Origin of the sequence: Uliginosibacterium sediminicola, from assembly GCF_039631295.1 — a bacterium.
GTDB classification, from domain to species: domain Bacteria; phylum Pseudomonadota; class Gammaproteobacteria; order Burkholderiales; family Rhodocyclaceae; genus Viridibacterium; species Viridibacterium sediminicola.
In genome coordinates, this window is the sequence record NZ_JBDIVE010000014.1 from 1 (window position 1) to 55701 (window position 55701).

A 55701-nucleotide genomic window follows, 5' to 3' on the forward strand; every position below is an offset into this window, starting at 1 on the left:
GTTGATCGCTACATTCCGTCGGTAGAGAAGGCCGAGCGTGAGCTTGGGCTGCGCCTGCGTTACGAACTGGATGATGCTATCCGCGCAACCCTCAACAGCTTGCGCGCTGCGCAGCGCTGAAGGAGATTTGTCCTCAAGCATTTGCATTGCCATTTTTCCGCACGAATCGAAGGTGGTCCGAGATGGGTGTCTGTCGCCATTTTCGAAGACGGAGAATGCCTGAGTCCTGCGTAAGGTAAATGCGCCCGGCTCAAGTGCGGCAAAGCACGGGATGTTTTATTACAGGAGAGACGAACATATTGCACTTCAGCAAATCAGCGTACGAAAGCGTGAGTGCCCGTTAATTTGCCTGGAAGGGGTTCGGCTCTGAGATTTTTCTTGCCAGATCAGCGTAGTAAGCTTGACGTGGCAGTTGAAGGATTGGGGGATTCGGAGGGGGGCTCTAGCGAACTCAACAGCTTGGCGAATGCAAGCACTCACCAGCGGGGCTTTCGCGATGGGCGTCGGAGATACGCAAATGATCGTCCGGCCAAAAGAACATAGCTCGGCCCATTCGAGTTTGCCGGAGCATATAGCAATTCGTCCTGCGAACAGTATGTACTGAGGCATGTCTTAGATATCTGCGTCACACAAAGCCTAAGAGTTCGATGAGCTTTACCACGCTATTTCTGCGCTGACATGCGTGGTGTGTTGTGGTTGTTTAGTGTTTTAATGTGTGACGTGCTTTCTACTTTGTTGCCGGAGCATTAATTAATATTTTGTTAAGGGTATATGCAAAATAGTTTTGTTGTTAGGTTAAAGAGCCTGATGGGTTTGGATTTTCATATCCTTTCGACTCTTGTGATGCGTCTGTGGTCCGTCTTTGCTGGCGGCATCATGATTCTCGGGATTCCTCATTGGTTTACACAGGCTGAGCAAGGGTATTACTTCACCTTCTCTAGCTTGATTGCTTTGCAAGTGTTTTTTGAGCTCGGTTTTAATTACGTCGTGACGCAATTGGTTGGCCATGAAATGGCCTATATAAAATTTGGTGACCAGGGAGGGCTTGAAGGCGATGCTCGTCATTTGGATAGATTGAGTTCGCTTATCAAACTACTTGTTAAATGGTATCGCGTGATTGCAGTGCTGTTCGGGATATGTGTCGGCGCTGCGGGGTACTTGTTCTTTTACATTAAAGGCCTTCCCGATGTGACGGGCTGGGTATTCGGCTGGGGCTTTCTGACCTTGTTTTCATCCATGAATTTGTTTCTTAGCCCATTTCTTGCAGTGATCGAAGGGGCCGGGCGTGTAGGACAGGTCGCACGTCTTCGCCTGATCCAATCGGTTTTCGGCTATGTGCCGCTGTGGATTTTGTTGTCCTGTGGTGGCGGACTATGGGCCGTTCCCTTGATTTCAATGGCTAGTGCGCTTATTACTGCTTATTGGATAAAAAGTCACGGGGAATTCATTTTTGACTTGAATGCAAGGGTCATTCTGGACGAATGCCGAGTTTCATGGAGGAAGGAGATATTTCCTTTTCAGTGGCGGATTGCCCTGAGCTGGATAAGCGGATATTTCATATTTCAGTTATTCAATCCGATTGTTTTTGCTTATCAGGGTGCAGTGGCGGCCGGAAAAATTGGTTTGGCCATGGCGATATTTAGCACTACGCTTTCTGTTGCAATGAGTTGGGTCACGGCTAAAGCCCCCGTTTTTGCGGGGCTTATCGCACAAAATGAACATCAAAGAGCTAGAAGTCTATTTTGGTCATTGTGGTTGAGGTCTGGCGGCATTAATCTACTGGGGTGTGTCATCATATTGGCAATAGTGTTTCTTCTTGATCTCCACGACGTGAAGCTCGTATATCGACTTCCAGACCTAAGAGTTCTGTTCTGCATTGCTGTAGTAACGGTGGTGAACCACTTTATTTTCTCCGCAGCTACGTATATGAGATCACACAAGGTAGAGCCGCTTATGCTGAGTTCGATTGCAGTTGGTTTCCTGAGTTTGCTGGTTGTTTATCTTGGGGCGCAAAGAAGTGTTCTCGTTACTATGGTTTTGTATGCGGGAGTGGTTGTATTCGTTGCTCTTCCGTGGTGCTTATGTGTGTTTTTAAATTTCTTAAAACAAAAGCATTATTAAACCGGCAGCAAAATAGGATACAGCGGCAAACCGTAACAAATTTATTTGGCTAGACACTACCGTTCCGGTTGTGTTGCGTAAAATGTTGCCGGGTTAATAGTCTATTAAAGCCTGTGGTGTTCGATAGCGAAATGTAAGACAAAGTGCCTGGCTTTTTAACCGCAAAAAATAATATTTAAGCGAGTGGTGTGCGGCATACGCGCCAGACTATTTTAATAGGAAACATGCGCTACTGGCTTTATGGTTTGCAAGCCTGCTGAGGGGGCTCGCGGGAGGGGGTATGTTGCTGTTTGAGATTTACTTCAGAGCGCTGGATTAGGCTATGGCCGCAATGACGCGGGGGGGTGTTGCGACCTGTTTTAACTATTTTCGTTCCTGCTTATAATCGTAGCGCCAACCTTGCCGTATTGTTGCGCGCGGGGAGCGGTTAGAACTAATCAGCTATTTAAGAGCTTAATGTTGCGATCTGCGATATTTAACATTGACGCAAATGTGTCTTTTGTGGCTGTTGTATGCTTGTTGAGATGGAATGGTTGCTTTTTGTGTCGAGAATTGCAGAATTGGATATTCTCCTCTGTTTGATGGTTGTGACTATTACAAATCATGTTGTGTTTTTCTTTGTCAGTCTACATGAGGGCGCACAAGGAAGAACCGATGCTGAAGCAATCTATTGTGGTTGCTGTCTTGACGCTGGGAGCCGTTTTCTACGGAACAAAACATAGTGTCGTTTTGCAATGGAATTATATGCGACATTGAAGCTATTCGTTGCGTTGTCATGGGGTGTGCTATTGTTTAAAAAATATTATTCGCTGAGTTGCGAGAAAGGTGAAAATGAATAATATAACCATCGCAATTCCGACATATGGGCGGATCGATTCATTGAGGAGGCGAGTGCAGGAGTTGTTGCCCCAGATGGATGGTGGGGATAGGTTGTATATATTTGATAATGCAACCGAGGGGTTTGATCCCAGGCTTATTCCAGAATTACAGGATTCGAGGGTCGTACTAACAATAAATCATGTTAATGTTGGAGGGAATGCCAATATAACTAAATGTATTTCTTGTGTAAGTTCGGGGTGGTTGTGGCTTCTGTCTGATGATGACAGTGTTAAAGACGGTGCAGTTAAAAGTATAAAGGAAATTGTTTCCACGCGGTCAGAGTGCTGCTTTATTAGTTTTTGTCCAGATTCGAAGGGTTTTGTCCGGGAAAAATCTTTGTTGGCCACAGGCTTAGCTGAGTTTCTGCAGTTGAATGACGGATTTCAATGGACATTGTTAATGTCTAACTGCGTTTTTAACCTCGACAAAATAGCGACCTATTTGAAAAGCAGTTATACCTCAATATGGATGAATTGCCCCCATCTGGCGCCTGTTATAAATTGCCTTCAAGATGGTGGAAGAGCGTTATATTCAGAAAAGTCTCTTGTCGTTTGGAGGCCACCAAATTTGAAGAAGAGTTGGTCTATTGTTCCTGTTTATAATTTGCTTCAACTTTGTTCCTTAGTGAGCGATCCTGCCGACGCAAAAAGCCTTCGAAAAGTCATTTCGAAAGGGTTGCCGTCTAAGTTTCGATTTACGCTTGAAGTTTGTGCATCTCAAGCCCGGCACGGAAAGGATTGGCGTGCGTTGCCGTATGCCGCGACTGTATTGTGGGGGCTTTCGAGAGACAAAGGTATTTTGAATAAGCTCATGTTTTTGTGTTTATTTGCCTCGCTGGTTTTTCCACGGTTTTCGATGATGCTGTTTGAAATTCTATATTTTCTAGCTAAGAGGCGGAGGTTGGGCGATACCTTACAGGATAGGCCGTTCAAGCTATATCTTTGAGTGTTCGGGAAATGGTGCTTTGTGCATAAACAAATATTGTTTTTTATTAAACTTTGTATAAAAAAAATGCTAGTTGGCGCGTGGGAAATTTGGCAGAGGTCAGGTTTTTTAGCGCAGAATATTTCTATAGCCGACACTGCGATAGTTCGTGTCGATAAAGGAGGGAAGGTTTTTTTGAGCGCAGGTGTAAGTGTCGGGCGCGGAGCGTTAATTATTGTCGCAAAAGATCCTCGCAATCTTACGTCTAAGGCTGCATTGGTGGTTGGTGTTAATACGGCTATAAACGAGTATTGTAATATTCGCGCAGCAGGTGGGGAAATAAAAATTGGCGCTGACTGTTTGCTTGGGCAGTTTGTGTCATTGATCGGAAGTAATCACGGTATAGCCGCATCGAAGATGATAAAAAATCAAGAATGGGATACAGGTAAAACTGGAATAGAAATCGGGAACGATGTTTGGATTGGAGCAAAGTCGGTGGTCTTGCCAGGTGTTTCTATTGGGGATGGGGCGGTAGTAGCCGCAGGCGCAATTGTGACGCACGACATACCTCCCTACGAAATCTGGGGAGGGGTGCCCGCTAAGAGAATCTCAATAAGGCGTTAATATGGAGCATCTTACGCTTCAAATGTTGGTTGTATTTGTAGGGCTTTTGGCCAACATTGGTTTGTATTGTTTTGTTTCTATGAGGTATGGTTCATGGGTGGGGCCTATTACGGCATGGTTCGCCATTGAGATTCCTGCTGTTTTTATTTTTGAGTTGGCTTATTTGTCGATGGCGACTAATCCAGGCTCCGTTTTAGGCTATGTTGTAATATATTCTGCTTATTTTTTGTTTGCACTTTCGTTTGTTCTTGCCTATGTCTATTCCTCTGTGCCGTCGGCGTTAGTAAAAAGTTTTCGTTTTCGCCCCGCTACAAAGTTGGCTGCCGCCACATTGCTGTTTGTTGCCGTTTTTCTTTATCTGCCGATCTTTAAGCTCCTGGCTCAAAATGGTTTTTCGCCGAGAGATGTTTACGTTGTGACAAGAACAGGGTTTGGCTTGGCATATTTCGGATCAATCGTTGCTGCAAATTTATTTCTAGTGGTAATGCTGTTCTTGCCTGTTTCTCGATGGCTAAAAATAGTCTCCTTTGTTTTTTGTGTGTTTTTTGCATATTTACACGGAAGTAAAGGGCATGTGTTTGTGTGCTTTTTTATATTATTACAGTACTTCTGGGCTGTTCGCGGTTTGCGAATCGGTATTGTTAGATTTTCGTTGTTTGGTTTGATCGCTGTTGTGGTAGCAGTAGTGTTGTTTTTTTTGATGGCCAATGGCATAGGGTTTGATCAAATTATTTCTCTTATGGTTGGTTATTCAGATTACGCGAGAAATGCAGTGATGTTGGTAGATTCGCTAAAAGACTTTCATTACGGAGGGGTCTTTTTAGAGGACAACCTTTACACTAGACTGCCTCGGCTCATCTTCGAAAGCAAGCCCAAGGACTTCGGTGCATTTGGCTTGGCAAAACAGTTTTTTCCAGATTCTTTTTATTTAGACCAGGGCGTCCCTTCATTTGGTTTGGGTGTTTTTTACGCAGATTTTTGGATTTTTATTTTGCCTGTGCTAGGGGTTGCAGGCGCTTGGTCCGGATTTTTTGCGAAGGTTTTTTTTAGCAGGGTTCGTGTTTATAAATCACCTTCTGATTTTGTCATGCTCTGTTTCTTTTGTGGTATTGGATTCATACCCGTTGGAGGCGGATACTTGTTGTTTGAGCACTTTTTTTTGGCTGTTGTTTTGTTTGTCTTGTGCAGTATAAGTGCGTTGCGAATTATGCCTAGGAAGTTTCTGCGGTGAGCTTCATTTTTGTGTTGGGTTAAAATCGATAATTTTTTTAGACTGTTTGAATGGCGGTATGAAAATTTATCGGTTTTGTGAACTGGAGTGGTTGTGAGGCCAGAATTTTTGGTGTGTTGTACGACTTGGTTGAGTGAGTCTGTGTAGTTCACATTGTATTGTAGACCGAATGTTTTTATGGATATAAACGCCGAAAGTTCCGGCGCTTGTTGCAAGAGGCTAGAGAAGTATTGTTTGCGCGCTTTGTGGGTGTCGATTAATTGTTGACTTGGTTTTGCGTTTAAGGTTTTGTGCGGTTGCCCTTCGAAGACTCGAATCTTAGGCCATCCGAAAGAGATATGGGTTTGTGAGAATAGAATAGGAATGGCTATGGATGCGCCGTTTTATGATGATGTACGAACTAGGTGTGTCGATGCTCTTATTTTGGTTGTCGGGGAGGTTGTTGGTGGGCATGAGCGACAGCTACTTGGGATTGTTCAAGGTCTTATTGCTCAATCGCTTACGGTTGAGGTTGTGTGCTCTTCTCGTCAGGTTGCTTGTTTTTTCAATGAGAACGGAATTTGTGCTGTAACGAAAAATATATTTAGGCTAGGCAAGGTGTGGCAGCAGTTTCGCTTTGCACGCTCTTACGCGCTTGAGATGAAAACCGCCTTTAATTCTTCCCGGCTGGTTTTGGTGTCGGGTGGAACGGTTGAGGCGTGCGTCGCGCTATGTCGGGCGTCCAAGATAGCAAACGCGGATAACAAGGTGTTCGCGTATGTTCCCATGTATATCAATAGATCATATGCGGGGCGAGGGGTCTCCCGTGCTTATGATTTTCTTCTTCGAGCGCTGTTACGTAGTGTTGATAGATTTATTACTATCAACAAGGTTCAGGCGGCGCTCTTGACAAGGTTTTTTCGGGTTCCTTGCTCTGTTGTTAATAATGTCGTTGTTCCTGTGTCGCAGAAGCCTCCGTATCGAGGGCAGCGTTTGGTGTTTTGTGGTCGCTTGGATGATGGGCAGAAAAATATCACAGGCCTGATTTCATGGCTGGACACTGTAGAAAATCCATATCGCGAGCTATTGATTATTGGTGATGGCCCCGACTCGAGCAAAGTCACTCAGGCAGCTAGCTCCGTGGAGTGCATTAAGATTCATATGCTAGGGTGGGTTAAGCCTGAAAGTATTGCGGATGTTGTTAGCAGCGGCGATCTTTTGGTGCTCAATTCACGTTGGGAGGGGGAGCCAATGGTCGTTCGCGAGTTTTCTGGTGTCGGTATTCCTTGTGTGGCGCCTGATATTGATGGGTTTAGGTTGGTTGTTCCCAAAAAAATGCGTTTCTCCGATCGGAAAGAGCTTTTGTCGATATTGAGCGCATATCACGAGCGCTCTATTAGCACCCCCTTGGGGCCTTGTGCGTCTATGGAATTTCATATTGCCCGACGTGATTCCCAGCTCCGTAGATTGGCTTTACTTGTTGAGAGAGAGGCTGGTGGTATTAGTTGAGCGTTTGCCGTTTAGATGCTGAGTAATTGCTTTGTGTGATGACACTTGGTTTATAAACGTATAGTTTTCGTTTTCAGAATAACGCTTTATATTATTTGGTGTTGTTAATGTACAAAATCGCTGCAGATCTTCGCTGGCCAGCTGCGAGTGGTATTGGGGTCGTTGCGCAAGAGCTGGTGTCGCGACTGCGACGCAATTTTATTGTTGATGGATTGGATCTAAGCACAAGAATCGGCTCGCCGCTGTCGCCGTGCTCTTTGAGTTATGCGTTGCTTAAGACGGGAGGGCATGACATCTTCTGGAATCCTGGCTTTGTTCCCCCTGTGTATTCGAAGCGCGCTACTGTTGTGACAGTCCACGATCTGACACATCGCCATTTTTACACTAAAGCTCATAGGCTTTATTACGATATTTTTTTAAAAGGTTTGTATCGACGAGCTGACCGAATTGTTTGTGTTTCTGAATACTCGAGACAAGAGTTTTGTGAATGGTCTGGGGTTCCTGAAGATCGGGTTCACGTTGTATACAACGGGGTGTCTTCCGTGTTTGTGCCAGAGCCTATGTCGGCACAGGTCTCAGAGCCTTATGTCTTTTATCCTGGGAATTATCGTTCTTATAAAAACCTAGAGAGACTCATTCGTGCGTTTGCATTGTCCGACTTGCCGCGCGCTGGGGTCGCTCTGGCTTTTACTGGGCATGGAAATGAGTCTCTTCTGGCATGCGCAAAGACCTGCGGCGTTGAGCATCATTTGCGTTTCCTTGGCGTATTGGAACAAAGTGAGTTGGTTGCCACCTATCGAAAATCTCTCGGCGTGGCGTTTGTCTCGTTATATGAGGGGTTTGGTTTGCCAATAGTGGAGGGGATGGCGGTTGGGGTGCCAGTATTGATAGGCCGATCATCTTGTCTCCCGGAGATCGCCGGAGGCGCCGCGATCATGGTTGATCCGCGTGAAGAAGACTCAATTGCTGATGGCCTCAATAAAATGATATTTGACGAACAGCTGCGTCGAGATTTGGTGGTAAGAGGCTCCGAGCGAGTTAAATATTTTTCATGGGATAAGTCGGCCGAGGCTGTAAAAAATATCATTTTGTCCCTTGTCTAGTGGTGTTGGTGATATTCATAATGGATGATTCTGGCTGTTTTAAAGTTGCATGTGTAATTCCAACCTATAATGGCTCCTCCGAATTGCTGAGGCTGTTTGATTCTCTTGATCGTCAAATTGCTGTTTTTGATGTGATTGTTATAGACTCCAGCTCGGCAGATGGGTCCGCTGAGCTGGCTCGGGAACGTGCTGACTTGGTTACGGTGATCGCTTCGAGCGAGTTTAATCACGGCGGGACCAGGCAGCGCGTGGTGGATGACAATCCGGGCTTCGATGTTTATGTTTTCTTGACGCAGGATGCTTATTTGGATGATCCGTATGCCATTGCGAATTTGTTAAAGCATTTTTCTGATTCTGAGGTGGGTGCTGTGTGTGGTCGCCAATTGCCTCATTTGGATGCAACGCCACTTGCAATGCATGCTCGCGTATTTAATTACCCTCAGTATGACCAGATGAAATCATTTTCAGACGTGTCAACGATGGGGATAAAAGCAGCTTTTATGTCCAATTCGTTCTCTGCTTATAGGCGCGATGCCTTGATTCAGGTTGGGGGCTTTCCTAAGCATGTTATTTTTGCTGAGGATATGTACGTTGCGGCTAAAATGTTGATGGGAGGGTGGAAGATTGCATATTCAGGTAGCGCACATTGTAGGCACTCTCATAACTATACCGTTGAGGATGAATTTCGGCGCTATTTTGACATGGGGGTTTTTCATGCGCGCGAGAGCTGGATTCGTTCGAATTTTGGTGGGGCAGGCGGGGAGGGCGTTGCGTATGTCAAGTCCGAGCTCAAATACCTAGGCCTCAGACGTTGTGTGTTATGGCCAGCTGCGTTATTTCGTAATGCGGTGAAATTATTTGCTTATAAAATTGGCCAGAAGGAAGCGTGTATTCCTAAGTGGATAAAGCGAAAAATCGGGATGTATCGGCGCTATTGGGATGGGCCGTTTGCGTGATGGATGCATGATAGAGATATACTTTTGCGTGGTCACAGGCCCCTGATTGTAGGATTGTTCAGCATTTTCTATGGGGGCAATCCTGAGCTTGATTGTCTGATTTTCTCTTTTTATCAAGGGCAGGGGTACCAGCCTTCACCGGAACTGAGGACGGCGGCGCTTCCATCTGCTGGCTTGAGCTCCAAGAAATCCTGGCGTTTGCCGGTCACGGTAGCGCGCTGCACGGTCGGTTTGCTCGCATAGCCTTCACGCCCCACTTTGCAGATGAGCGTGCCTTCTTTAAGTTTCGCGACTGCAGCGACTTGCTCGTAAAAGCGCAGCATCATGGGCGTGGCGGGGTCGATGGGTTTGTTGTCTTCCCAGCGGCCCGCGTAAACATCGCCGCCAAATCCGTAGTAGCGACCAAAGCCTTCGCGCTTGCCTTCACGATACTGCCCCACGTAGCGGTGCCCCGCCAAGGGGCCCGAGCCCCAGCGGTATTCGCCCTCGCCATCCCACTGGTTACGCTTGAAGCCGCCACGGTATGTGTCGCCCCAGGGGTAATAAAACTCGCCTTGTCCCTCTAAGGTGTCTTGATAGTAATCGCCTACGTAGCGAAGCCCCTTGGCTGGGCCATCGCCCCAGACGAACTCGCCACGGCCGTGAAAGTAGTCGGCCGAAAAGTCGCCACGGTAAACATCACCGTTGGCCCAGCGTTTGACACCGTTGCCGTGTTTTTTACCGGCGTGGAACTGTCCTTCATAACTTGCGATGCCATCGGCTTTGCCTTGCCCTTCGGCCAGGCCATCCACGCAGCCTCCTGAATAATTGGCTTGTAATTCGGGGTCGATGAGCTTGCAGGGCGCTGCGAGTAGGGCGGTGTGGGTGAGGCTGCCAAGCAGCAGAGCGAAGACGTACTTCTTCATTTGAAGCTCCATTGCGCTGAGGCGCCCTGGGGCGTGATCGAGACGGAGTTGGGGATCATGCCGCCGTCTTTCTTGCGCCAGCTCCAGGTCAGCGAGCCCAGTCCATAGCCGATGAGGCTGCCCGCGACGCTGTCGGATAACCAGTGTTGCCGCGAACGCACACGCGAATAGCTGCTCAGCGCGGCCACGCCGTACAGCCAGTCCGCATCGTAGGCCTTGGCCAGCGGCGTCAGGCTTGCCCAGGCCAGGGTGGCATGACGCGAAGGGAAAGAGCCGTAGCTCTTGCCGCTGCGCCCGAGTTCGAAGTTGCGGGCATCATCGGAGTCCGTGGGGCGTGCCCGGCCGGTGAGGTACTTGATGCCGGAAGACAGACCGATCGCGGCAATTCCTGCCTCTGCCGAGGCAAGACCGGCCATGGAGCCGCGCTCATCTGTGGCGAAGGCGGCGGCGACACCCCCAGCGAGCAGACCAGCGTAGGGAACGGCGTCGCCGATGTGGCCCAGGCTGCGCCAGGCGCGGCCCTGCATGTTTGTCTTCATCCAGTTGGAGACGGGTTTGTCGGCCAGTGATGCCAGACCGATCACACCCACGGCGGCCGCCACGTTGCGCATGCTGTTGCCGCTACTCAATTCTCCGGCGAAGGATTTGCTGTCCTTGATCGCGAGGTCCGACAGCGGACGTTCCAGGGGGCTCAGGCGCGTGCGGCGGGCCGGGTAGTCGTCGTCGTACTCACCAAAATCGGTCAGGCCGTCCTTGCGGAACAGGCTGTCGATGATCGAGCGACGGAACATTCCGTAAAGATCGTTAGGGGAGTCCACCATCTGGCCGACGTCACGTGTCCAGGGCGCAATGGCAAAGCCGGCTGTTGCCTGTGTGTCGCGCGTGAACAGCGACTCCAGCGGTATGTTGATGTAGATGCCTTTATCGTGGTAAGGGCTTGAGGGTGAGCCTGGTCTGGTGATGTCATTGCCATTGGTCCAGGTGTACCAGCCGCCGACTTCGATGCCTGAGTTGTAGCGTTTCCCGATTTCGAAGCGCACCCCTTCATCTCGCGCCAGGAAACGGCCTGCGCGTGAGGTGAGGGTGAGGGACTCGGTGAGGCGGTAATGCAGGGACAGCAAGGAGGTGAGCGTCGAGTAATTGCGCATCTTGAACCAGCCTTGCGGATCGCGTTGCCGTACCTCGTCGATCGACCAGTCAAGCGCCCAAGGCGATTGCTCAGGGAAGTAGGCAATCTGCCCGCCGACGCCGTTGTACATCCGCTCGTAAATACCGGCCGAGGCGCGCCCGTAGAGGCCTTTGCCAAGCTGTACATACTTGTGCACTAGGAGACGGCTGAGTTGCAAACGGCCGGCCTTGGCATAATCGGACACATCGCTGCGAACATGCGGAAGTTCGGAGTTGGATGCGCGGGAGACATCGCTGAGGTTCTCCAGCAGGTCCATTTGCAGACCACCTTCTACAACCCAATTGTCCTCGAAGCGCTTGCGTGCGGAGCCCAATAATGAAAGGCTGTATTTCAAGGTGCCGCTTGGGTCGTTGAACATAAAGCCTGTGTAGGGGCGGATGCTGTAGCCGCTTTGGTAGGGATCTTGATTGCGGACGGCGATTGCCGTCGCTTCTCCTTTGGTTTTGATTATGGATTCGCTGTCGGCTTGCTTTGCGCCACGCAAAGCCTCCTCCGCTTCATCATCCTCTATTTTTGAATCGGGTGAAGCCAGCGATACCCGCACGCTTTCAGCCAGCTGGCTGCGCGGGATGATGCCCCAGAAGTAATCACGCAAAGCGTCCAGATTGACGAACTGATAATCGGCCACCGGCATTTCGGCCAGGGTGTAGGTGATATTGATCTGGCGGGTTTCGACTGGCGCATGTGCTAGCAGGATGCGCGCCGCACGACCTGCTGCACGGCTCATGTTCGAGATGCGGCGATTGGTCAAGCTGACTTGCAAAAAACCATCGCGATATTGCAGCTTGATCGAACGAAAATCATCTTTGTAAAGCGCTGAAATGAGTGCGCTGCGAAACTCCGGATTGCTTTCCCATTGCGCTTGAGTCGGGCGCGGCACGGGGTCGAGAAAGGGCTTGGGCTCGTCTGACCAAGGATTGAAGCGGCGCGTATTGAAGTTCGCTGTGGTGTAAACGTTCAGACCGACGACATTGTGCTGGTAGGAGAGTTGGGTGCTGAAGCCACCCCAGTCGTATTCCAGGCCGTACGCAAGCCCCTTTTTGCGCTTGGCTGCGCCGGATTGCTCGGCACTGATGTCTTTGCTGTAGTTGTTAACATCGCGCTCCACCACCAGTTTGAGCGGGAGCTTTTCTGTGGGTTGCCAGCGCGCGCCGCCAAAATAACCGTCGATCCGGCCACGGCCACGGCCGACCGTTAGGTCCAGAGGCCCCAGTTGCTTGGACGCCGTCCAATAGGTTGAGTTGTAGAGCTGTGTTCCGTCCGCAACACTGGTGAGATCGGTTTTGCCCACCGCAAACGCGGGCCACCATGGGCCTTCAGGAATCAGTTTGATCTTTGCGCCGGCTGATTTGTCCTTGTACGCGCCATAGCGCTTATTCTCTTCTTCAGAGAAGCCGGCAGGTACATAGGCGATGCGGGTGTAGCGAAATGATGGTTCCAGCCAATCCGTAAAAGCAAGATTGAGCCACATCGCGGAATAGGGCCGGTACCAGGCGTAGCCGCTGGAAAACTCGCCCTCGCTGCCGATGCGTGCATCGGGCATATTGATCAAACCGCTGGCGCCATTGACGGAGGGGGTGGCGGCAAGCAATTGGGCCGACCCTAATGCAAGCGCAGCACCAAGAAAGATATTCAACGAGGGCTGGCGGGTCATAGTAGATCAAGCATCGTAGGTGGCTGCAGGCGGGGTCAGGCCGGATTTAAACATGAAAAAGCCCGCGCAAGCGCGGGCTTTTGTGCCGAAGCGAAGCAGCTTAGTGATTGCCGCCGCTGTGGCTCGTGGTGGTGTTGTTGTCGCTGCTCGAAGCAACCGCAACGGCTGCACCAACAGCAGCAGCAGCAGCAACGCCGGCAGCAGCCGCTGCAGCGCCAGCCGACAGGCCGGTTGCTGCAGAGATGCTGCCAATGATACCGGTCGAAGCAGTCGTGCCTGCAGCGGCTGCACCACCGGCCGCAGCACCAGCACCAGCGCCAGCACCGCTACCTGCAGCAGCACCGCCACCTTCAACAGCTTGGCCGAATGCGGAGCTCGCCGCAAACAGGCCTGCAATCAATGCAATAGCAAATTTGTTCATAAAAGGATCCTTTTGAAAGTCTTTAAGTCAATTGGCCAATTGACCTAGGGTAAATGCTAGGTCAATCACGCTTGCTTGTAAAGTCTTGAAAATGCATAAGACCTGACTTTTAACGGATGCTGTGTGGAAAAATGCAGCACCGCAGCAAATTTACTACATGTGTCGAGTTTTGACTGTCGACATGCCCTTTCATGCAAGAAGCGCGCCGATAGCCGGGTAAAATATTCCCGGGCGTCGGGTTGTGCTCATGTGGGCGGCACCGTGACGGATGTGTTTGTTTTTGGGGAGTTGTTCATGCCTTCATTTGATGTGACCAATGAAGTTGATTGGGTCGAGGTGCATAACGCGGTTGATCAGTCGAACAAGGAAGTGACCAATCGCTTTGATTTCAAAGGCTCGGACGCGCGGATCGAGTTGGTGGGCAAGGATAAGGATCGCTCGCTGGAGTTGTATGCCGACAGCGAATTCCAGCTGGGGCAGGTGTGGGATATCGTGACCACCAAGTTCGTCAAGCGTAATGTCGATGTGCGCTGCATGGAGCGCAAAGATGTCGAGACGATAGGCGGTCATAAAGTTAAGCAGGCCGTGGTCGTTAAGAATGGTATCGATGCCGAGCTGGCAAAGAAGATCGTTCGTCTGATTAAGGACAGCAAGCTGAAGGTGCAGGGCAGCATTCAAGGCGATTCCGTGCGTGTGAGCGGCGCCAAGCGTGATGTGCTGCAGGAAACCATCGCCATGCTGAAGAAGTCGGTGACCGATTTTCCCTTGCAGTTCGGCAATTTCCGTGAATGACGCTCTCGCCCGGCGTCGCGTTTTGAAGGAGTGTTGCCATGGATGCACTTGGCAGTGTGACGGATAGTGTGGCCCGGGGCTTGAGTACCGAAAAGCTCGATGATGTGCGTGGTCAGGCGCAGTTGCGTCTGTTGCGCAAATCGATGGATCAGGATGAGCAGAACATCCAGCAGGTGATCCAGTCCTTGCCCGAGCCGGCCAAGCCGGTCAAACCGGCAGTGGGCCAGCCCGGCGCCAATGTTGATACCTATGCCTGAGGGCGGGCTCGCGCGGCGGCTTCAGCGCTCGAAGTAGCTGATCAGCCGCTCCGGCAGCCAGTCCAGATTGCCGGGGAAGGCGCCGCTGACGAAGCCGACATGCCCGCCTTGTGCGGGCTGTTCGAGGGTGACCAGTGGCGATACCTCATGTTTGTGCGGCAGATGCTGTGCCGGCAGGAAGGGGTCGTTGCGCGCATTGATCACCAGCGTGGGCAGGGTAATGTCGGCCAGCCTGGGTTTGGCCGAGGCCTGCTTCCAGTAGGCGTGTACATTGCCGAAGCCGTGCACTGGCGCGGTGTAGGCGTCATCAAAATCAAACAGGGTATCGGCGTGGACGGCGCGTTCGGCATCGAACTGCCCGGGGAACTGCTGCGCTTTTTGCCGTGCATTGGCGCGCATGCTGCGCAGGAAATGGCGTGTGTAGATCTTGTTGAAGCCGCGCGCCAGGTGGATGCCCGCGGCGCTCAGGTCCAGCGGCGCAGAAATCGCTGCGGCCTTGGTAATCAGTTTGTAGGCATGCGGCCGACTGCCAAGCCAGCACAGCAAGGCATTGCCGCCCAGCGATACGCCGGCGGCGTAGATCGGCACGCCGGGATATTGCAGTGCCAGGCGCTGCAGGATCCAGTCGATCTCGTCTGCGTCGCCCGAGTGATAGGCGCGCAGCAAGCGATTGGGCTCGCCGGAGCAGCCGCGAAAATGCACCACCACGCCGTTCCAGGCTTTGGTGGCGAGCTTGCGCAGTAGGGCGCGGGCGTAGTGGCTGCGGCTCGAACCTTCAAGACCGTGGAACAGCACGACCAGGGGCGCCTGGTCTTGGTGTGGCAGAAAATCCAGATCGATGAAATCGCCGTCGGGTGTTTCCCAGCGGCGACGCTTGAGTTTGGGCAGGCTGCCCTTGATGAGCAGCGGCCAGATGGTCTGCAGGTGGCCGTTAAGCAGCCAGGCGGGAGATTCGTAGGACATGCCGTGATCCGGATGATGTTGCAGTGCAGAGCATAAAGCCTGCGGCGTGTCTTGGCTGTGTCCTGAAGGGCGCGGCGGCCTCAGTGCACCACGCGGGGAGTCTCTTGCAGCAGCAGGCCTTCGGTGTCCGGCGCCGGCGAGGTGTGGTGCAGGATGATCTGCCAGCCCTGCGCACCGCGCGAGTACACATTGGTGGCGATCATCGGCGGCGCCATGGTGTCTTCGCCTTCGATGCTGACGTGTTCGAGCACGCAGTGCACGGCCAGCAGCATGGCCTGGGTTTTGACCGGATGGCTGATGTGCACGCGGATTTTGACGCTTGCAGAGAAGAGCTGACGCCAGGCTTCGCGGATGGCGGCCAGACCGGTGAAGCGCGAGCCGCCGGGCTGGATGCAGACGACTTCTTCGTCTTCGGACCAGACGCTCATCATGGCTTCGAGATCGCCGCGGGCGAGTGCTTCGTAGAACGCCTGCTCGGCTTCGTCGGGCGAGGTGTAGATCGGTTTGCTCATGTCGGGGTGGATGCTACACCAAGCGCTACGAACACGCCGGAAAAGCTCGCGGCTTCTTGATCTGCATAATGCACAAGCGCTTCAAGGCTGAGCCGGGCACGGCCGCGCGCGTGCAGGGTGTCGAGAAATATCTGCCAGCTTTCGGCGTCGGGCCGCGTGGCGGTGGCGATGAATTCCCCCTCGATCGGCTTGAGGTATTCCACGCTGTTGCGACGCACCACTAGTGTTGGTAGCGGCGAAATGTCGTGCACGCCGACACGCAGCAGGGACCAGGCCGACAGCGTGGCCAGGGTCGAGATGCTGCCGCCGAAGGCGGTGCCGCGATGATTGATATTCGGCGCGAGCGGCGCCCACAGGCTCACGCTGTTGTCGGTCAGCGCATGCACCTTGACGCCCATGGCCTGCGAGATCGGGATATGCGCGTAAAGGTAGTCTTGCAGGAAGTCGGGATTCATTGTGCTCAAGCTCACGAGTGGGCATCTACGCTAGCAAAGACCTGTTCCGGCGAGATGTCATTGAGGCATTTGAGGTGGCCCAGCGGACACTCGCGTTTGAAGCAGGGACTGCATTCGAGCTTGAGCGAAATGATTTTTGCCTTGGCCGACAGGGGCGGTGTGTAACCAGGGCTGGAGGAGCCGAACAGCGCGGTGAGTGGCACGTCCAGCGCGGCGGCGACGTGCATCAGGCCCGAGTCGTTGGTGACCACGTGTCGCGCGCTGGCGATGAGATGCAGGGCTTGATCGAGGCCGGTGACGCCGCACAGATTGTGTGCAGCGCCCGCATTTTGCCCACCAGCAAGGTGCACGATTTCATCGCCGACGATGGCGTCCTTCTTCGAGCCGAGCAGCCACACCGGTGTGCCCTGGGCAGCGAGCTGGCGGGCCAGCGCCGCAAAATGTTGCTCTGGCCAGCGCTTGGCCGGGCCGTATTCGGCGCCGGGGCAGAACACCACGGGCGCCGGGCTGGCGCTCAGACCCAGCGCTTGCAGGGTCGCGGCGATGTCGCTGGCGCGAACGCTCAGACGCGGTTGCGGCAGGGGACGCGGCAGCGCCTGGCCCGGCACTTCAGCGAGGATCGCATAACGTTCGACCTGCAGCGGCAGGGCCGCTTTGTCCAAGCTGTGGCGCACATTGATGAGGCCGTAGCGCGATTCGCCGGTGAAGCCGACGCGCTTTGGGATGCCGGCGAAAAACGGAATCAGCGCTGATTTGAGCGAGTTGGGCAGCACGTAGGCGGCCGCATAGCCGCGCGCTTTGAGCTGTCGCGCCAGCGCCCAGCGTGCGCGCAGGCGCAGGGCGCCGTGGCCGAAGGGGTTGTCGAGAATCTCGCCATTGATCTCGGGCATGGCGCGCAGCGTGGCGGCGACCCAGGGCGGCGCGAGCACGTCGATACGCGCGGCCGGATAGCGCTGGGCTAGGCGCATGAACAGCGGCTGGGCGGCCACCGTATCGCCGATCCACGAGGGGGCGATGATCAGGATGCGCATCAGGCGACTTCCTTTGGCGTGGTCTCGCGCAGCAGATCGACATAGGCACCGTCGATCAGCGCGCGGGCGTCGATGCCCAGTTCGCGCATCAGCGCTTCGGCGATGCGCACGCCATCCGCGCTGCTTTGCGTCTCGTCGAGGACCACCTCAAGCTCCATGAAATGGCCCAGGCCCTGCACTTCGTCGAGGTGGATGCGGGTCTGGCCGGCGAGGAACAGGCTGCGCTGCTTGATGACGCGTCCGCTGATGCCATGCGCCAGGCCCAGTGCTTCGCGCAGGCTGGCGGGCGAAGCGCTGGGCGACAGCACGTAGAAGGATTCCTTGGGGCCGTGCTGATCGGGGCGCTGGTAGAAGATCAGTTCGCCACGGCCGTCGCCGAAGTCACGCAGCTTCAGGCGCCCGTTGCTGCAGTGGAAGAAGGTGTCGTCCTGAAAGATGGCAATCGGCCCGCTGTCGGCGATGCGCGCGGCACGCTCGAAGAGGGCGACAGGGTCGGCAACGCGCGCCTTGATTTCGGTATTTCTTGCCATGCGGAGTCGGAAGGATCCTGTGAAAAAGGGCCGCGAACGGCCCTTTCAAGCTGATGCAGCAGTGGGCTCAGTGGCCCTTCGGTGCTTCGCCCTGCAATACATAATGCGCGCCGCAGTACGGGCACTTGGCATCGCCCGTCTTGGTGACATCGAGGAAGACACGCGGATGGCGTGCCCACAGCGGTGCGTCAGGCTGCGGACAGTGCAGGGGCAGTTCGTGCGCGCTCACTGCGATGGGTTGCGTTTTGTCTTGGTTTTCCGGCATGAGAACTCCTTGACTCAGTGGAGGCAGTTTTTTTGAACGAATGCGTGTGCGTGTGATGGGGCAGAAATCGTCGCGAGCGCGCCGAGGCTGACAGGAGAAGCGCAGCCGTACGCAGGTACGGTGAGCATCGCAGTGTCAGGATCGGCGGGCGCAGTAGATTTATGCCCCATCAGACAAATGCCAGCCAGGCATCGTGCTCGGGCAGGCGGCCATTGACGAGGTCGAAGAAGCGGGCCTGGATCTTCTCGGTGATCGGGCCACGCGAGCCGATGCCGATCTGGCGATTGTCCAGCTCGCGGATCGGCGTCACTTCGGCGGCGGTGCCGGTGAAGAAGGCTTCGTCAGCGATGTAGATGTCGTCGCGGGTGAGGCGGCGGGTCTGCACCGTGTAGCCGAGTTCCTTGGCCAGGGTGTGGATGGTGTTGCGGGTGATGCCCATCAGCGCCGAGGCGATCTCGGGTTCGTAGATCACGCCGTCCTTGATGACGAAGAGGTTCTCGCCAGCGCCTTCAGCCACGAAGCCTTCGGTGTCGAGCAGCAGGGCTTCGTCGTAGCCGTCTTGCGTGGCTTCGAGGTTGGCGATGATCGAGTTGGCGTAGGTCGAAGCGGCCTTGGCACGCGCCATTGTCACATTGACGTGGTGGCGGGCGTAGGACGAAGTCTTCACGCGGATGCCTTTTTCCAGACCCTCCGCGCCCAGGTAGGCGCCCCAGGGCCAGGCGGCGATGGCCACATGCACGGTGGCGCCGCGTGTCGAGATGCCCATCTTCTCCGAGCCGTAGAAGGCGATCGGGCGCAGGTAGCAGCTCTCGAGCTTGTTGGCGCGCACGACTTCCTTCTGCGCTTCGTTGATCTCGTCCTTGGAGAACGGGATCTTCATCATGTAGATGTGGGCCGAATTGAACAGCCGGTCGGTGTGTTCCTTGAGGCGGAAGATCGCCGTGCCACGATTGGTGTTGTAAGCGCGCACGCCTTCGAACACCGACAGGCCGTAGTGCAGGGAGTGCGTCAGTACGTGCGTGGTTGCCTCGCGCCAAGGCACAAGCTTGCCATCCATCCAGATGAATCCGTCGCGATCAGCCATCGACATGAGCCTTGCTCCCCTTCAGTTTTCGGTCAAAGACGCGATTTTAGCGCAAGCGGACCCTTTGGACGAGACGTAGAATGTCGGCTTTGGCGTTCAACGGAGTTCGGCATGGTCTGGAGACCCGATGTGACGGTTGCTGCCGTCGTGCAGCGCGAGGGGCGCTTCCTGATGGTCGAGGAACATACTGACCAGGGAATTCGTCTGAATCAGCCCGCCGGCCACCTTGAAGCGGGGGAATCCCTGCTCGCCGCCTGCATCCGCGAGGCGCTGGAAGAAACGGCGCACCGCGTCGTGCCGACGGCCCTGGTCGGCATTTACCAGTGGCCGCGTCCGGATCGTGATCTGACCTACCTGCGCTTTGCTTTTGCCTGTGAGCTGCGCGGGCATGAGAGCAGCCTTGCGCTGGACACCGGCATCATCGGCGCGGTGTGGCTGACGCCTGAAGAGCTGGAAGAGCAGGAAGCGCGGCACCGCAGCCCGTTGGTGATGCAATGCGTGCGTGATTACCTGGCGGGGCAGGCTTTCCCGCTGGAACTGATCAGGCATTACGACTGAGGCGCGCTGCGCCCGCAATGAAGTGGAACGGATTCGATATGGCAGTGGACGGTAATGGAATGAAGGTCGTGGTCGGCATGTCCGGCGGCGTGGACTCGGCGGTGGCGGCGCTTCTGCTCAAGCAGCAGGGCTACGAGGTCACCGGCTTGTTCATGAAGAACTGGGAAGACGATGACGACAGCGAATACTGTTCGACCCGCGAAGATCTGGTCGACGTTGCCTCGGTCTGCGACGTGATCGGCATCGACCTGGAAGTCGTCAACTTCAGCAAGGAATACAAGGACCGCGTGTTCGCCGACTTCCTGCGCGAGTACGAAGCCGGCCGCACGCCCAATCCGGACGTGCTGTGCAATAGCGAGATCAAGTTCAAGGCCTTTCTCGATCACGCCATGCAGCTGGGTGCCGAGAAGATCGCCACCGGCCACTATGCCGGCGTGCGCGAGTGGCGCAGTGACGGGCGCACCGAATTCCAGTTGCTGAAAGCGGAAGACGGCACCAAGGACCAGAGCTACTTCCTTTATCGCTTGAACCAGGCGCAGCTGGCGAAGACAATCTTCCCGCTGGCCAATGTCTACAAGCGCGATGTGCGCGGCATCGCCGAGAAAGCCGGCCTGCATGTGCATGACAAAAAGGATTCGACCGGCATCTGCTTCATCGGCGAACGCCCGTTCCGCGAATTCCTGATGCGCTACCTGCCGACCAAGCCGGGCGAAATTCGCGCGCTCGACGACAACCGCCTGCTCGGCGAGCACGAAGGCCTGATGTACCACACCATCGGCCAGCGCAAGGGCCTGCACATTGGCGGCATCAAGGGCAATGACACGGCCGGCGAGCACGACGCCTGGTACGTGGCGGCCAAGGACATGAAGGCCAATGTGCTCTACGCCGTGCAAGGTCACGAACACCCGGCACTGCAGCGCGAGCGCCTGATCGCCGGCGACCTCAACTGGATCGCTGGCCGCGCGCCGCGCACCAACTGGGTCTACACCGCCAAGCCGCGCTACCGCACGCCGGACCAACCCTGCGAGATCGACGCGCTGAGCGAAACCCAGGCCGAAATCGCCTTCGCTGCACCGCAATGGGCGGTCACGCCGGGGCAGTCGGTGGTGCTCTACGAGAGCCGCGTGTGTCTGGGTGGCGGTATCATCATGAATGCAGCACTGGATGCGTTGGCATCTGTGTGATTCCTGCGTAAGGCAGACGGAGAAAAGAACACGGCCCCCTGTGCGTCTTGGTGACGCTCAGGGGGCCGTTAGCTATTGCACGGACTCAGGCGTGTGCGGCCAGATAGGCGCATACCGCTTCGGTGACTTGCACCGTTGTTGCGGTGCCACCCAGATCACGCGTGTGCAGTGCCGGGTTGGCCGTGACGTGCTCGATGGCCTTCATCAAGCGTGCCGCCGCTTCAGGCTCGCCGATGTGCTCAAGCAACATCACTGCAGACCAGAAAGTGCCGACGGGATTGGCCAGACCTTTACCCATGATGTCGAAAGCCGAGCCGTGGATCGGTTCGAACATCGACGGATAGCGACGCTCCGGATCGATGTTGCCGGTTGGTGCAATGCCCATGCTGCCCGCCAGTGCGGCGGCCAGGTCGCTGAGGATGTCGGCGTGCAGATTGGTGGCGACAATCACGTCCAGCGAGGCCGGGCGATTGACCATGCGGACGGTCGAGGCGTCGACCAGTTCCTTGTCCCATTTGACGTCGGGGAATTCGGTCGAGATTTCCTTGGCGATCTGGTCCCACATGACCATTGCATGGCGCTGGGCGTTGCTCTTTGTGATCACCGTGAGCAGCTTGCGCGGACGTGATTGCGCCAGCTTGAATGCGAAACGCATGATCCGCTCGACGCCGACACGGGTCATCATCGACAGGTCCGTCGCAGCCTCGATCGGGTGGCCTTGGTGCACACGACCGCCCACACCCGAGTATTCCCCTTCGGAGTTTTCGCGCACGATCACCCAGTTCAGGTCTTCTGTCTTGCAGCGCTTGAGCGGCGCATCGATGCCCGGAAGAATGCGCGTGGGGCGCACATTGGCGTATTGATCAAAGCCCTGACAGATCTTCAGGCGCAGGCCCCACAGCGTGATGTGATCGGCGATGTCCGGGTCGCCAGCGGAGCCGAAGAGAATCGCATCCTTGTTGCGCAGGAGCTCAAGACCGTTGTCGGGCATCATGACGTTGTGGATGCGGTAGTAGTCGCCACCCCAGTCGAAATCCTCGAATTCGAAATTGAACGTGCTGCTGGTCTTGGCCAGTGCGGCCAGAACCTGGCGGCCGGCGGGAACCACTTCCTTGCCGATGCCGTCGCCCGGAATCGTGGCAATGCGATATGTCTTCATTGTTAGCACCTTGTGTTGTGAATGGTGGGGCCATTGTAGGAATGCAGCTTCCCCAGACCCGCCGCCAGACTTAATTCATAGATAACCTGGATTTATCAATCGGCTTGGTGTGCTTCGGTGCGCAGCGATGCGCCGGGCAATGCCGTGCCTTGCGCACGGGCCGTCTCTCCGATGCCTGGCGGCTGGGTGCTGATTCTGCAATCAGGTTGGCCAGCTTGATCAAGTGCGGGCACTGCCTGCGGGCCTCCACGCACAGCGTGTCCGTGTCTTGTTGGATAAATTTTGTTTATTGTTGCAATTATTAACTTTATGGACAGAGCGAAGTGAATGTTGGCTGATCTGGCGAGGGAGGCTCACGGCTACAGTCTGCACAGCGTTCGATAGGCAGAAGGTATCGATCGTGGGGACATAAAAGCACTTTCATACATTATTCCAAGTGCATTAAGGAGGAGCCATGTTGTTGTCTAGATTCAAGTCTCTCTACGTCCAGGTGATTACCGGCGTGTTGTTGGGGGTGCTGGTCGGCGCGTTCGAACCGGCAATTGGCGCGCAATTGAAGCCGTTCAGCACGGTGTTCATCAGCTTGATCAAAATGGTGTTTGCGCCGGTCATCTTCGCCACGGTTGTTCTGGGCATTGCGAAGATGGAGAGCATGAAGGAGCTGGGCAAGGTCGGCGGTGCGGCCTTGCTGTACTTTGAAATTCTGTCCACGCTGGCCTTGGCGCTTGGCCTGGTGCTTGTGAATATCATGCAGCCGGGTGTGGGTATGAATATTGATGCTTCGACGCTGGACTCGCACGCCATCGCGGCCTACACCAATGCGCCCAAGATGGCTTCGGGGATGGACTTTTTCCTCGGCATTTTCCCGACCAGCGTTATCGATGCCTTCGCGAAAAACAACATTCTGCAAATCCTGACCTTCTCGATCTTCTTCGGTGTTGCCCTGTCTCATTCTGGCAAGCGTGGCAAGATCGTTGTGGAGGTGCTCGACTCTTTTGCCAATGCCATGTTCAAGATCGTGAACATGGTCATGCGTTATGCGCCGATTGCTGCATTTGGCGCGGTGTCCTTCACGGTCGGCAAATATGGTCTGGGTACCCTGGTGCAGCTGGGCAAGTTGATGGGGACGATGTACCTGACGTGTACCGTCTTTGTATTTGTCATTCTCGGCCTGGTGTGTCGCGTGTTTGGCCTGCGGATTACCAAGGTTCTGGTCTACATCAAGGATGAGATCTTCGTGCTGTTGGGCACCGCTTCTTCGGAGTCCGTGGTGCCGCAATGCATGCGCAAGATGGAGCATGCCGGAGTCAGCAAATCCGTTGTCGGCCTGGTGATTCCCTCTGGCCTGACGTTCAATCCTGACGGGCAGTGCATCTATTTCACCATGGCTGCCATTTTCATTGCCCAGGCGACCAATACGCCCCTGACCCTGACGGATCAGCTGATTGTTCTGAGCGTGTTGCTGCTGACCTCCAAGGGTTCGGCCGGGGTGTCGGGAACGGCATTCATTACCTTGGCGGCCACCCTCGCGTCTCTTGGCAAGATCCCGGTGGCTGGCATGGTTTTGCTGCTGGGTGTTGATATGTTCATGGGGCAGGCGCGTGCCATCACCAATACGATTGGCAACTGTGTGGCGACCCTGGTTGTCGGCAAGCTTGTAGGCTCGCTCGACAAGGAGAAGATGGATGCCGCGCTGAATACCCCGATGACGCAGGATCGGCTGGCCGAGATCTACGCCGGCGCGGGGACCGGCGACGACCATGCTCCGCTGCCCGCCGCCGGCTGATCCATCGCTTGCGTCTTAGCAGGGTGTGATCTGAGGAGAGGCGCCTTACCAGCGTCTCTCCTCCTGATTTGGCGAGTCAGGCGGGACGGCGAACTCGGCAACCAGAAAATCGATGAAGGCCTTTACCTTGGCCGACAGGTAGTGACGCTCCGGATAGACCGCGTAGATATTGGCCTGGGGCAATTCATAGTCTTCCAGCAGACGTACCAGGCGTCCGCTACGCAAATACTTCGCGATATCCCATTCCGCGCGCATCAGGATGCCGTGGCCTTCTAGTGCCCACATCAGGGCCACTTCGCCATCGTTACAGCTGAGGTTGCCGCGCACCTTGACCGTCGTCGATTGCCCCTCGTGTGTGAAGCGCCAGATCCCGTAAGCCGTGTCGTTCTGACGCAGCACGATGCAGTTGTGGCGAGTCAGGTCTTCAGGCGTTTGCGGGGCGGGAAACTGGGCCAGATATTTGGGTGCCGCGCAGAGAAAGCGCTGGTTCGGTGCGATCTTGCGAGCAATGATGCGTGAGTCCGGCGGTTCGCCAAAGCGGACCACGACATCGAATTCTCCCTCGCTGAGGCTTTGCGGACGATCCGTCAGGATCAGCTGTACTTCGACTTCCGGATACTGCTTGAGAAACGCGGAAATTCGCGGGGCGATATAGCAGCGCCCGAAGCCGAGCGTGGTGTTCACCCGCAGCAAGCCTTTCGGGGCGACGCGGCTGCTGGTGACCATCTGCTCCATTTCTTCGATCTCGGAGAGGATGCGTTGCGCATGGCTCAGATAGACCTCGCCCTCGTTGGTGACGCTGATCCGGCGTGTCGTGCGGTTCAGCAGGCGAACGCCGAGGCGTGCCTCCAGCTGCGCAAGCCGTTTGCTGACGGCCGGTGGCGTGAGGTCCAGTTCGCGTGCCGCAGCGGTCAGGCTGCCAAGCTTCACCACTTGTGTAAAAAACTTCAGTTCAGACAGCGTGCTCATTGATTGATAACCCAATGGAACCAACAGAGTGATTTTCAGGCGGCCAAGCAGCTTGGTCTTTGCCTTAAATTCAATCGGGCAAGGCCGCTGCACAAGCGCTTCGTGCAGAGCGCTGGCAACCGCTGCCTTGCGTCGCGCTTCAGGCGGGTCTCGCATGTTACGCCCGATGCCTGCAAGCATAAAAGAACAGAACGGCATTTCAGCGCGAAGCCAGAACACCCGGGTTTTGTGGATGCCATGATGAAGGAGACTCGCTTTGAACACCGCCATTGATCACGCCACTTCGCGTGACTTTCTCGAATCGCTTTTCCAGGCTGCCATTGCGGCCGCCAAGCCGGAGGATTGTGTCGCGCGCAATCTTCCCGAGCGCCCCAAGGGACGCACGGTCGTGATTGGTGCCGGCAAGGCCGCAGCAAGCATGGCACGCGGTGTCGAGCAGAACTGGGACGGCCCTTTGTGCGGTGCCGTAGTGACGCGCTATGGGTATGGCGTACCGACTTCGCGGATCGAAGTCATCGAGGCCGCGCATCCGGTGCCTGACCAAGCCGGCATGCTGGCCGCACAGCGCATCCTCGATCTGGTGAGCGATCTGACGGCGGACGATCTGGTGATTTGCCTGATCTCCGGCGGCGGTTCAGCACTGCTGCCCTTGCCGCTTGACGGCATCACGCTGGACGAGAAGCAGGCGGTCAATCGCGCCTTGCTGGCGAGCGGCGCCACGATCTCGGAAATGAATTGCATCCGCCGTCACCTGTCGAAAATCAAGGGCGGGCGGCTGGCGGCAGCCTGTTACCCGGCCAGGGTGGTGAGCCTGATGATTTCCGACATCCCCGGCGACATGCCGGTGGACATTGCCTCGGGGCCGACGGTGGGCGATCCGACAAGCTGCCAGGACGCACTGGAAATCGTCAGCCGCTATCGCATCGCGCTGCCCGACAGCGTGCTGGCTGTTCTGCGCTCGGGTGCGGGGGAGAGCGTCAAACCTGATGATCCGCGTCTGCTGCGCAACGAGTTGCGCATGATTGCGGCGCCTTCGCTGTCCTTGCAGGCGGCGGCCAACCTTGCTCGGGCGCGTGGCATTCACGCCTACATTCTGGGTGATCGATGGGAGGGCGAGGCGCGCGATGTGGGCAAGGTGATGGCTGGAATCAGCTTCCAGGCCGCAACGCAAAGTTCCCCTTTCCAGCTGCCCTGCGTGTTGCTTTCCGGAGGTGAAACGACGGTCACCGTGCGTGGTCAGGGCAGGGGCGGGCGCAATGTCGAATTTTTGTTGTCGCTGGCACTTGCGCTGGACTCGGCACCGGGTATTTCCGCGCTGGCGGGCGATACCGACGGGGTCGATGGGATGGAGGAGATTGCGGGGGCCTACATCGATGCCAGCACCTTGAGCCGTGCTTGGGCTAAAGAGATGCAGGCCCGCCGTTTTCTCGACGGTAATGACGCGCATAGCTTTTTCAGCGCCTTGGGTGATTCCATCATCACCGGACCGACCCTGACCAACGTCAATGACTTCCGGGCCGTGCTGATTTTGCCTCAAGCCTGATCAACGATGCGGCCCGATCTCCCCGGTCGGGGCCGCAGTCTGTGTTGTTTGTGATGCGGGATTAAACTAGACTAACCAGACTTAGTTCTGGTTTCCGCATTCATGCAAGCCATCAATATCCACGATGCCAAGACCCAGCTCTCGCGCCTGGTCGATCAGGCCGCGGCAGGTGAGCCCTTCATCATTGCCAAGGCCGGCAAGCCGATGGTCAAGGTTGTTGCACTGAGCGCCGAAGACTTGCCGGGCCGGCAGCGCATCGGCTTCATGGCCGGTGAGCTGGTGCTGCCCGATGATTTCGACCAGATGGAAACTGCGGCGGTGGCCGCGCTGTTCGAAAGCGCATGAGATACCTGCTCGATACCCAGCTGCTGCTGTGGGCGGCCGGCGATTCGCCGTGCTTGCCGGCAGCGGTACGCACACTCTTGGTGGCCGATGAGCACGACTTCCTGTTCAGTGCGGCGAGCATCTGGGAAGTCGTCATCAAAGGCGCTCTCGGGCGTGACGACTTCAAGGTCGACGCCAATCGCCTGCGGCGCGGCTTGCTCGCCAATGGCTATGCCGAACTGGCGATCAGCAGCGAGCACGCGCTGGCGGTTGCGGGTTTGCCGCCGCTGCACGGCGATCCTTTTGACCGCATTCTGGCGGCGCAGTCCAAGGTCGAGAGCCTGCCGCTGCTGACTGCTGATGCGCAACTGGCCGCCTATGCCGCCAGCGGCGCCCCCATTCAACTGAATAACTGATACGGACAGCAATGGCCTCCATCCAATGGTTCCCCGGACACATGAACTCGGCGCGCAAGAAGGCCGCCGAGAACATGGAGTTCACCGACGTGGTCATCGAAGTGGTCGACGCACGCCTGCCGGCCGCGAGCAGCAATCCGATGATCGAAGAGCTGCGCCGCTTCCGCCAGCGCAACTGTCTGAAGCTGCTCAACAAGGCGGACATCGCCGATCCGCGCGTGACGCAGGCCTGGATCTCGCATTACAACGGCATGCCGGGCGTCAAGGCGGCGGCGGTGTCGTTCAAGAAAGCGTCTGATGTGGCCAAGATCGTCGGCTGGTGTCGCGGCTTGGCGCCGACGCGTGGCACGCCCGACAAGCAGCTGCGCATGATGATCATGGGCATCCCCAACTGTGGCAAATCGACCCTGATGAATGCGCTGATGAAGCGCAAGGTCGCGGCCGTCGGTGATATTCCGGCGGTGACCAAGACTGCGCAGCGTCTGGAAATCGACCGCAGCACGGTGATCATCGACACGCCGGGCCTGATGTGGCCGAAGATCGCTTATCCGAGTGATGGCTACATGCTGGCGGCCAGTCACGCCATCGGCACCAATGCGGTGATCGATGACGAAGTGGCGGCTTTTCTCGGCAATCTGCTGCTCGAACACTACCCCGGCCTGCTCGCCCAACGTTACGGGTTCGATGTGGCAGGGCTCGATGGCGTCTCGCTGATCGAGCGCATCGCCACGCGGCGTGCCTGGCGCGTCAGGGGCGGCGAGCTGGATCTGGGCAAGGCGGCGCTGGCCCTGCTCAAGGATTACCGCACCGGCGTTATCGGCAATATCAGCCTGGAGACGCCCGAGCGCCGTGCGCAGATGATTGCCGCAGCCGCCGTGGCCGAACCGGTGCAGGACGATACGAGCCCCGAGACCGACGAAGCGTGAATTCAAGCCGGCAGTTCTTCACCCGGCCCTGGGTGGTGGTTTTCTGTGCAAGTTTCTGCTGCCTGCTGTGGGGCAGCGCTTACCCGGCGATCAAGAACGGCTACGCGCTGTTCCATATCGCGGCAACCGATGTGCCGGGCAAGATGGTGTTTGCCGGCTATCGATTCGTGCTGGCGGGCCTGCTCCTGTTGCTGATGTCGTTAATCAGCCGTCGCCCGGTGCTGGACATCCGCCCTGGCGGCTGGCGCCAGCTGTTCACCCTGGGGCTCACCCAGACGGCGATCCAGTATGTTTTCTTCTACGTCGGCCTGGCCTACACCACGGGGGCCAAAGGCGCGATCATGAACGCCACGACGACCTTTTTCAGCGTGCTGCTGGCGCACTTCCTCTATCGCGACGACCGCCTGAGCTGGCCGCGCGTGCTCGGCTGCCTGATCGGCTTTGCCGGCGTGATGCTGGTGAATGTCGGGCGGGACGGCCTGGATTTCGAATTCACCCTGCTCGGTGAGGGTTTCGTGGTGATCGCCGCCTTTCTGCTGGCGGCCGCCTCGATCTACGGCAAGCGCGTCTCGCAAGGCATGGACAGTGTCGTCATGACCGGCTGGCAGCTGAGCATCGGCGGCGCCTTGCTGCTGCTCGCCGGCTACGCCGTGGGGGGCTCGCTAAGTGGCTTCGGCTGGTTGTCGAGCGCGCTGCTCGCCTATCTGGCGCTGCTTTCATCGGCGGCATTCGCGCTGTGGAGCCTGCTGCTCAAGTACAACCGCGTCGGTCTGGTGACGATGTTCAACTTCCTCGTGCCGGTCTTCGGCACGCTGCTCTCGTCGCTATTCCTCGACGAAAACATCCTCGAATGGAAATACCTGCTGGCGCTGCTGCTGGTGTGCGGCGGGATCTGGCTGGTGACGCGGGAGAGGGCTTGATCGCGCGAGGCTGGGGTTTAGGGCGTGTTCACATTCACCGCGCAACCGGCGCGTGAATGTGAACACGCCCTAGGGGCTAGAGGCTAGGGGCTAGAGGAAAATCAGCGCACGCTGGGCGTGCGTTGGAGAAAAAGCCACTACGCTGACGCCCTAGCCCCTAGCCCCTAGCCCCTAGCCCCTAGCCCCTCCTAAAGCATGTCGGCCGACACCACGGCGCGCAGTACCACCTGTTCCTCATCGTCGCGCTCGCGCAGCTTGAACCACCACAGCGCACCCTTGCGGAAGCTCAGTTCCTCATCGATGCCCGATAGCAGCAGCGAGGCCACGCGGCCCAGGGTGGGCTGATGGCCGACCACCATCACCGCGCCGCCGGCGGTGGGCCAGCCAGTGGCGGCGAGCAGATCCGGCGCATCGGCGCGGGTGCTGACATCGGCGCAAATCTCGAAGCGCTTGGTCCACGCCAGCACGGTTTGTTGTGTGCGCAGCGCCGGGCTGACGAGGATGCGCAGATCGCTCGGCGCGTGCTCGTCCAGCCAGTGCGCGATGCGCTGCGCCTGCTTGAGACCCTTGGTGGTCAGTGGGCGGGTTTCGTCCGGGCTGCCATCGGCAGCTTCTGCGTGACGCCAGAGCAGGAGATCCATGTGGGTGTGCGGAGTCCAGAGATGAACGCAAAGAAGAGGGCGTTATTTTGCCTGCTTTGCGTTACGGCATTTTTTCCATAGTGCTTCGGCATCAAGACATTCGGCGGCGGTCTTGATCGCGCGGCGGGCACGGCGTTCGGCCTGCGCCGCATGCCAGCCGCCCACCCAGGTGATGCTCGGGACCAGTGGCGGATGAGCGTTCTGCCAGTCCTGCAGGCGCGCACGGCCGACGCTGATGTCGTTGATCTCGCCAAGCTGCTCCAGCACCTGGGCGAGGGCGCGCAGATGCGTGTTGAGGGTGTGCTTGCCGAACAGGCTGGCGAAGAATTCGCTGGCGTAGCGCAGGCGCTTGCAGGCGATGCGCAGGCGGTGCAGATCGGCTTCCTGTTGCGAATCACGTGCGCTGGCCAGGCGTTTGCAGGCGCGCTGGTGCAGCTGGCGCAGACTGTGGCGGGCGAATTCCTGCAGGTTCTGCTGCTGATCCATCGCCGGCAAGGTGTGCAGGGCGCGCAGGAATTGCAGCAGCAAGACGCGGCTATTGGCGGCCTGCAGGCTGCGCCGTGCTTGTTCGCGGGCGCTGCGCGCAGCGGCGTCGAGCTGGGCCAGCAGGGCCTGGCAATCGGGTGCGCCGGACGCGCTGATTGGCGCCGCCAGCACGCTGTGATGCAGCACGTCCAGGTCGCGGGCCTGGCCGATGTCATTGGCCAGCTGGCCCAGTTGCAGCTGCCAGTGGCCGGCAAAGCCCAGCGGCAAGTGCGCGGCGAAAATGCGCAGCAAGGTGCGCAGGCGGCGCAGCGCCACGCGCAGCTGATGAACGAATTCGGGGTCTTCGAACTGCAGGGCGCCGAGCGCATTGGCCTGCCAGCAACGCAGCTGTTCGAGCGCCAGGCGCATGAAGGCGGCGTGCAGCGACATCTCCGGCTGCAGATCGGCGCGCCGGCTGCGCTGGGCGCGTGGCGCGGTGTTGTGGAACAGGCTGTAGCCGCGTTCGGCCTTGCTGGCGTCCTCGGGCATCAGGGGCAGGTCGGCCGCCAGTTGCAGGGCGAAGTCGATGAGATCGCTGGCCTCGCCTTCGGCCAGCTCCAGTTCCAGTTCGGAGATCGGCGCTTCGCGGCCACTGGCCTGCACGCTGCCGCTGTCGATCATGATCAGGATGCGCAGGCCCGCGCGCGGTGCGTATTCGCGCGTCTCGCGGCGGAACACGGTGGCGAACAGCGGCACGATGTCGGCGGCATGGCTTTCGAGCAGGCTGCGCGTATGTTCGTCATCGACCGCGCTGAAATCGAACTGGCCGCTGAACGCCTGTTCCCACTCGGGGCGCGCCGACAAGCCGCCGGACGAGCTGGCCGCGCATTTGACGGTTTGCAGCCATTGGCGGCCGATGCGCCGGGTGCGCAGGGCGACGCGGTAAGTGCCGAGCATCAGGTCCGGCGTGTCGAAATAGGTGTTTTCCAGCGTCTGTGCGCGGCCCAGCTTGCGTGTTGCGCTGATCAGCGGGTGTTGCTGGATCTGCGCCAGCGCCTGCGGCGGGAAGCTCAGCTTGAGTTCGGTTTCCAGTGCCATCGGGGTGAGGCGCGGCACGGGCCGGCGACAGGCCGGAGGTATGCTGCGCCAAGAATCAGGGAGCGCGGACTATAGCGCGCCTGCCCGATTCCATCTATCGCGTTCGGTGCTTAGAGCCTGTACATGATCTTTTAAGGTTTGAATTTTTGACGCGAAGGACGCGAAGAAAACAAGACAAGGTCTGCAAAGCAAGACAAGGGGATGATTTCCGACTTGATGCCCTTGGCGAATCTTCGCTTTTCTTTGCGACCTTGGCGTCAAAGACAGTCTTTTTCCAGTCTGAGATGGGTACTTAAGAGATCGCGAACAGCCGCTTGGATTTCAAGCCTCGCTGGCGCGCCAGTGGCCGGACTTGCCGCCAAGCTTTTCGAGCAGGCGGATCGATTCGATCTGCATGCCGCGATCGACTGCCTTGAGCATGTCGTAGATGGTCAGCAGGCCGACGCTGACGGCGGTCAGCGCTTCCATCTCGACGCCGGTGCGGCCGGTGGTCTCGGCGGTGACGGTGCACAGCACGCGGCTGCCTGCGGTGTCGATCTCGAAATCGACGGCCACGCGGGTGAGCGGCAGCGGGTGGCAGAGCGGGATCAGCTCGCTGCTGCGCTTGGCGCCCTGGATCGCGGCGATGCGTGCGATGCCCAGCACATCGCCCTTGGCCGCGCTGCCTGCGATGACGCGCTGCAAGGTTGATTCCTGCATGCGGATGGCGCCGCTGGCGATGGCGCGGCGGGCCGTCTCCGGCTTGCTGCCGACATCCACCATATGGGCCTGGCCGGCGGCATCGAAATGCGTCAGTGCGGCGTCGGAGCTGTGGTCTTCTGGCTTGCTCATGCTTTGTCTTTTGTTACAAGTTGTGCCGCGGGGCACGGGGTGACGGCGCTATCATACGCGCATGCAAACACTCCGTTTCCTTCGCCGTGCAGTGGCCTGCCTGCTCGTTGTGAGCCTGACCCTGGAGCCCGTGCTGGCGCAGCTGCCCGAACTGGGCGATCCGGCCAGCGCAGCTTTGTCGCCGTCGCGTGAGCGGCGCATCGGGGCGATGGCGATGCGCCAGATCCGCCAGGACGAAAGCAGCTACATCGACGATCCGGAAATCGAGTACTACCTCAATTCGCTGGGCCGTCGCCTGGTGCAGGCCAGCGGTTTTCCGCCGCAGGACTTCAATTTCTTTGCCCTCAATGACAATACCGTTAATGCCTTCGCCATGCCCGGCGGCTACATCGGCGTGCATTCGGGCCTGGTCACGCTGACCCAGGGCGAGTCAGAGCTGGCCGGTGTGCTGGCGCACGAAATCGGTCACGTCGAGCAAAAACATATTGTGCGCATGGTGGATTCGCAGGGGGCAGGCACCATCGCCCTGGTTGCGGGTCTGCTGGTGGCCTTGCTGGTGGGCGGGCGCGGCAAGAGTGGCGGCGACATCGGCCAGGCGGCGGTGATGTCGGGACAGGCCGCAATGATCCAGAACCAGCTCAGCTTCTCGCAGAGCTTCGAGCGTGAGGCCGACCGCGTCGGCTTCCAGACCCTCAACGCCGCAGGTTTTGACATCCGCGGCATGGAAAACTTCTTCGAACGTCTGGCCCGCGTGGCGGGCAGCGAGCGCAGCGACACGGCTTTTTTGCGCACCCATCCGCTGACCTCCGAGCGGATCGCCGACATGCAGGGGCGCGCCAGCATGCTGGTGCCGCATAGCGTCGCCGACAGCAACGACTATGTGCTGACCCGCGCCAAGCTTGACGCCATGAATGGCACACCGCGTGATGCGCTGCTGCGCATCCAGTCGGCCAGCGCGCCGCGGCGGCAGGATCAGGCGGCACGCTGGTACGCCATCGCCCGTGTGCAATTGCGCCAGAAAAATCCGGCCGAGGCGGCCAAGGCCCTGGCTCAATTGCGCAGCCTGCGTTTCGAGTCTCCCTTGGTCGAAATGCTGGCGGCCGATGTCGCCTCGGCCCAGGGCCAGGTCGCTCAGGCGGCGGCCATCTGCGAGGCGGCTTTGCAGCGTTACCCGGCAGCGCACTATCTGCAGCTGTCGCGTGCGCTGGCGCTGATCGAGATCGGCCAGGCTGATCTGGCTGCGCAGCTGGCGCGTGATGCGATTGTCGATGCGCCCGGCGATGTGCGTTGGCACGTGCTACTTTCCAAGGCCTATGCCGCGCAGGGCAAAACCGCCGATCAGCAGCGCGCGCAGGCCGAGCTGTTCGTGCTCAATGACGATCTGGAAGGCGCCATCCAGCAGCTGCGTCTGGCGCAGCGCAGCGGTGCCGGCGATTACTTCACGCAGAGCGCAATCGACGCCCGCTTGCGCGAGTTGCGTGCGAAACAGAAAGAGAAGCTCGCAGACAAGCTAGAATAGCGGCGAGCGCAGTTTTACAGAGGAAAAGCACGATGCAGACGCACAATCAGGAACTCGATGTCCGTGGCCTCAAGTGCCCCTTGCCCATTCTGCGTACCAAGAAAACCCTGGCCGGCATGAACTCGGGTCAGGTCTTGCGTGTGCTGACCACGGACCCGGCCAGCGTCAAGGATTTCGATGCCTTCGCGCGCCAGACCGGTCATGAATTGCTGCCTGCCGGCGAACAGGGCGACGAATTCGTTTTCCTGATCCGCCGCAAGTAAGCGGAAAGCCCACGTTTTGGCGCTGCGTTCCGTTGTTTACAAGGCAGAAGTCGGCATCGCCGATCTCGATCGTCACTACTACCAGGATCACACACTGACCCTGGCCCGTCATCCCTCGGAGACCGACGAGCGCATGATGGTGCGCCTGCTGGCCTTCGTGCTCAATGCCAGCGAATCGCTGGAATTCGGCAAGGGGCTCTCCAGCGAGGACGAACCCGCGCTGTGGGACCGCGACCTCACCGGTGCGGTGACGCGCTGGATCGAAGTCGGCCAGCCTGAAGAGCGTGCCATCCGCAAAGCCTGTGGCCGTGCCGACGAGGTGCTGATCTATGCCTACGGTCGCGCGGTTGACATCTGGTGGAAGCAGAATGCCAAGGCCTTTGCCAAACAGGACAAGCTGGCTGTCTGGCTGATTGAGGCCGAGGCCTGTGCCGCCATGGTGGCCCTGGTCGAGCGCGGCATGAAGCTGCAATGCACCTTGCAGGACGGCGAACTGATGATCGCCGCCGAGCGCGACACCATACAGATCAAACCGCAGAGACTCCGCCTGGATTGAAGGCGGCAGCTTCCCTGCACCACATTCGAGGATAGAGCGATGAAGCGTGATGATCGACAAATCCGCCATTTCGCGGAGCATTTGCTGCACTCCGGCGTGGGTGCCCTGAGCGAGCACGAGCGGCGTTCCCTGGCGCGCATTGCGCGGCGCATCCAGGCCTCCAATACCGACCCCAATGCCAATCTGCTCAGCGAGGAAGGCATTACCTTCGGTGAGCGTCTGTCTGACCGCGTGGCGGAATTCGGCGGTTCGTGGAAGTTCATCATTCTTTTCAGTTTCGTGCTGGTCGCCTGGGCCGTGCTCAATACCGAGGTGCTGCGCAACGAGGCGTTCGACCCGTATCCCTATGTCTTCCTCAATCTGGTCTTGTCGATGACCGCCGCCTTGCAGGCGCCGATCATCATGATGTCGCAGAACCGTCAGGCTGCACGCGACCGGCTGACGATGATTCGCGACTTCGAGGTCAATCTCAAATCAGAGGCATCGATTGCCGATCTGCACAAGCGCTTCGATCACCTCACCTGGCAGGTGCTGAGCGATCTGGACCAGATCAAGCGCAGTCTGCGTGTGGCTGAAGGTGCGGAGTCGGCGGCTCCAGCTGCCGCGCCGCAGGCCGGCGCTGGAGCAGAGCGCACATCGTGAATGAACTGCTGATCATCGCCGCGCTGCTGGTGCTCGGCGTGGCCGCGCTGTGGCTGGCGGTGCGCGCCGCGCTGGCTCGCGGCCACAGCGCCATGCTCGCTGACTTGCATGCCGGTCTGGATCGCATGGGTGACCGCATCAGCGCCGCGCAGACCGATCATTCCGAGCGCTTGCGCGGCCTCGTGGCGGGTGAGTTGCGCAGCACGCGCGAAGCCATGCAGGCCCTGCAGCTGGCGATGCAGACCTTGATCAGCACACAGGCGAGCGACACCGCGCTCAAGCTCAGCGAACTCTCCAGCAGCTTGTTGCAGCGACAGGAGCTGCTCAAGTCCGAGATGCTCACCCAAACCCTGGAAAAGCTCAGCGAGAACGCCCGTGCCGACCGCGAGCTGCTGCAGGATGGGCTGCGCAAGGCGGTGCTGCAACAGAGCGAGAGCACGGCGGCGCTGACGCTGGCGATCAATGAGCGCCTCGATGCGATCACCGGCGTCGTCAATCAGCGGCTCGACGAAGGCTTCAAGAAGACCAACGAGACATTTGCGAATGTCATGGCGCGCCTGGCGACCATCGACGAAGCGCAGAAGAAGATCGGCGATCTGACCCTGAATGTGGTCAGCCTGCAGGAGCTGCTGGGCGACAAGAAGGCGCGCGGCGCTTTCGGTGAAGTACAGCTCGAAGCGCTGGTGATCAACGCCTTGCCGCCCGACGCTTACGAATTCCAGTGCCAGCTGGTCTCGGGCGTGCGCGCTGACTGCGTGCTCAAGCTGCCCGACCCGACCGGGCGCGTAGCGGTGGATTCCAAGTTTCCGCTCGAAAATTACCATCGCATGTTCGAGCCGGGCTTGGGCGAACTCGAACGCAATGCTGCGCAAAGCCTGTTCAAGCAGGACATCAAGCGCCACGTCGACGCCATCGCCAACAAGTACATCGTGGCGGGCGAGACCTCGGATGGCGCCGTCATGTTCGTGCCAGCCGAGGCGGTGTTCGCCGAGATCCACGCTTACCACCCGGACCTCGTCAGCTACGCGCAGAACAAGCACGTCTGGATTGTCTCGCCGACCACCCTGATGGCGGTGCTCAACACTGCGCGTGCGGTGCTCAAGGACGTGGAAACGCGCAAGCAGATCCACCTCATCAAGGACGCGCTGGGCAAGCTGGCCAAGGACTTCGGCCTGTTCGACCAGCGCATGCAGAAGCTCGCCGACCACATCCGTCTGGCGCAGAAAGATGTGGAGGACGTGCACATCTCCAGCAAGAAAATCTCCAGCCACTTCAACAAGATCGAGTCGGTACAGCTCGACGATGTGGCCAAGCTGCTCGACGCGCCGGGGGATTGATCAAGCGTTGCCTTTATCTTTCTTCTTTTAGAAGCTCTGCTTCGGAACGTTGAATGGCTGTAACCAAATTGTGAAAGCTTGGCGAACGGGAGTTGTCGAGTTCAAGGTGTCGGCCGATTGCACGAGATCCAGCCACTTTTTCGTAGCGATTGCTCGTCAAGGTTTTTAATTCTCGGCTAGGGCTTCCTAGTTCGTCAGGGGCTTTGAATTTTCTGTTGTGCTGGTGTTGAACCAGATTGCTGATGCCTAGCGCTTGCCCCACCGCTTGCAAATCTGCGAGATAAAAAGCTTCAAGCTCTCGACATGCAATCCGAACCAAGCACCGTGTGGACTTTCCTGATGCAGCGCACAACGTCAGTAGTTTGTTTTTTACGGCCTTGCAGTCCGGATGACTGTCTTGATCGCGCAGTACTATGAAGCGTGCCTGCTCATTTTGGTATCCGCGAATTCGGCGCATTAGCTGTTTCTCTAGATCCTGTTTTCCCTCAAACGAAATACACCGAACTTTTGTGTCTTCTTTCAGGACTCGGGGCAGCAGGGTTTCCAGCATTGCTTTGGCAGACGGCTCCTCCAGCAAAAAGACTAACTCTCTCATTGTGGGTCGACTCCATCGAAGAAGCCTTGTTTCCACAAGTAGCCTAGCTGATCGCCTTCTGCAACGTAAGCTGCGATCTGCGTGTTGTCGCGTGCGCGGTGTATTTCCGTACAGCCATTCTGCTTGACAAGCCAGCAAACCTCATCTAGCTCAAGGGCGTTCAAAAAGTCGGGCGAGTGGGTTGACACGAAGACTTGCCCCCCGCGATTTGAATAGCTGCGAAACTCCTCTGCTAGCTCAGCCATTAGTTGAGGATAGAGCTGATTTTCGGGCTCTTCTACGCACAGTAATGGGTGAGGGCTAGGGTCGTGTAATAGCACAAGGTATGCAAACATTTTGATTGTGCCGTCGGATACATAACGATCCAAGAATGGCGTTTTGAAAGATCCGTCCTGGAATCTCAGCGTGAGATAGCCGTCATCCATTAGCTTAGGTTCGACGGATGACACTCCTGGTACGCGTTTGGTCATTGTCGCAAGGATTCGACCAAATATTTCTTTATGTTGCTCGTGAAGATAGCGTGCAACCAAGGGTAAATTATCCCCAGTTTCTGATAGATGTTCCGTTTCTCCAGCGGCATCTTTGCGTCCGCGCGCAGCGCTGATATGGAAGTCTGATACGTGCCAGTTCTCGATAAGGCTCCGGAATGCGTTGGCTGCCTTAAAGCGTTCAAATTGTCCGAGGCCTTTGATAGCTAAGGTGTCGGGAGCTACTCGCTGGGTTTCTCGTTCTAGTTCCTCGTCCGGTTTGTTGAACTCTTCTTCGTTGGTGATGGCATAGCCTTCACCCTCAGCAAAACTCAGAAAATGAAATGGGCTGCCGTATCTCCCGCGCTTATAGCGTAGAACTTCTTTATGTACGACAGGCGAGAGGTTTCTTTCGCCAATTTCCAGTGAGTATGTTACTAGGCGTTCTACACCGGTAATTTCCATTCGGTACTGTAGCTCGATGAGAATTGTGTCTTTCTTCGGGTCACAACCGCGGCTCAAAACTTCAGCAAAGCGACCGCGCTTGTCTAGAGCTTGGCGAACATTTGCTTTCAAGCAATCATGTAAAAATCCGAATACGTCAAATAGCGTTGATTTTCCTGCGCCATTTGCGCCAACAACGACAAGAAAGGAGGGGATGTCTTTTAGGTGCACATCACGGAATGCCTTGAAGTTCTTAAGCCGAATTGATTCGATTTTCATGGCGAAACCTTTTGTAAAATTACGCATTAAGTGTGCGTCTGTGAGTTAGATATGCGCGGTTGATTCAGTGTTGATGTTGTCGGTGGATTTGAGTCCGTACTGATCTTCTTTGCCATTTATTGATGTGTCTGATGAGGACAGTTGTGAGTACGCCTGAAGTTGTAGCTGTTTTTTTGCTTGTGCTCCAGCGCCTCACCCAATATGTACTAATGAAATCAAGTTGTACGATTGAGTGGAGAATGTATTTGATGCATTCGTGATGATAATGACACTGCCTGCGTGTTGCTGGATGATTCGGAGGTGAGTTGAGTTTTACTGCTTCCCATGGCTAGCACTTCCGTTTACTGCTGCGCCTGCTGCAGCGCCTGGGAGTCGTTGAGATTGCTCAGCGCGCCGGGAATATCGTCAAAGCTCACCGGCCGCAAGCCTTGCTGCTCGGCCCACTTGCCGACCTTGCGCTCGCCCGCGTCGAGATAAGCGCTCAAGGCGGGCAGGGCGCTCTTCGGGATCAGCATGAATACTGGCTGCATGCGGCCCGCGAGCGTCGCTACGGCGGGCGCGGCGGCCTGCATGCGTGCAGCGTAATCGCCGGGCAGATTCAGCGTATCGACCGGGCAGGTGAGCAGCCAGTCGCCGGTGCTGGCGGCAAGCCCCGCTTCGATGCCCGCTAGCGGGCCGGCGTAATCGCTGCGCAAATCCTCTACCACCGGCACGTCCAGCGCAGCGTACTGCGCAAGATTGCGATTGGCACTGATCATCACACTATCGACCTGCGCGGCAAGTTGCGGCAGCAGGCGCTCGACCAGACTGCGCCCCTCGAACTCGACCCAGCCCTTGTCGACACCCCCCATGCGGCTGCCTTGACCGCCGGCGAGGATCAGGCCGGTGATGCTCATTCCTGGGATAGATACCGAATCAAGCGAGGAGTCGGCCATCAGGCGCCTGCAAAATCTAGGAAGATGGAAAGCAACTCTTGAAGATTCGCCGGACCGCAATGGCCTCTGAAACGGCCATCCTCAACTCGACAGACAAGCCAGTCATCATCAGACTCGATTGCTTCGCGTTTAAGCTCAATGAATGAAAGCTCGAAGATATCCGTGTCGATTAGGTCTACGGTCAAGCACCAGCCTGGATTATCAAGCGTCTCAATAGACAAGCCATAGCTGTGTTCCCAGATGCCGTTACATTGGTTTGCGTACCAAGACTGAAGCCTAGATAGCTCATTCATCTGATCTAACCGCCGATGTATGACATCTCGATCTTCTCCCCCTGCGCGCTGTGTGTGCCGCTGCCGCGCAGCTCCGAGTAGCGGTCCTGGCGGGCGCGCCAGACGCTGGCGATCCAGGCGGCCAGTGCAGCGTCGTTGCTTTGCGGGCTGCGCAAGCGGGTGATCAGGTCATGGCCCTGGGTGGCGAACAGGCAGCTGAACAGCTTGCCTTCGGGGGACAGGCGCAGGCGCGTGCAGCTGCTGCAGAAGGCTTGCGTGACCGAGGCGATGACGCCGATCTCGGCGCTGCCGTCGAGCAGGCGATAGCGCTGGGCGACTTCGCCGCTGTAATTGGCGGCGATGGGGGCGAGCGGGTATTCGGCGTGGATGCGGGCGAGGATGTCGCTGGCCGTCATCACTTCGTTCATGCGCCAGGCATTGCTCTCGCCAACGTCCATGTATTCGATGAAGCGCAGGATGTGGCCGCTGTGGCGGAAGTGGCGGACCATGTCGAGAATGGCGTGATCATTGACGCCGCGCTTGACCACCATATTGATCTTGAGCGGGCGGAAGCCGGCTGCGTCAGCCGCTTCGATGCCGGCCAGTACTTCGGCAAGCGGGCGTTCGCTGTCGCTCATGCGCTGGAAGGTTGCCTCATCGAGCGCGTCCAGGCTGACCGTGATGCGCTGCAGGCCGGCATCGCGCAGGCTTTGCGCGTGGCGCGCGAGCAAGCCGCCATTGGTGGTCATGGTCAGCTCGATGCCGGGAATGCCGGCGAGCATCTCGACGAGCTTGGGCAGATCCTTGCGCAGCAGGGGTTCGCCGCCGGTGAGGCGGATCTTTTCGACGCCCAGATCGGCAAACACTTTTGCGACGCGGCTGATCTCTTCGAAGCTCAGCAGCGCCTCACGCGGCAGGAAGGCGTGGTCGCGGCCGAAGCGCTCGCGCGGCATGCAATAGGTGCAGCGGAAGTTGCAACGGTCGGTGACCGAGATACGCAGGTCGCGCAAAGGCCGCTGCAGGCGGTCGAGCGGCGCCGTGGCACCTGCGCGGACGGGACGCAGCAGCGAGGAGAGCGGAATGCGGTGGATGTCGGACACGGGCGATGCGGGCGTGAGCAAGTGAGCTGGCATTATCGGTCGATGTGCCGGGGCTCACAAGCCTTGTCCGGGGTGGCGCTGCGGGTAAGATGCTCGCAGATCGACCATTACGCCAAGGTTCAGCATGAGTGAACAACAACGCATCGCCCACTACGAACAGGCCTATCAGGCCGATGCCGGCTTCGAGTCGGTGATGGTGCACTACCGTCAGCGCATGCTGCTCGAACGCCTGCGGGACTTGAACGCTGCGCAGGTGGTGGAGATCGGTTGCGGGACCGACTTGTTGTGCGACAAGCTCGATGATTTTGCGCGACGCGTGCGGCAGTGGCTGATCGTCGAACCGGCGGCCGATTTTGTCGCCCGCGCCCGTGCGCTGTCAGCGCGCCCGCAACTGATTCAGGCTTTCGCCGAAGAGGCGGTCGATGCGGTTCGCCAAGCCTGCGCGGGCGAACCCGAGCTGATCATCTGCAGCAGCTTGCTGCATGAAGTGCCTGATGCAGCGGCCTTGCTCGCAGCCCTGCGACGCATGTGCGGGCCGCATACACGGGTGCATATCAATGTTCCCAACGCGGCTTCAATGCACCGGCGCCTGGCGCGCAGCATGGGCTTGATCGACTCCATCCACGCGCTGAGCGCACGCAACCAGATGTTTCAGCAAGCGCGCGTGTTTGATGCGGAGCACTTGCGTGCCGTGAGCCTGGCGGCAGGCTTCAAGCTGCTGGTCGAAGGGGGCTATTTTCTCAAGCCATTTACCCATGCGCAGATGGATGCCATTTCCGGCGTCGCGACGCCGGCTGTGCTCGACGGGCTTTACGCGCTCGGCAAGGAGATGCCCGAGCTGGCGGCCGAGATCTTCGTCGAATTGCAGCCGGCTTGAGCTCGCCCGCTCAGTGCTGATGCCCGCTCATGCCTGACATGCTGGCCGCGCTCGACATCGATTTGGCGAGCGGCGTGAAACGCGCCTGTTCGGTGCCTTTGCCGGGGAAGCTGATGGCGACGACGGCTTTCAGATCAGCGAGCGAGGCGTAGCGGGCGGTGCCCTTCAGGCGGTTATCGCCATCGGCTTTGAGCACCGCGCTGCTTTTCTCCTTGCCCCACAGCAGGGTGACGTTGCCGCTGGCGCCCGCGCTGGGGATCTTCTGCATGGCGTGGTCGGTGATATAGACGAGCACCGTGTTGTCGCGCGCTTCCTTGCTGTCTTTGACCAGCACCAGCTCGAAGTGGTAGGCGCCGGCCATGTGCATCTGGCCGCCATGCGGCGTCGGCTGGCTGTCGAGGTATTCGTCGGAATGGGCATGCGCCCAGGGCGCGGCGAGGACGGCGAGTGAGCACAGCAGGGCGTGGCAGGTTTTCATGGTGAGACTCCAGGGTGAAAGCTTGATCGGGAAATCAGAAAGTATCCTCGCGTTCCCCGGCCAGCAGGCGTTCGAGCGGGCGCTGGCCCCAGCGCCAGAACATCAGCGGGGTGAGCAGGGTGTCGAGCAGGGTCGAGCTGATCAGGCCGCCGAAAATCACCACCGCTACCGGGTGGAGGATTTCCTTGCCCGGCGCATCGGCGGCGATCAGCAAGGGGGTTAGCGCGAAGGCGGCGACCAGGGCGGTCATCAGCACCGGCGTCAGGCGCTCCAGCGAGCCGCGCACGATCATCGCCTGACCGAACACTTCGCCCTCGAAGGCGCAGAGATTGATGTAGTGGCTGATCTTGAGGATGCCATTGCGTGCTGCGATGCCGGTGAGCGTGACAAAGCCGACCAGGGCGGCGACCGACAGCGGTTGGCCGGAGATCCACAGCGCGATCACCGCACCGACCAGGGCCAGCGGAATATTGCCCATCACGATGCCGGCGAGCAGCGCCGAACGATAGCGCGAGTAGAGCACGATGAAGATCAGCAGCAAGGCGATGGCGGCGAGCAGGGCGATCAGCTGGCTGGCTTCTTCCTGCGCCTGGAACTGGCCTTCAAGCGCGCTGAAATAGCCCGGCGGCAGGGGGCTGGCGGCCAGTTCGCGGCGGATGTCGGCGACGATCCGGGCCATGTCCGAGCCATCGGTATTGGCCGACAGGATGATGCGCCGCGCCGCATTCTCGTGGCCGATCTGGTTGGGGCCGCTGTCTTCCTCGATCTGCGCCAGGCGCGACAGCGGCAGCGTGCCGCTCGGCGTGGCGATCAGCAGATTGGCCAGGCCCTCGGCGCTGCGTGCCGAGTCGGGCAGGCGCAGATTGAGCGCGTAGCGCCGCGTGCCGTCGATGATGTGGCTGATGTCCTCGCCTTGCAGCAGTCGTTCCAGCTCGGCCTGCAGCTGGCCGCTGGGCAGACCATGGCGGGCGGCGGCTTCCTGGTCGATGCGGATCTTGTACTGCGGGATCAACACCTGCTTCTCGATCTGCAAATCACTCACCCCCGGCACCCGGGCGAGCCGATCACGCAGCACGGCGGCCTGGCTGCGCAGCGTGTCCAGATCATCGCCATAGATCTTCAGCGCGATCTGTGCGCGCACGCCGGAGAGCAGGTGGTCGAGTCGATGCGAAATGGGTTGCCCCACGCTCAGGCTGGCGGGCAGCACCGCTAGGCGCTGGCGGATCTCGGCAATCACCGCCTCGCGGCTGCGTGACGAGGGCCGCAGTTCGACCTCGATCTCGCTGGCATGCACGCCTTCGGCATGTTCATCGAGCTCGGCGCGGCCTGTGCGGCGGCCGACCTGGACGACTTCGGGCACGCCGAGCAGGATGCGCTCGGCCTGACTGCCGATGCGATTCGATTCCGCCAGCGAGCTGCCCGGTTTGAGGCTGATGCCGACGGTCAGCGTGCCCTCGTTGAAAGGCGGCAGGAAGGCGCGCGGCATGAAGGGCAGGCTGGCCGCTGCCAGCAGCACGGCGAACAAGGCCAGCACCAGCAGGCTGCGGCTGCGCGTGAAGGACCAGGCGAGCAGGCGCGCATCCTGTCGTTTGAGCCAGCGCACCAGGCGGCTGTCGCCGTGTTCAAGCTGCTTCATCCGCGGCAGCAGGTAGTAGCAGAGCACGGGCGTCACCGTCATTGCCACCAGCATGCTGGCGAGGATGGAGACGATGTAGGCGATGCCCAGCGGCGTGAACAGCCGCCCTTCGATGCCGGGCAGGGCGAACAGCGGGATGAACACCAGCACCACGATGAAGGTGGCCCACACCACGCTGGCGCGCACTTCCTTCGAGGCCGCCGCAATCACGGCCAGCACGCTCAGCGGCTTTGCCCGCTGGCGGTTTTCGCGCAGGCGGCGCAGCACGTTTTCGACATCGACCACGGCATCATCGACCAGCTCGCCGATGGCAATCGCCAGGCCGCCCAGGGTCATGGTATTGATCGACAAACCCAGATAGTGGAACACCAGGGCGCTGATCAGCAGCGAGATCGGAATCGCCGTCAGCGAGATGAAGGTGGTGCGGAAGTTGGCGAGAAAGAGGAACAGCACGATGCTGACCATGATGGCGCCATCGCGCAGCGCTTCCTCGACATTGCTCACCGAATGCTCGATGAAGCTCGCTTGGCGGAACAGGCGCTGCGGCGCTTCGACGCCCGCCGGGCGCTTGGCGGCCAGCTCGTCGATTACTGCTTCGAGCTGGCGCGTCAGCTTGACGGTGTCGCTGCCCGGCTGTTTCTGCACCGACAGGATCACCGCTGGCTGGCCCTTGTAGCCGGCGTCGCCGCGCTTGAGTGCTGCGGCATAGCTGACATCGGCGACCTGTTGCAGCGGAATCACCTGGCCATTGCGGGTGGCCACCGGCAATTGGCGCAGATCTTCCAGGCGGCTGCTCTGGCCGATATTGCGGATCAGGTATTCGCGCGCGCCAGCATCGACGAAGCCGCCCGCCGAGTTGTGGCCGAAGTTCTGCAGTGCCTGGCGCAGCTGATCGAGGCTGACTTGCGCCGCCATCAGACGCGCCGGGTCGGGGCTGACGCGGAGCTGCCGTACCTCGCCACCGATGGCGATGACCTGTGCCACGCCGGGCACCGTCAGCAGGCGCGGCCGCACGACCCAATCGGCATACTCGCGCACCTGCATCGGGTTGATCTTCGCCGGATCAGCCGGCAAGGCGAGCAGCAGCACTTCACCCATGATCGAGGAGATCGCGCCCAGCTGTGGCTCGATGCCGGCCGGCAGCTGCTGGCGGAGCAGACTGAGGCGTTCGCTCACTTGCTGGCGATTGCGCTGGATGTCGCTGCCCCAGTCGAACTCGACATACACCACCGACAGGCCGATGCCCGACACCGAGCGCACCCGTGTCACACCGGGCAGGCCATTGATGGCCGCCTCGATCGGCAAGCTGACCAGCTGTTCCACCTCTTCCGGCGCCATGCCGCCGGCCTCGGTCATCAAGGTGACCATCGGCTTGTTCAGATCGGGGAGCACGTCGATCGGCGTGCGCAGCACCGCCAGACTGCCGCCGAGGATCAGGACCAGGGCCAGGCCCAGCACCAGCAAGCGCTGGCGCAGGCTGATATCGATAAGCTGTTTGAACATCGTCTCAGCGCACCTGATTGAGCAGGCTGGCGCCCTGCGTGACTACACGTTCGCCGGCTTGCAGGCCTTCGATCACCAGTACCCGCTTGGCATCGAGCGGCTGGGTTTTCACGCGCCGTGCGACGAAGCGCTCAGCCTGCGTGTGCAACCACAGCATGTTCTCGTTGGCCGCATTGCGCACGATGCTCTCAACCGGCACGGCGATGCCGCTGTGTCGCTGCGCGGTTTCGACCTGTAGCTTGAGTGATTGCCCCAGCGCCAGGTTTGGCAGGGCGCCGCTGGCGGGCGGGCGGACGCGGAACAGCACCGGCAAGGCCTGCTCGCGCAGGCTGCGGCCAGCGCCGAGAAAGTCCAGCGTGATCACGCCATCGGCCGTGTCGCCGAGACGCGCCGAGGCGCGCCCCAGACCGTTGACGACTTGCGGATCGAAGGCCAGGGCTTCCACCGCGAGACGGCGCGGATCGACGATTTCAAAGAGCGTCTCGCGCGCCTCGACGACTTGCCCGATCAGCACCTGGCTGGCCGCCACCACGCCGCTCACCGGTGCTCGCAGCGCGATCCGCGCATCGACCGCACGGGCAAGACCGGCCTGCCGCGCCTGCAAGCTCTGCAGTTCGATGCGCGCCTGTTCGAGGTCTTTGCGCGGCACGCTGCCTTCGAGCTGGTTCAGGCGTGCCAGGCGCTTGTCCTGCACATCGATCTGCGCCGCCAGTTCGATCAGCGCGGCCTGCCGGTCGGCCTGGCTGGCCTGGTCCAGCGTGGCGTGCAGAACGGCCAGCACCTGGCCCTTGCTGACCCGTTGGCCGAGCTGTGCCAGTCCGCCCGGACCGGCTTCGATGAGGCCTGCCTGGGTTGCTTGCACGCGGCCGCCGCTGCCGGGGTCGGCGATCACGCGGCCGGACATCTCGATGATGCGCGGGTATTCGCCCGATTGCGCGCTCTGGGTGCGGATCGCCAGGCTGCGTTGCACCGGCTTGGGCACGAAGAGGCTGCCATCGGTGAGGCGCTGTGCGCCATCGCCTGCGATCAGTGCGGCGGGCGCGGCGCCATGGTCTTCGCCATCGTGCGCCTGCAGGCCCAGCGAAAAGATGAGCAGCAGTGGGATCAGGACGATTTTCATGCGGCCCTCCGTTTGATCAGGACGACCAGCACGCCGGCGGCGATCAGCACCAGCACGCCGCTGCCGGCGAGCAGGATGGCGCGGCGCGGGCTGGCGCTCGGCGTGGTGCTGGGTGAAGCGTTGTCTGCAGCGCCAGGCGTGAAGCTGGCGCTGAGCAGATCGCTCTCCTCGCCAGCACTGAGGCTGAGAATCAGCGCGTGCTGGCCGGGCTGGGTCAGCGGCCCGGCGGGCAGCCGTGCGATGCCATCCGCATCGCTGCGGGCGCTGGCCTTGAAGCTGCCCGATTCGATCTCGATCAGCGCATTGGCGACCGGCGCATTGCTCTCGCTGCGGTCGATGTAGACGATCAGCTGCTGCGCTTGCAGCAGGCCCAGCACTTCAAACAGCTCGCTGCGCGCTTCAAAGCGCGGGCTTGCGGTCTGCGCTTGTGCGACCGGCGCATCGCCATGGTCTTCACCATTGTGGGCGAGGACGGCTGGCGCCAGGGCGGCGATCAGCATTAACAGGAAAACTCTCACGGCAAAACTCCCATCGCCTGGTTCAGATTGGCACGTGCGGCGGCCAGCGCCAGCGCAGCGCGGCGCGCGTCGAGGCGGGCTTCGTTGGCGGCGCGGCGGGTGCGCAGCAGCTCGGCCAGACTCAGCTCGCCCAGTGCGAAGGCGCGTGCCTGCAAGCTGAGGCGTTCATCGACCAGCTTGCTGCGCGCCTGCGCCAGGGCCTCGTTGTGTTCGGCGCTATCGAGCTGCAGCTGCGCCTCGCGCTGGGCCGATTCCAGCTCGGCGCGGATTTGCCGCTGTTCGGCCTCGGCGCGCAGCAGGGCGGTATTGGCCGTGGCGATCTGGGCGGCATTGCGCGTGCTGCTGGCCAGGGGGATGCGCAGGCCGAGGCGCAGGCTGTTGCGATTGGGCTCGGCAAAGCTGTCGCGCGATTGCTGCCAGCCGATGCTCAGCTCGGGCGTATCGCGTTCGCTCTCGCGGTTCAGCTGCAGCTGGGCGCGTGCGCGGCCCACGGCGCTGGCTGCCTGTTGCAGCAGCGGGTGCAGGCCGGCGGTGTCGGTGGCGATGGCTTCGTCGAACTGCGCTGGCAGTTCGCTCAGGCCGCTCAGCAGGCGGTAGCGCTCCAGCGCCTGCCGTTCGCGCAAACGGGCGTCGCCGAGGGCGCGCCGCGCGCTGAGTGTTTCTTCGCGGGCTTGCAGCAGTTCGCTGCGCGCCAGTTCGCCGGCCGCTTCGCGGCGTGCGACATCCTGCTCCAGTTGTTCTGCCGTGCTGAGCGCTTGTTCGGCCAGCTCGCGTTCGCTGCGCGTGGCGGCGCAGTCCCACAGGCGTGTGCGCAGTTCGCCGGCCAGTTGCAGGCGCGCCACGGCGGCGCTAGCCAGGCTATCGGCGCTTTCGCCTTCTGCCAGCTTGATGCGCGCCTCGCGCTGGCCGGGCAGCCACAGCGGCAGGGACAGTTCCAGCTCGCGTTCGCGAAAGCCACGCCCCTGGTTGAAGTGATCGCTGCGCTGCGCCAGCGCGATGCTTGGCGCCTCGGGCAGCATGCTGCTGGCCGCCAGTGAGTTGGCCAGCGCTTCGCTGCGGTGTGCTTCAGCCAGCTGGCCGGCCACTGCGCGCTGCCAGACCTGCTCCAGCACTTCGTGCAGATCCGGTGCGGACCACGCTGCTGCGCTGGGCAGGATCAGCGCGCAGACGAGTGCGCAGCGCATGAGCGGCGGGCGCAGGTGAAGGCTGAGCTGTGGCGGAGAGCGGTGGAGCAGGGCGGGCACGGCGGCATCCTGTCGAATAGTCCGCCTACTGTGCCAAGCGCTGGGCAACAGTCGCCTGACATGCAGATTACAAGTTTGTAATCTGCGCAAAATGCCACATCAAAGCCGTGCCGCCTCGCTATAGTGCGCAGCATGCGACTACTGATCGTCGAAGACGAACCGAAGACGGGCGATTACCTGCTGCAAGGGCTGCGCGAAGCGGGCTTTGTGGTGGACCTCGCACGCCATGGCGAGGACGGCTTGCATCTGGCGCTGAGCGGGGACTACAGCCTGATCGTGCTCGATGTGATGCTGCCGGGGCGCGACGGCTGGCATGTCCTGCAGGCGCTGCGCCAGGCCGGGCATGATCTGCCGGTGATGTTTCTCACCGCGCGCGACGATGTGGCCGAGCGCGTGCGCGGACTCGAACTGGGCGCCGACGATTACCTCGTCAAGCCTTTCGCATTCTCCGAATTGCTGGCGCGCATCCGCAGCTTGCTGCGGCGTGGCAAGAACAAGGAGCCGGAGCGGCTCAGCGTTGCCGATCTGGAGCTTGATCTGCTCAAGCGTCGCGCCACGCGCGCAGGTACACGCATCGACCTGACCGCCAAGGAGTTCGCCTTGCTGGCGCTGCTGATGCGGCGCGAGGGCGAGGTCTTGTCGCGTGCGCTGATCGCCTCCCAGGTGTGGGACATGAATTTCGATTCCGACACCAATGTCGTCGATGTCGCCATCAAGCGCCTGCGCAGCAAGGTTGACGAGCCCTTTGCGACGCGCCTGATCCACACCGTACGCGGCATGGGCTATGTGCTGGAGGTCCGCGCAGCGTGAAACGCCCTGCGATCCGTTTGCGTGCCATCGGCCGTTCGCTGACTTTGCGGCTGGCGCTGCTCTACGGCGCGTCGACTTCGCTGATCCTGTTGCTGCTGTCAATCTACATGCTGCGCGTGATCGATCAGCATTTCATCGAACTCGATGTGGTTGATATGCGCGGCAAGCTGGAGCTGGTCTCGCACCTGGTGCAGAACGCGCGCAGCAGCGCCAGCCTCGCGCAATTGCCGCAGCGTCTGGATGATGCCCTGGTCGGCCATCACCATCTCTCGCTGGGCTTCTTCGAGGGTGAGCGCCCGCGCTATGTGCATGGCATGGCGGATTTCCCGCCTGACTTGTTGCGCGCCGCGCGCAGTGCTGTCGAGGACACGCCGCTGCAGCAGTGGTCTGCGCATCATGGCGAGCTGCGTGGCTTGGCACTGCGCCTGCCGGCCGATGCGAGCTACCCGGAGAGCATCATCGCGGTCAGCGTCGATACCCAGCATCATCGTGAATTCATCGCCGGGCTCAAGCTGGCCTTGATGCTGTTGCTGGCCTTCGCCTCGCTGCTGGCGCTCGGTCTGGGCTGGCTGGTGGCGCGCACCGGTTTGCGGCCGCTGCAGCAGACTGCCGAGCTGGCCCGGCAGATCAGCGCCGAGCGCCTGAACACGCGTTTGTTGGCCGAGCAGGTGCCCAGCGAGCTGGAAGACCTCGCCAGTTCGTTCAATGCCATGCTCGATCGCCTCCGCGATGCCTTCGAGCGCTTGTCCGCTTTCGCAGCGGATCTGGCGCACGAGATGCGTACGCCGGTCAGCAATCTGATGATGCAGACCCAGGTCATGCTCAGCCAGACGCGCAGTGCTGATGAGTACCGCGAGGTGCTCGCCTCGAATCTCGAAGAGTACGAACGTCTGGCGCGCACCATTGCCGACATGCTGTTCCTGGCCAAGGCGGACAACGGGCTGATCGTGCCGCGCCGTGAAGTGGTCGATCTGCAGCACGAGGTCGCTGAGCTGTTCGAGTTCTACGAAGCGCTGGCCGATGAGCGGCAGCTCAGTCTGCAGCAGCAGGGCGGGGCGCTGGTCGAGGGGGATCAGCTGATGCTGCGCCGCGCGCTGTCCAATCTGCTCTCCAATGCGATCCGCTACGCGCTGCCTGGCAGCCTGATCCGCTTGAGCATGTCGCAGACTGAGACGCAGGCTTGCCTGCGTCTGGAAAACGCCTGCAAGGAACTGCCTGCTGATCTGGAGCGTCTCTTCGACCGCTTCTACCGCGCCGATCCGGCACGCCGTGAGACGGGTGACGGGGCCGGCTTGGGGCTGGCCATCACGCGTTCGATTGCGCGCGTGCATGGCGGCGAAGTGTGCGCCTCCGGAGCGGGCGGGCAGATCTGCTTCGAGCTGCTGTTGCCCAGTGTGCCAGGCTGAAGCCGGCGCGATCAGGTGAGGATGGCAGCGATCACCTTGCGCATCGACTCCAGCAGCGCCTGACGGTCAAGCTCAGGGTTATGGAGCGCACGATGACGGATACCTTCAAACAATGAAATAAGCATGTCCACGCGAGCGTGTCGCTGCGGGTCGGCCTGGAAGGCCGGGATCTTCTTGCTGGAGCTGAGCAGCTCCTCCAGGCGCGCGCTGAGCACTTTGTCCGCAGCGTGCAGGCGTTCTCGTACGCTGGCGTTGCGTGCGGCTTCGGAGCTGACTTCGAGCATCAGCGCCACGTGCTCAAGATCGGTATTTTCTTCGATGGTGATTGGCAGGCGCTCAATCAGCGCATCGTAGGCATCGCGTCCGCCGCTGGCGACATCCTGCATGCGCTGCAGGATGTCTTGCGTATTGCGGTCGACGATGCCGAAGATGATCTCGTCCTTGCTGGCGAAGTAGTTGTAGATGTGGCCGGCGCTCATGCCGGCGAGTTTGGAGATCTCGGCCATGCTGGCGCCGTGGAAGCCTTTGTGGCGGAAGCATTCTGCTGCCGCATCCAGCACCTGATTGCGCCGTGCTTCGGCGCGCTCGGGGTCATGATGTTTGCGAATCTCCTTGCTCATTCCCCACTCCCTCGACACGTAGCCATGGCGCGATTCAACTCTTGCCAGGCTGCAAGCCACCGCCGAGCACCTTGTACAGCGTGATCAAGTTGCTCTCACGTGCCAGACGCACCGTGATCAGGCTTTGCTGCGCGGAGTAGAGCGTGCGCTGCGCGTCAAGCAGCGCCAGGTAGCTGTCGATTCCCGCGCGTTGACGCGCATCGGTGAGCTTCAGGCTCTCGCTGCTGGCGGCCACTACGGCAGCCTGTGCGGCCAGCTGTTCGTCGATGGTGCCGCGCTGCGCCAGCGCATCGGCGACTTCGCGGAAGGCTGTCTGCACGGCCTTGTCGTATTGCGCCACGGCGATGTCGCGATTGAGCTTGGCGATATCGAGATTGGCTTCACGACGACCGAGGTCGAAGATCGGCAAATTGAGCTGCGGTGCGAAGCTCCAGGTGCCCGAGCCGTCCTTGAACAGCCCGTCGAGGCTGCTGCTGGCGCTGCCGGTCGAGGCGGTCAGCGTGATGCTCGGGAAGAAGGCTGCGCGCGCCGCGCCGATATTGGCATAGGCTGCGCGCAGGCTGCGCTCGGCCTGCATGATGTCGGGCCGCGCCTGCAGGACCTGCGAGGGCAGGCCGGCGGGCAGCTCACGTGTGGTCACCACGCTCTGTTCCAGATCGCGTACTTGCAGGCTGCGCGGCAGGGCAGTGCCGACCAGCAGGGTCAGGGCGTTTTCGTCGCGCGCCACCTGGGTGGTGTAGCTGGCGATGTCGGCGCGTGCTGATTCGCTGCTGCTGCGCGCCTGGTTCAGCGCAACGGCCGAGCTGGCGCCCAGATCAAAGCTGCGCTGCGTGAGTTTGAGTGACTCGCTGCGGCTGCGATAGGTCTCTTGCGCCAGCTTCAGGCGGGCCTGATCGGCGGCGAGCGTCAGATAGGCATTGGCTACTTCGGCGATCAGGCTGATCTCGGTGTTGCGGCGTGCGTCTTCGGTGCCCAGATAGGTTTGCAGCGCGGCGTCCTTGAGGTCGCGCACACGGCCGAAGAAGTCCAGCTCATAGCTCGCAAAACCCAGACCGACGCTGTACTGACGCGAGATCTTCGGCTCACCGGTGCCGCTGAGCGTGGCTGCCGTGCGCTGCGCGGTATCGCCAGCCGAGACCTTGACGCTCGGCGCCAGATCGGCGCGCTGGACCTGGTATTGCGCACGTGCCTTGTCGATGTTCTGGATGGCGACGCGCAGATCGCGGTTATTGGCCAGTGCCAGTTCGATCAGCTGGCGCAGGTTGTCGTCGGCGATGAAGTCGCGCCAGCCCAGCTCGGCAACCGTGCTTTGCGCCGAGAACGTGCTCGGCTTGTAGGCCTGGCCTTGCGGCCAGTCATTGGCAACGCTGGCGGCGGGGCGCTCGAAGTCCGGAGCGAGGGTGCCGCAGCCTTGCAGGAGGGCGGCCACGCAGCAGCTCAGAAGAGTGATCCTGTTCATGTTCATGTCCTTACTGTGCGTGTTGTGCATCGCTGTCTTGATTGGCGGCGGCGCTGCTCTTGAACAGGCGGCGCACCACCACGAAGAACAGCGGTACAAAGAAGATCCCCAGCGCGGTCGAGGTAATCATCCCGCCGAGCACGCCGGTACCGATGGCGTTCTGGCTGCCCGAGCCGGCGCCGGTGGACACCGCCAGCGGCACCACGCCGAGGCCGAAGGCCAGCGAAGTCATCAGGATCGGCCGCAGACGCATGCGTACGGCATCCAGGGTTGCGGTCAGCAAGGGCTTGCCTTGTTCCATCTGCTCCTTGGCGAATTCGACGATCAGGATCGCGTTCTTCGAGGCCAGACCCACCGTGGTCAGCAGCGCCACTTGCAGATAGACGTCATTGGACAGGCCACGACCCCAGGCGGCCAGCAGCGCGCCGAGCACGCCCAGCGGCACCACCATGATCACCGAGAAGGGCACCGACCAGCTCTCGTAGAGTGCGGCCAGACAGAGGAACACCACCAGCAGTGAAATGGCATACAGGGCAGGCGCCTGTGCGCCGGAGCGACGTTCTTCGAACGAGGTGCCGGTCCATTCATAGCCGATGCCCGCCGGCAGCTTGGCAATGATTTCTTCGGCGGCCGCCATGGCGTCACCCGAGCTCAGGCCGGGCGCGGCCTGGCCGAGCACTTCCATCGAGGGCTGACCGTTGTAGCGTTCCAGACGTGGCGAGCCATAGCTCCAGTGAGCGGTAGCGAAGGCCGAGAACGGCACCATGTCCCCCTTGCTGTTGCGCACGTACCACTTGTTGAGATCTTCCGGTGCCATGCGTGCGCTGGCGTCGCCCTGCAGATAGACCTTCTTGATGCGGCCGCGGTCGATGAAGTCATTCACATACTGACTGCCCCAGGCCGTCGACAGCGTGGTGTTGATGTCGGCAATGGTGATGCCCAGTGCGCCGGCACGTGCATGGTCGATGTCCAGCGTGTACTCGGGCTGATCTTCCTGACCATTGGGACGCACGCCGACCAGGCGCGGATCCTTGGCGGCCATACCGAGGAACTGGTTACGCGCTGCCAGCAGGGCCGCATGGCCGAGGCCGGCATTGTCCTGCAGCTGCAAGTCGAAGCCATTGGAGGTGCCCAGCTCGATCACCGCCGGCGGCACGAATGCGAATGCCATACCGTCGCGCAGTTTGGAGAAGGCTGCCATGGCGCGTCCGGCAACAGCCTTGACGTTGTTCTGCGCACCCTTGCGCTCATCCCAGGGACGCAGCTTGACGAAGCCCAGGCCCATGTTCTGGCCCGAACCGGCAAAGCTGAAGCCCGCCACGGTGAACAGCGATTCGACGGCGCCTTTTTCCTGATCAGAGAGGAAGTGCTGTTCGACCTGATGCAGTGCCTTGAGCGTGCGTTCCTGGGTGGCACCTGCCGGCATCACGACCTGTGTGAACATGATGCCCTGGTCTTCTTCAGGCAGGAATGAACTGGGCAGGCGGGTGAACACGAAGATCACCAAGCCGAACATCAGCCCGTAGATCAGCATGAAGCGCGTGCTGCGACCCAGGATGCGGCCGACGCTGGATTGGTAGCGCTCCGCATTGCGGTCGAACATGCGGTTAAACCACAGGAAGAAGCCGTTCTGGTTGTGCGCATGACCCTTCTCGACCGGCTTGAGCAGGGTCGAGCAGAGCGCTGGCGTGAGCACCAGGGCGACGATCACCGAGAGCACCATCGAGGAGACGATGGTGATCGAGAACTGACGATAGATCACGCCGGTCGAGCCGCCGAAGAAGGCCATCGGCACGAACACCGCCGAGAGCACGAGGGCGATACCGATCAGCGCGCCGGTGATCTGGTCCATCGATTTGCGTGTGGCTTCCTTGGGCGAGAGGCCTTCCTCGCTCATCACCCGTTCGACGTTTTCGACCACCACGATGGCATCATCGACGAGCAGGCCGATGGCCAGCACCACGCCGAACATGGTGAGCGTGTTGATCGAGTAGCCGAAGGCAGCCAGCACCCCGAAGGTGCCCAGCAGCACCACTGGCACGGCGATGGTCGGGATCAGCGTGGCGCGCATGTTCTGCAGGAACAGGTACATCACCAGGAACACCAGGGCGATGGCTTCGACCAGGGTCTTGACCACTTCCTCGATCGAGATGCGCACGAAAGGCGTGGTGTCATACGGGAACACCGCTTCGACGCCAGCCGGGAAGTAAGCGCTCATCTGCTTGATCTTGGCCTTCACCGCATCGGCGGTTTCCAGCGCATTGGCGCCCGCAGCCAGCTTGATGGCGATGCCTGCTGCCGGCTTGCCGTTGAAGCGTGCGGTCGAACCGTAGTTTTCAGATCCGAGCTCGACACGTGCGACATCGCGCAGATAAACATTGCCGCCATTGCTCGCGGTGCGCAGGATGACCTTGTTGAATTGCTCCACGGTCTGCAGACGGCTCTGCGCGGTGATTGCTGCATTCAGTTGCTGGCCAGGTACGGCGGGGAGGGCGCCAAGCTGCCCAGATGAAACCTGCGCATTCTGTGCCGTCAGCGCAGCGCTGACATCGGCCGTGGTGAGCTTGTAGTTGTTGAGCTTGGCTGGGTCCAGCCAGATGCGCATTGCATACTGCGAGCCAAACACATTGACCTCACCCACGCCCGTAACGCGGGAGAGCGGGTCTTGTACGCTGGAGACGAGGTAGTCGGAGAGATCGCCAGCGGTAAGCTGGCCATTCTGCGAGACAAAACCGATCACGAGCAGGAAGTTGCGCGCTGATTTTGCAACTTGCACACCCTGGTTCTGCACCGCTTGCGGCAACAGCGGCAAGGCCAGTTGCAGCTTGTTCTGCACCTGCATCTGCGCCACGTCAGGATTGGTTCCGGAGTTGAAGGTGAGTGTGGTGGAGACTTGACCGGTTGAGTCACTGGTCGAGTTCATGTAGAGCAGGCCATCCAGACCGGTCATTTTCTGCTCGATGATCTGCGTCACCGAGTCTTCCACCGTCTTGGCTGAAGCGCCCGGGTAGCTGGCGCTGATGGCGATGGCCGGCGGAGCGATGGTCGGATACTGGGCGACCGGCAGCTTGTCGATGGACAGCAAGCCGGCCAGCATGATGACGATCGCAATGACCCACGCGAAGATGGGGCGATCAATAAAGAAACGTGCCATGGCGCGACTCCCTTACTTGGCCGCGGCGGGAGCCGACGCGCCTGCTGCAACCGCCTTGGCAGGCGCACCCGGACGTACGCGCTGCAGACCTTCGACGATCAGGCGATCACCCGCGCTGAGCCCTTCGCTGACCAGCCATTTGTCACCCACGGCGCGTTCCGTCTTGAGCACGCGCGGCTCGACCTTGTCTTCGGCATTGAGCACCATTGCCGTCGCATTGCCCTTGGTATCACGCGTGACGCCTTGTTGCGGCACCAGGATGG

At 59.4% G+C, this 55701-nt stretch carries 54 protein-coding genes (1 of these 54 only partly in view); 25 read left to right on the top strand and 29 right to left on the bottom strand.

Annotated elements, in window-relative coordinates:
• Positions 1-807 precede the first annotated feature (807 nt).
• From ABDB84_RS18400 to ABDB84_RS18430, 7 genes are all read left to right on the top strand, one after another.
• A complete protein-coding gene (locus ABDB84_RS18400; protein ID WP_345921240.1) occupies positions 808-2121 on the top strand; it encodes a polysaccharide biosynthesis protein in 1314 nt (437 codons plus the stop codon).
• Positions 2122-2952: 831 nt separating this feature from the next.
• Positions 2953-3945, top strand: a complete 993-nt coding sequence (locus tag ABDB84_RS18405) for a glycosyltransferase family 2 protein (RefSeq protein ID WP_345921241.1) — start codon at positions 2953-2955, stop codon at positions 3943-3945.
• A gap of 21 nt (positions 3946-3966) precedes the next feature.
• The gene (locus tag ABDB84_RS18410; RefSeq protein ID WP_345921242.1) at positions 3967-4548 is read left to right on the top strand and encodes an acyltransferase; all 582 of its coding nucleotides are present in this window, start codon (positions 3967-3969) and stop codon (positions 4546-4548) included.
• A gap of 1 nt (position 4549) precedes the next feature.
• A complete protein-coding gene (locus ABDB84_RS18415) occupies positions 4550-5779 on the top strand; it encodes a hypothetical protein (protein ID WP_345921243.1) in 1230 nt (409 codons plus the stop codon).
• 369 nt (positions 5780-6148) lie between these two features.
• On the top strand, positions 6149-7267 hold the full coding sequence (locus ABDB84_RS18420) for a glycosyltransferase (RefSeq protein WP_345921244.1): 1119 nt from the start codon (positions 6149-6151) through the stop codon (positions 7265-7267).
• A gap of 107 nt (positions 7268-7374) precedes the next feature.
• Positions 7375-8370, top strand: coding sequence for a glycosyltransferase family 4 protein (locus tag ABDB84_RS18425; protein ID WP_345921245.1), 996 nt, complete (start codon positions 7375-7377; stop codon positions 8368-8370).
• A gap of 20 nt (positions 8371-8390) precedes the next feature.
• Positions 8391-9326 (top strand): glycosyltransferase family 2 protein, encoded by a 936-nt coding sequence (locus ABDB84_RS18430; RefSeq protein WP_345921246.1) that lies wholly within the window; start codon positions 8391-8393, stop codon positions 9324-9326.
• Between the two features lie 113 nt (positions 9327-9439).
• On the opposite strand, the gene ABDB84_RS18435 is transcribed toward ABDB84_RS18430, so the two are convergent.
• The 3 genes from ABDB84_RS18435 to ABDB84_RS18445 are packed head-to-tail and all read right to left on the bottom strand — an operon-like array spanning position 9440 to position 13422.
• Positions 9440-10231 carry an MORN repeat-containing protein gene (locus tag ABDB84_RS18435; protein WP_345921247.1) on the bottom strand — a complete coding sequence of 264 codons (792 nt, stop codon included), beginning with the start codon at positions 10229-10231 and terminating at the stop codon, positions 9440-9442.
• Complete coding sequence (locus ABDB84_RS18440) at positions 10228-13074, bottom strand: YjbH domain-containing protein (protein ID WP_345921248.1); 2847 nt, start codon at positions 13072-13074, stop codon at positions 10228-10230. Before ABDB84_RS18440 ends, ABDB84_RS18435 begins: the two co-directional genes overlap by 4 nt.
• Positions 13075-13080: 6 nt before the next feature.
• Positions 13081-13422: a hypothetical protein gene (locus tag ABDB84_RS18445; RefSeq protein ID WP_345921249.1), complete on the bottom strand. Its 342-nt coding sequence runs from the start codon at positions 13420-13422 to the stop codon at positions 13081-13083.
• 367 nt (positions 13423-13789) lie between these two features.
• Between ABDB84_RS18445 and ABDB84_RS18450 the strand changes: the two genes are divergently transcribed.
• Together ABDB84_RS18450 and ABDB84_RS18455 are read left to right on the top strand one after the other, a co-directional pair.
• On the top strand, positions 13790-14287 hold the full coding sequence (locus tag ABDB84_RS18450) for a YajQ family cyclic di-GMP-binding protein (RefSeq protein WP_345921302.1): 498 nt from the start codon (positions 13790-13792) through the stop codon (positions 14285-14287).
• A 38-nt stretch (positions 14288-14325) separates the two neighbouring features.
• Positions 14326-14544 (top strand): putative motility protein, encoded by a 219-nt coding sequence (locus ABDB84_RS18455; protein ID WP_345921250.1) that lies wholly within the window; start codon positions 14326-14328, stop codon positions 14542-14544.
• 21 nt (positions 14545-14565) lie between these two features.
• Here the strand turns inward: ABDB84_RS18455 and ABDB84_RS18460 are convergent, their stop codons facing one another.
• The 7 genes from ABDB84_RS18460 to ABDB84_RS18490 all read right to left on the bottom strand — a co-directional run bounded on the left by ABDB84_RS18460 (position 14566) and on the right by ABDB84_RS18490 (position 19390).
• Positions 14566-15507 (bottom strand): hydrolase, encoded by a 942-nt coding sequence (locus tag ABDB84_RS18460; protein WP_345921251.1) that lies wholly within the window; start codon positions 15505-15507, stop codon positions 14566-14568.
• Between the two features lie 80 nt (positions 15508-15587).
• Positions 15588-16019 (bottom strand): YybH family protein, encoded by a 432-nt coding sequence (locus tag ABDB84_RS18465; RefSeq protein ID WP_345921252.1) that lies wholly within the window; start codon positions 16017-16019, stop codon positions 15588-15590.
• Positions 16016-16489: a YiiD C-terminal domain-containing protein gene (locus tag ABDB84_RS18470; RefSeq protein WP_345921253.1), complete on the bottom strand. Its 474-nt coding sequence runs from the start codon at positions 16487-16489 to the stop codon at positions 16016-16018. The genes ABDB84_RS18465 and ABDB84_RS18470 overlap by 4 nt, the downstream gene beginning before the upstream one ends.
• Positions 16486-17505, bottom strand: coding sequence for a lipopolysaccharide heptosyltransferase II (gene waaF / locus ABDB84_RS18475; protein ID WP_345921254.1), 1020 nt, complete (start codon positions 17503-17505; stop codon positions 16486-16488). Before waaF ends, ABDB84_RS18470 begins: the two co-directional genes overlap by 4 nt.
• Positions 17505-18035 carry a class IV adenylate cyclase gene (locus tag ABDB84_RS18480; protein ID WP_345921255.1) on the bottom strand — a complete coding sequence of 177 codons (531 nt, stop codon included), beginning with the start codon at positions 18033-18035 and terminating at the stop codon, positions 17505-17507. Before ABDB84_RS18480 ends, waaF begins: the two co-directional genes overlap by 1 nt.
• 67 nt (positions 18036-18102) lie before the next feature.
• Positions 18103-18300, bottom strand: a complete 198-nt coding sequence (locus tag ABDB84_RS18485; RefSeq protein ID WP_345921256.1) for a zinc-finger domain-containing protein — start codon at positions 18298-18300, stop codon at positions 18103-18105.
• Positions 18301-18469: 169 nt separating this feature from the next.
• Complete coding sequence (locus ABDB84_RS18490) at positions 18470-19390, bottom strand: branched-chain amino acid transaminase (protein WP_345921257.1); 921 nt, start codon at positions 19388-19390, stop codon at positions 18470-18472.
• A gap of 105 nt (positions 19391-19495) precedes the next feature.
• On the opposite strand from ABDB84_RS18490, the gene ABDB84_RS18495 reads away from it, so the two are divergent.
• Together ABDB84_RS18495 and mnmA are read left to right on the top strand one after the other, a co-directional pair.
• Positions 19496-19942 carry an NUDIX hydrolase gene (locus tag ABDB84_RS18495; RefSeq protein ID WP_345921258.1) on the top strand — a complete coding sequence of 149 codons (447 nt, stop codon included), beginning with the start codon at positions 19496-19498 and terminating at the stop codon, positions 19940-19942.
• A gap of 59 nt (positions 19943-20001) precedes the next feature.
• Positions 20002-21126 carry a tRNA 2-thiouridine(34) synthase MnmA gene (mnmA, locus tag ABDB84_RS18500; RefSeq protein WP_345921303.1) on the top strand — a complete coding sequence of 375 codons (1125 nt, stop codon included), beginning with the start codon at positions 20002-20004 and terminating at the stop codon, positions 21124-21126.
• 85 nt (positions 21127-21211) lie between these two features.
• Here mnmA and ABDB84_RS18505 read toward each other — a convergent pair whose 3' ends face one another.
• Positions 21212-22285, bottom strand: a complete 1074-nt coding sequence (locus ABDB84_RS18505; RefSeq protein WP_345921259.1) for a tartrate dehydrogenase — start codon at positions 22283-22285, stop codon at positions 21212-21214.
• Between the two features lie 454 nt (positions 22286-22739).
• On the opposite strand from ABDB84_RS18505, the gene dctA reads away from it, so the two are divergent.
• Entirely contained in the window at positions 22740-24071 is a 1332-nt protein-coding gene (gene dctA, locus ABDB84_RS18510) for a C4-dicarboxylate transporter DctA (RefSeq protein ID WP_345921260.1), read from the top strand.
• A 45-nt stretch (positions 24072-24116) separates the two neighbouring features.
• On the opposite strand, the gene ABDB84_RS18515 is transcribed toward dctA, so the two are convergent.
• Positions 24117-25310 carry a LysR family transcriptional regulator gene (locus tag ABDB84_RS18515; RefSeq protein WP_345921261.1) on the bottom strand — a complete coding sequence of 398 codons (1194 nt, stop codon included), beginning with the start codon at positions 25308-25310 and terminating at the stop codon, positions 24117-24119.
• On the opposite strand from ABDB84_RS18515, the gene ABDB84_RS18520 reads away from it, so the two are divergent.
• From ABDB84_RS18520 to ABDB84_RS18540, 5 genes are all read left to right on the top strand, one after another.
• On the top strand, positions 25297-26583 hold the full coding sequence (locus ABDB84_RS18520) for a glycerate kinase type-2 family protein (RefSeq protein ID WP_345921262.1): 1287 nt from the start codon (positions 25297-25299) through the stop codon (positions 26581-26583). The two genes, ABDB84_RS18515 and ABDB84_RS18520, sit on opposite strands and share 14 nt — an antisense overlap.
• 102 nt (positions 26584-26685) lie before the next feature.
• On the top strand, positions 26686-26928 hold the full coding sequence (locus tag ABDB84_RS18525) for a type II toxin-antitoxin system Phd/YefM family antitoxin (protein ID WP_345921263.1): 243 nt from the start codon (positions 26686-26688) through the stop codon (positions 26926-26928).
• Complete coding sequence (locus tag ABDB84_RS18530) at positions 26925-27323, top strand: type II toxin-antitoxin system VapC family toxin (protein WP_345921264.1); 399 nt, start codon at positions 26925-26927, stop codon at positions 27321-27323. Before ABDB84_RS18525 ends, ABDB84_RS18530 begins: the two co-directional genes overlap by 4 nt.
• An 11-nt stretch (positions 27324-27334) precedes the next feature.
• Positions 27335-28249, top strand: a complete 915-nt coding sequence (gene ylqF / locus ABDB84_RS18535; RefSeq protein WP_345921265.1) for a ribosome biogenesis GTPase YlqF — start codon at positions 27335-27337, stop codon at positions 28247-28249.
• The gene (locus ABDB84_RS18540) at positions 28246-29169 is read left to right on the top strand and encodes a DMT family transporter (RefSeq protein ID WP_345921266.1); all 924 of its coding nucleotides are present in this window, start codon (positions 28246-28248) and stop codon (positions 29167-29169) included. The genes ylqF and ABDB84_RS18540 overlap by 4 nt, the downstream gene beginning before the upstream one ends.
• A 188-nt stretch (positions 29170-29357) precedes the next feature.
• Here the strand turns inward: ABDB84_RS18540 and ABDB84_RS18545 are convergent, their stop codons facing one another.
• The 3 genes from ABDB84_RS18545 to moaC all read right to left on the bottom strand — a co-directional run bounded on the left by ABDB84_RS18545 (position 29358) and on the right by moaC (position 32204).
• The gene (locus tag ABDB84_RS18545) at positions 29358-29810 is read right to left on the bottom strand and encodes a SixA phosphatase family protein (protein ID WP_345921267.1); all 453 of its coding nucleotides are present in this window, start codon (positions 29808-29810) and stop codon (positions 29358-29360) included.
• A gap of 42 nt (positions 29811-29852) precedes the next feature.
• Positions 29853-31373, bottom strand: a complete 1521-nt coding sequence (locus ABDB84_RS18550; RefSeq protein WP_345921268.1) for a CYTH and CHAD domain-containing protein — start codon at positions 31371-31373, stop codon at positions 29853-29855.
• 321 nt (positions 31374-31694) lie between these two features.
• Positions 31695-32204, bottom strand: coding sequence for a cyclic pyranopterin monophosphate synthase MoaC (gene moaC, locus ABDB84_RS18555; protein ID WP_345921269.1), 510 nt, complete (start codon positions 32202-32204; stop codon positions 31695-31697).
• Between the two features lie 61 nt (positions 32205-32265).
• Between moaC and ABDB84_RS18560 the strand changes: the two genes are divergently transcribed.
• The 5 genes from ABDB84_RS18560 to ABDB84_RS18580 are packed head-to-tail and all read left to right on the top strand — an operon-like array spanning position 32266 to position 36521.
• A complete protein-coding gene (locus ABDB84_RS18560; protein WP_345921270.1) occupies positions 32266-33723 on the top strand; it encodes a M48 family metalloprotease in 1458 nt (485 codons plus the stop codon).
• A gap of 32 nt (positions 33724-33755) precedes the next feature.
• Positions 33756-33986 carry a sulfurtransferase TusA family protein gene (locus tag ABDB84_RS18565; protein ID WP_345921271.1) on the top strand — a complete coding sequence of 77 codons (231 nt, stop codon included), beginning with the start codon at positions 33756-33758 and terminating at the stop codon, positions 33984-33986.
• 16 nt (positions 33987-34002) lie between these two features.
• Positions 34003-34542, top strand: coding sequence for a YaeQ family protein (locus tag ABDB84_RS18570; protein ID WP_345921272.1), 540 nt, complete (start codon positions 34003-34005; stop codon positions 34540-34542).
• Positions 34543-34581: 39 nt separating this feature from the next.
• On the top strand, positions 34582-35184 hold the full coding sequence (locus ABDB84_RS18575) for a DUF1003 domain-containing protein (protein WP_345921273.1): 603 nt from the start codon (positions 34582-34584) through the stop codon (positions 35182-35184).
• A complete protein-coding gene (locus ABDB84_RS18580) occupies positions 35181-36521 on the top strand; it encodes a DNA recombination protein RmuC (protein WP_345921274.1) in 1341 nt (446 codons plus the stop codon). Before ABDB84_RS18575 ends, ABDB84_RS18580 begins: the two co-directional genes overlap by 4 nt.
• Before the next feature lie 13 nt (positions 36522-36534).
• Here ABDB84_RS18580 and ABDB84_RS18585 read toward each other — a convergent pair whose 3' ends face one another.
• The 5 genes from ABDB84_RS18585 to moaA form a co-directional block, all read right to left on the bottom strand.
• Positions 36535-37116 carry a DUF4276 family protein gene (locus ABDB84_RS18585; protein ID WP_345921275.1) on the bottom strand — a complete coding sequence of 194 codons (582 nt, stop codon included), beginning with the start codon at positions 37114-37116 and terminating at the stop codon, positions 36535-36537.
• Positions 37113-38306: an AAA family ATPase gene (locus tag ABDB84_RS18590; protein ID WP_345921276.1), complete on the bottom strand. Its 1194-nt coding sequence runs from the start codon at positions 38304-38306 to the stop codon at positions 37113-37115. Before ABDB84_RS18590 ends, ABDB84_RS18585 begins: the two co-directional genes overlap by 4 nt.
• 341 nt (positions 38307-38647) lie before the next feature.
• Positions 38648-39202 carry a molybdenum cofactor guanylyltransferase MobA gene (gene mobA / locus ABDB84_RS18595; RefSeq protein WP_345921277.1) on the bottom strand — a complete coding sequence of 185 codons (555 nt, stop codon included), beginning with the start codon at positions 39200-39202 and terminating at the stop codon, positions 38648-38650.
• A 38-nt stretch (positions 39203-39240) separates the two neighbouring features.
• Positions 39241-39534, bottom strand: coding sequence for an immunity 53 family protein (locus tag ABDB84_RS18600; protein ID WP_345921278.1), 294 nt, complete (start codon positions 39532-39534; stop codon positions 39241-39243).
• Positions 39535-39539: 5 nt separating this feature from the next.
• On the bottom strand, positions 39540-40613 hold the full coding sequence (gene moaA, locus ABDB84_RS18605) for a GTP 3',8-cyclase MoaA (protein ID WP_428715106.1): 1074 nt from the start codon (positions 40611-40613) through the stop codon (positions 39540-39542).
• Between the two features lie 124 nt (positions 40614-40737).
• Here moaA and ABDB84_RS18610 point away from each other — a divergent pair, with 124 nt between their 5' ends.
• Positions 40738-41490: a class I SAM-dependent methyltransferase gene (locus ABDB84_RS18610; RefSeq protein ID WP_345921279.1), complete on the top strand. Its 753-nt coding sequence runs from the start codon at positions 40738-40740 to the stop codon at positions 41488-41490.
• A 10-nt stretch (positions 41491-41500) separates the two neighbouring features.
• On the opposite strand, the gene ABDB84_RS18615 is transcribed toward ABDB84_RS18610, so the two are convergent.
• From ABDB84_RS18615 to ABDB84_RS18635, 5 genes are read right to left on the bottom strand one after another with little or no spacing between them, the layout of a single operon-like run.
• Positions 41501-41968 (bottom strand): hypothetical protein, encoded by a 468-nt coding sequence (locus ABDB84_RS18615; RefSeq protein WP_345921280.1) that lies wholly within the window; start codon positions 41966-41968, stop codon positions 41501-41503.
• Between the two features lie 34 nt (positions 41969-42002).
• Complete coding sequence (locus ABDB84_RS18620; RefSeq protein ID WP_345921281.1) at positions 42003-45107, bottom strand: efflux RND transporter permease subunit; 3105 nt, start codon at positions 45105-45107, stop codon at positions 42003-42005.
• Positions 45108-45111: 4 nt separating this feature from the next.
• A complete protein-coding gene (locus ABDB84_RS18625) occupies positions 45112-46227 on the bottom strand; it encodes an efflux RND transporter periplasmic adaptor subunit (RefSeq protein ID WP_345921282.1) in 1116 nt (371 codons plus the stop codon).
• The gene (locus tag ABDB84_RS18630; protein WP_345921283.1) at positions 46224-46745 is read right to left on the bottom strand and encodes a hypothetical protein; all 522 of its coding nucleotides are present in this window, start codon (positions 46743-46745) and stop codon (positions 46224-46226) included. Before ABDB84_RS18630 ends, ABDB84_RS18625 begins: the two co-directional genes overlap by 4 nt.
• The gene (locus ABDB84_RS18635) at positions 46742-47989 is read right to left on the bottom strand and encodes a TolC family protein (RefSeq protein WP_345921284.1); all 1248 of its coding nucleotides are present in this window, start codon (positions 47987-47989) and stop codon (positions 46742-46744) included. The genes ABDB84_RS18630 and ABDB84_RS18635 overlap by 4 nt, the downstream gene beginning before the upstream one ends.
• Positions 47990-48121: 132 nt before the next feature.
• Here ABDB84_RS18635 and ABDB84_RS18640 point away from each other — a divergent pair, with 132 nt between their 5' ends.
• Entirely contained in the window at positions 48122-48799 is a 678-nt protein-coding gene (locus tag ABDB84_RS18640) for a heavy metal response regulator transcription factor (protein WP_345921285.1), read from the top strand.
• Positions 48796-50205 (top strand): heavy metal sensor histidine kinase, encoded by a 1410-nt coding sequence (locus ABDB84_RS18645; protein WP_345921286.1) that lies wholly within the window; start codon positions 48796-48798, stop codon positions 50203-50205. The genes ABDB84_RS18640 and ABDB84_RS18645 overlap by 4 nt, the downstream gene beginning before the upstream one ends.
• 11 nt (positions 50206-50216) lie before the next feature.
• On the opposite strand, the gene ABDB84_RS18650 is transcribed toward ABDB84_RS18645, so the two are convergent.
• The 4 genes in view from ABDB84_RS18650 to ABDB84_RS18665 are tightly spaced (at most 34 nt apart) and all read right to left on the bottom strand, a layout consistent with a single transcriptional unit that may run on beyond the window.
• A complete protein-coding gene (locus ABDB84_RS18650) occupies positions 50217-50825 on the bottom strand; it encodes a TetR/AcrR family transcriptional regulator (RefSeq protein WP_345921287.1) in 609 nt (202 codons plus the stop codon).
• Positions 50826-50859: 34 nt separating this feature from the next.
• Complete coding sequence (gene adeC, locus ABDB84_RS18655) at positions 50860-52284, bottom strand: AdeC/AdeK/OprM family multidrug efflux complex outer membrane factor (protein ID WP_345921288.1); 1425 nt, start codon at positions 52282-52284, stop codon at positions 50860-50862.
• Between the two features lie 10 nt (positions 52285-52294).
• Positions 52295-55438, bottom strand: coding sequence for an efflux RND transporter permease subunit (locus ABDB84_RS18660; protein WP_345921289.1), 3144 nt, complete (start codon positions 55436-55438; stop codon positions 52295-52297).
• 12 nt (positions 55439-55450) lie between these two features.
• Positions 55451-55701 carry the 3' end of an efflux RND transporter periplasmic adaptor subunit gene (locus ABDB84_RS18665; protein WP_345921290.1) on the bottom strand. It continues 871 nt past the right edge of the window, so 251 of the gene's 1122 nt are visible here — the last part of the coding sequence; its start codon lies off the right edge, out of view — the gene reads right to left on this strand; the stop codon is at positions 55451-55453.

What these genes read in the sequence shown, in the direction of transcription:
- ABDB84_RS18400 (WP_345921240.1), top strand. Translation starts at nt 808, where the DNA reads ATGGGTTTGGATTTTCATATCCTTTCGACTCTTGTGATGCGTCTGTGG.
- ABDB84_RS18405 (WP_345921241.1), top strand. Translation starts at nt 2,953, where the DNA reads ATGAATAATATAACCATCGCAATTCCGACATATGGGCGGATCGATTCA.
- ABDB84_RS18415 (WP_345921243.1), top strand. Translation starts at nt 4,550, where the DNA reads ATGGAGCATCTTACGCTTCAAATGTTGGTTGTATTTGTAGGGCTTTTG.
- ABDB84_RS18420 (WP_345921244.1), top strand. Translation starts at nt 6,149, where the DNA reads ATGGATGCGCCGTTTTATGATGATGTACGAACTAGGTGTGTCGATGCT.
- ABDB84_RS18425 (WP_345921245.1), top strand. Translation starts at nt 7,375, where the DNA reads ATGTACAAAATCGCTGCAGATCTTCGCTGGCCAGCTGCGAGTGGTATT.
- ABDB84_RS18430 (WP_345921246.1), top strand. Translation starts at nt 8,391, where the DNA reads ATGGATGATTCTGGCTGTTTTAAAGTTGCATGTGTAATTCCAACCTAT.
- ABDB84_RS18435 (WP_345921247.1), bottom strand. Translation starts at nt 10,231, where the DNA reads ATGAAGAAGTACGTCTTCGCTCTGCTGCTTGGCAGCCTCACCCACACC.
- ABDB84_RS18440 (WP_345921248.1), bottom strand. Translation starts at nt 13,074, where the DNA reads ATGACCCGCCAGCCCTCGTTGAATATCTTTCTTGGTGCTGCGCTTGCA.
- ABDB84_RS18450 (WP_345921302.1), top strand. Translation starts at nt 13,790, where the DNA reads ATGCCTTCATTTGATGTGACCAATGAAGTTGATTGGGTCGAGGTGCAT.
- ABDB84_RS18455 (WP_345921250.1), top strand. Translation starts at nt 14,326, where the DNA reads ATGGATGCACTTGGCAGTGTGACGGATAGTGTGGCCCGGGGCTTGAGT.
- ABDB84_RS18460 (WP_345921251.1), bottom strand. Translation starts at nt 15,507, where the DNA reads ATGTCCTACGAATCTCCCGCCTGGCTGCTTAACGGCCACCTGCAGACC.
- ABDB84_RS18465 (WP_345921252.1), bottom strand. Translation starts at nt 16,019, where the DNA reads ATGAGCAAACCGATCTACACCTCGCCCGACGAAGCCGAGCAGGCGTTC.
- waaF (WP_345921254.1), bottom strand. Translation starts at nt 17,505, where the DNA reads ATGCGCATCCTGATCATCGCCCCCTCGTGGATCGGCGATACGGTGGCC.
- ABDB84_RS18480 (WP_345921255.1), bottom strand. Translation starts at nt 18,035, where the DNA reads ATGGCAAGAAATACCGAAATCAAGGCGCGCGTTGCCGACCCTGTCGCC.
- ABDB84_RS18485 (WP_345921256.1), bottom strand. Translation starts at nt 18,300, where the DNA reads ATGCCGGAAAACCAAGACAAAACGCAACCCATCGCAGTGAGCGCGCAC.
- ABDB84_RS18490 (WP_345921257.1), bottom strand. Translation starts at nt 19,390, where the DNA reads ATGTCGATGGCTGATCGCGACGGATTCATCTGGATGGATGGCAAGCTT.
- ABDB84_RS18495 (WP_345921258.1), top strand. Translation starts at nt 19,496, where the DNA reads ATGGTCTGGAGACCCGATGTGACGGTTGCTGCCGTCGTGCAGCGCGAG.
- mnmA (WP_345921303.1), top strand. Translation starts at nt 20,002, where the DNA reads ATGAAGGTCGTGGTCGGCATGTCCGGCGGCGTGGACTCGGCGGTGGCG.
- ABDB84_RS18505 (WP_345921259.1), bottom strand. Translation starts at nt 22,285, where the DNA reads ATGAAGACATATCGCATTGCCACGATTCCGGGCGACGGCATCGGCAAG.
- dctA (WP_345921260.1), top strand. Translation starts at nt 22,740, where the DNA reads ATGTTGTTGTCTAGATTCAAGTCTCTCTACGTCCAGGTGATTACCGGC.
- ABDB84_RS18515 (WP_345921261.1), bottom strand. Translation starts at nt 25,310, where the DNA reads ATGGCGGTGTTCAAAGCGAGTCTCCTTCATCATGGCATCCACAAAACC.
- ABDB84_RS18525 (WP_345921263.1), top strand. Translation starts at nt 26,686, where the DNA reads ATGCAAGCCATCAATATCCACGATGCCAAGACCCAGCTCTCGCGCCTG.
- ABDB84_RS18530 (WP_345921264.1), top strand. Translation starts at nt 26,925, where the DNA reads ATGAGATACCTGCTCGATACCCAGCTGCTGCTGTGGGCGGCCGGCGAT.
- ylqF (WP_345921265.1), top strand. Translation starts at nt 27,335, where the DNA reads ATGGCCTCCATCCAATGGTTCCCCGGACACATGAACTCGGCGCGCAAG.
- ABDB84_RS18545 (WP_345921267.1), bottom strand. Translation starts at nt 29,810, where the DNA reads ATGGATCTCCTGCTCTGGCGTCACGCAGAAGCTGCCGATGGCAGCCCG.
- ABDB84_RS18550 (WP_345921268.1), bottom strand. Translation starts at nt 31,373, where the DNA reads ATGGCACTGGAAACCGAACTCAAGCTGAGCTTCCCGCCGCAGGCGCTG.
- moaC (WP_345921269.1), bottom strand. Translation starts at nt 32,204, where the DNA reads ATGAGCAAGCCAGAAGACCACAGCTCCGACGCCGCACTGACGCATTTC.
- ABDB84_RS18560 (WP_345921270.1), top strand. Translation starts at nt 32,266, where the DNA reads ATGCAAACACTCCGTTTCCTTCGCCGTGCAGTGGCCTGCCTGCTCGTT.
- ABDB84_RS18565 (WP_345921271.1), top strand. Translation starts at nt 33,756, where the DNA reads ATGCAGACGCACAATCAGGAACTCGATGTCCGTGGCCTCAAGTGCCCC.
- ABDB84_RS18575 (WP_345921273.1), top strand. Translation starts at nt 34,582, where the DNA reads ATGAAGCGTGATGATCGACAAATCCGCCATTTCGCGGAGCATTTGCTG.
- ABDB84_RS18585 (WP_345921275.1), bottom strand. Translation starts at nt 37,116, where the DNA reads ATGAGAGAGTTAGTCTTTTTGCTGGAGGAGCCGTCTGCCAAAGCAATG.
- ABDB84_RS18590 (WP_345921276.1), bottom strand. Translation starts at nt 38,306, where the DNA reads ATGAAAATCGAATCAATTCGGCTTAAGAACTTCAAGGCATTCCGTGAT.
- mobA (WP_345921277.1), bottom strand. Translation starts at nt 39,202, where the DNA reads ATGAGCATCACCGGCCTGATCCTCGCCGGCGGTCAAGGCAGCCGCATG.
- ABDB84_RS18600 (WP_345921278.1), bottom strand. Translation starts at nt 39,534, where the DNA reads ATGAATGAGCTATCTAGGCTTCAGTCTTGGTACGCAAACCAATGTAAC.
- ABDB84_RS18610 (WP_345921279.1), top strand. Translation starts at nt 40,738, where the DNA reads ATGAGTGAACAACAACGCATCGCCCACTACGAACAGGCCTATCAGGCC.
- ABDB84_RS18615 (WP_345921280.1), bottom strand. Translation starts at nt 41,968, where the DNA reads ATGAAAACCTGCCACGCCCTGCTGTGCTCACTCGCCGTCCTCGCCGCG.
- ABDB84_RS18620 (WP_345921281.1), bottom strand. Translation starts at nt 45,107, where the DNA reads ATGTTCAAACAGCTTATCGATATCAGCCTGCGCCAGCGCTTGCTGGTG.
- ABDB84_RS18625 (WP_345921282.1), bottom strand. Translation starts at nt 46,227, where the DNA reads ATGAAAATCGTCCTGATCCCACTGCTGCTCATCTTTTCGCTGGGCCTG.
- ABDB84_RS18640 (WP_345921285.1), top strand. Translation starts at nt 48,122, where the DNA reads ATGCGACTACTGATCGTCGAAGACGAACCGAAGACGGGCGATTACCTG.
- ABDB84_RS18650 (WP_345921287.1), bottom strand. Translation starts at nt 50,825, where the DNA reads ATGAGCAAGGAGATTCGCAAACATCATGACCCCGAGCGCGCCGAAGCA.
- adeC (WP_345921288.1), bottom strand. Translation starts at nt 52,284, where the DNA reads ATGAACAGGATCACTCTTCTGAGCTGCTGCGTGGCCGCCCTCCTGCAA.
- ABDB84_RS18660 (WP_345921289.1), bottom strand. Translation starts at nt 55,438, where the DNA reads ATGGCACGTTTCTTTATTGATCGCCCCATCTTCGCGTGGGTCATTGCG.